Origin of the sequence: Streptomyces sp. NPDC050743, from assembly GCF_044456925.1 — a bacterium.
Lineage (GTDB): Bacteria > Actinomycetota > Actinomycetes > Streptomycetales > Streptomycetaceae > Streptomyces.
The window spans coordinates 57,319-113,433 of record NZ_JBITGJ010000011.1; the positions used below are offsets into that span (position 1 = coordinate 57,319).

Annotated in this window: 46 protein-coding genes, 3 pseudogenes and 1 riboswitch (2 of these 50 cut by a window edge); of the genes and pseudogenes, 19 read left to right on the top strand and 30 right to left on the bottom strand. The window is 72.9% G+C overall.

Features of this window, described 5'->3' with window-relative positions; translation table 11 throughout:
* Positions 1-849, bottom strand: partial view of an ABC transporter substrate-binding protein gene (locus ACIBJF_RS14360; protein WP_399174017.1) — the 5' portion only. Its footprint begins 519 nt before the window's first position; 849 of the gene's 1,368 nt are visible here — the first part of the coding sequence; the start codon lies at positions 847-849; its stop codon lies beyond the left edge, outside the window.
* Between the two features lie 108 nt (positions 850-957).
* Positions 958-2,049 carry a glycoside hydrolase family 172 protein gene (locus tag ACIBJF_RS14365; protein ID WP_399174018.1) on the bottom strand — a complete coding sequence of 364 codons (1,092 nt, stop codon included), beginning with the start codon at positions 2,047-2,049 and terminating at the stop codon, positions 958-960.
* A 248-nt stretch (positions 2,050-2,297) separates the two neighbouring features.
* Here ACIBJF_RS14365 and ACIBJF_RS14370 point away from each other — a divergent pair, with 248 nt between their 5' ends.
* The 3 genes and pseudogenes from ACIBJF_RS14370 to ACIBJF_RS14380 all read left to right on the top strand — a co-directional run.
* Entirely contained in the window at positions 2,298-3,776 is a 1,479-nt protein-coding gene (locus tag ACIBJF_RS14370) for an FGGY-family carbohydrate kinase (protein WP_399174019.1), read from the top strand.
* Between the two features lie 143 nt (positions 3,777-3,919).
* Entirely contained in the window at positions 3,920-5,554 is a 1,635-nt protein-coding gene (locus ACIBJF_RS14375; RefSeq protein ID WP_399174020.1) for a fucose isomerase, read from the top strand.
* 157 nt (positions 5,555-5,711) lie between these two features.
* Positions 5,712-6,374 (top strand): annotated as a pseudogene (locus ACIBJF_RS14380) (DUF4185 domain-containing protein); the annotation flags it as partial.
* A 67-nt stretch (positions 6,375-6,441) separates the two neighbouring features.
* Here the strand turns inward: ACIBJF_RS14380 and ACIBJF_RS14385 are convergent.
* Positions 6,442-7,662, bottom strand: a complete 1,221-nt coding sequence (locus ACIBJF_RS14385; protein ID WP_399174021.1) for an RNA-guided endonuclease InsQ/TnpB family protein — start codon at positions 7,660-7,662, stop codon at positions 6,442-6,444.
* A 182-nt stretch (positions 7,663-7,844) separates the two neighbouring features.
* Between ACIBJF_RS14385 and ACIBJF_RS14390 the strand changes: the two are divergent.
* Positions 7,845-8,288: pseudogene (locus ACIBJF_RS14390) on the top strand (DUF4185 domain-containing protein); the annotation flags it as partial.
* A gap of 106 nt (positions 8,289-8,394) precedes the next feature.
* Complete coding sequence (locus ACIBJF_RS14395; protein ID WP_399174022.1) at positions 8,395-8,976, top strand: histidine phosphatase family protein; 582 nt, start codon at positions 8,395-8,397, stop codon at positions 8,974-8,976.
* 64 nt (positions 8,977-9,040) lie between these two features.
* Here the strand turns inward: ACIBJF_RS14395 and ACIBJF_RS14400 are convergent, their stop codons facing one another.
* Complete coding sequence (locus ACIBJF_RS14400; RefSeq protein WP_399174023.1) at positions 9,041-9,793, bottom strand: CbtA family protein; 753 nt, start codon at positions 9,791-9,793, stop codon at positions 9,041-9,043.
* Positions 9,794-9,814: 21 nt separating this feature from the next.
* Positions 9,815-10,036, bottom strand: a complete 222-nt coding sequence (locus tag ACIBJF_RS14405) for a CbtB-domain containing protein (protein ID WP_399174024.1) — start codon at positions 10,034-10,036, stop codon at positions 9,815-9,817.
* Between the two features lie 35 nt (positions 10,037-10,071).
* A riboswitch (cobalamin riboswitch) is annotated at positions 10,072-10,208 on the bottom strand.
* Between the two features lie 261 nt (positions 10,209-10,469).
* Here ACIBJF_RS14405 and ACIBJF_RS14410 point away from each other — a divergent pair.
* Positions 10,470-11,234, top strand: coding sequence for an alpha/beta hydrolase (locus ACIBJF_RS14410; RefSeq protein WP_399174025.1), 765 nt, complete (start codon positions 10,470-10,472; stop codon positions 11,232-11,234).
* A 69-nt stretch (positions 11,235-11,303) separates the two neighbouring features.
* Here the strand turns inward: ACIBJF_RS14410 and ACIBJF_RS14415 are convergent, their stop codons facing one another.
* The 4 genes from ACIBJF_RS14415 to ACIBJF_RS14430 all read right to left on the bottom strand — a co-directional run bounded on the left by ACIBJF_RS14415 (position 11,304) and on the right by ACIBJF_RS14430 (position 15,776).
* Positions 11,304-12,503: a sensor histidine kinase gene (locus ACIBJF_RS14415; RefSeq protein ID WP_399174026.1), complete on the bottom strand. Its 1,200-nt coding sequence runs from the start codon at positions 12,501-12,503 to the stop codon at positions 11,304-11,306.
* 192 nt (positions 12,504-12,695) lie between these two features.
* The gene (locus ACIBJF_RS14420; protein WP_399174027.1) at positions 12,696-14,432 is read right to left on the bottom strand and encodes a cation acetate symporter; all 1,737 of its coding nucleotides are present in this window, start codon (positions 14,430-14,432) and stop codon (positions 12,696-12,698) included.
* A 31-nt stretch (positions 14,433-14,463) separates the two neighbouring features.
* Positions 14,464-14,835 (bottom strand): hypothetical protein, encoded by a 372-nt coding sequence (locus ACIBJF_RS14425; protein ID WP_399174028.1) that lies wholly within the window; start codon positions 14,833-14,835, stop codon positions 14,464-14,466.
* Positions 14,836-14,960: 125 nt separating this feature from the next.
* Entirely contained in the window at positions 14,961-15,776 is an 816-nt protein-coding gene (locus ACIBJF_RS14430; protein ID WP_399174029.1) for a LytR/AlgR family response regulator transcription factor, read from the bottom strand.
* 152 nt (positions 15,777-15,928) lie between these two features.
* Between ACIBJF_RS14430 and ACIBJF_RS14435 the strand changes: the two genes are divergently transcribed.
* Positions 15,929-16,972 (top strand): bifunctional class I SAM-dependent methyltransferase/NUDIX hydrolase, encoded by a 1,044-nt coding sequence (locus ACIBJF_RS14435; protein WP_399174030.1) that lies wholly within the window; start codon positions 15,929-15,931, stop codon positions 16,970-16,972.
* Positions 16,973-16,978: 6 nt separating this feature from the next.
* Here the strand turns inward: ACIBJF_RS14435 and ACIBJF_RS14440 are convergent, their stop codons facing one another.
* From ACIBJF_RS14440 to ACIBJF_RS14470, 7 genes and pseudogenes are all read right to left on the bottom strand, one after another.
* Positions 16,979-19,354, bottom strand: coding sequence for a glycoside hydrolase family 65 protein (locus ACIBJF_RS14440; RefSeq protein WP_399174031.1), 2,376 nt, complete (start codon positions 19,352-19,354; stop codon positions 16,979-16,981).
* Positions 19,351-21,504, bottom strand: coding sequence for a xanthine dehydrogenase family protein molybdopterin-binding subunit (locus tag ACIBJF_RS14445; protein WP_399174032.1), 2,154 nt, complete (start codon positions 21,502-21,504; stop codon positions 19,351-19,353). Before ACIBJF_RS14445 ends, ACIBJF_RS14440 begins: the two co-directional genes overlap by 4 nt.
* A gap of 45 nt (positions 21,505-21,549) precedes the next feature.
* Complete coding sequence (locus ACIBJF_RS14450) at positions 21,550-22,545, bottom strand: FAD binding domain-containing protein (protein ID WP_399174033.1); 996 nt, start codon at positions 22,543-22,545, stop codon at positions 21,550-21,552.
* Entirely contained in the window at positions 22,542-23,081 is a 540-nt protein-coding gene (locus ACIBJF_RS14455; RefSeq protein ID WP_351808148.1) for a 2Fe-2S iron-sulfur cluster-binding protein, read from the bottom strand. Before ACIBJF_RS14455 ends, ACIBJF_RS14450 begins: the two co-directional genes overlap by 4 nt.
* A gap of 94 nt (positions 23,082-23,175) precedes the next feature.
* A pseudogene (locus tag ACIBJF_RS14460) lies at positions 23,176-23,751 on the bottom strand (coagulation factor 5/8 type domain-containing protein); the annotation flags it as partial.
* A gap of 22 nt (positions 23,752-23,773) precedes the next feature.
* The gene (locus ACIBJF_RS14465; protein ID WP_399174034.1) at positions 23,774-25,132 is read right to left on the bottom strand and encodes a lectin; all 1,359 of its coding nucleotides are present in this window, start codon (positions 25,130-25,132) and stop codon (positions 23,774-23,776) included.
* A gap of 230 nt (positions 25,133-25,362) precedes the next feature.
* On the bottom strand, positions 25,363-27,264 hold the full coding sequence (locus ACIBJF_RS14470) for an ABC transporter ATP-binding protein (RefSeq protein ID WP_399174111.1): 1,902 nt from the start codon (positions 27,262-27,264) through the stop codon (positions 25,363-25,365).
* Positions 27,265-27,360: 96 nt separating this feature from the next.
* Between ACIBJF_RS14470 and ACIBJF_RS14475 the strand changes: the two genes are divergently transcribed.
* Positions 27,361-28,335, top strand: coding sequence for a YbhN family protein (locus tag ACIBJF_RS14475; RefSeq protein ID WP_399174035.1), 975 nt, complete (start codon positions 27,361-27,363; stop codon positions 28,333-28,335).
* Positions 28,336-28,375: 40 nt separating this feature from the next.
* Entirely contained in the window at positions 28,376-29,140 is a 765-nt protein-coding gene (locus ACIBJF_RS14480; protein ID WP_399174036.1) for a crotonase/enoyl-CoA hydratase family protein, read from the top strand.
* A 32-nt stretch (positions 29,141-29,172) separates the two neighbouring features.
* Here ACIBJF_RS14480 and ACIBJF_RS14485 read toward each other — a convergent pair whose 3' ends face one another.
* From ACIBJF_RS14485 to ACIBJF_RS14495, 3 genes are read right to left on the bottom strand one after another with little or no spacing between them, the layout of a single operon-like run.
* Positions 29,173-30,612, bottom strand: coding sequence for an NAD(P)/FAD-dependent oxidoreductase (locus ACIBJF_RS14485; RefSeq protein WP_399174037.1), 1,440 nt, complete (start codon positions 30,610-30,612; stop codon positions 29,173-29,175).
* The gene (locus ACIBJF_RS14490; RefSeq protein ID WP_399174038.1) at positions 30,609-32,087 is read right to left on the bottom strand and encodes an FAD-dependent oxidoreductase; all 1,479 of its coding nucleotides are present in this window, start codon (positions 32,085-32,087) and stop codon (positions 30,609-30,611) included. Before ACIBJF_RS14490 ends, ACIBJF_RS14485 begins: the two co-directional genes overlap by 4 nt.
* Entirely contained in the window at positions 32,084-33,514 is a 1,431-nt protein-coding gene (locus ACIBJF_RS14495) for an FGGY family carbohydrate kinase (RefSeq protein ID WP_399174039.1), read from the bottom strand. Before ACIBJF_RS14495 ends, ACIBJF_RS14490 begins: the two co-directional genes overlap by 4 nt.
* Positions 33,515-33,764: 250 nt before the next feature.
* Between ACIBJF_RS14495 and ACIBJF_RS14500 the strand changes: the two genes are divergently transcribed.
* From ACIBJF_RS14500 to ACIBJF_RS14510, 3 genes are all read left to right on the top strand, one after another.
* Positions 33,765-34,751, top strand: coding sequence for a hypothetical protein (locus tag ACIBJF_RS14500; protein WP_399174040.1), 987 nt, complete (start codon positions 33,765-33,767; stop codon positions 34,749-34,751).
* A gap of 44 nt (positions 34,752-34,795) precedes the next feature.
* Positions 34,796-36,328 (top strand): amino acid permease, encoded by a 1,533-nt coding sequence (locus ACIBJF_RS14505; protein ID WP_399174041.1) that lies wholly within the window; start codon positions 34,796-34,798, stop codon positions 36,326-36,328.
* 182 nt (positions 36,329-36,510) lie between these two features.
* The gene (locus ACIBJF_RS14510; protein ID WP_399174042.1) at positions 36,511-37,599 is read left to right on the top strand and encodes a mechanosensitive ion channel family protein; all 1,089 of its coding nucleotides are present in this window, start codon (positions 36,511-36,513) and stop codon (positions 37,597-37,599) included.
* Between the two features lie 77 nt (positions 37,600-37,676).
* Here ACIBJF_RS14510 and ACIBJF_RS14515 read toward each other — a convergent pair whose 3' ends face one another.
* The 3 genes from ACIBJF_RS14515 to ACIBJF_RS14525 form a co-directional block, all read right to left on the bottom strand.
* Positions 37,677-38,108 carry a hypothetical protein gene (locus ACIBJF_RS14515; RefSeq protein WP_399174043.1) on the bottom strand — a complete coding sequence of 144 codons (432 nt, stop codon included), beginning with the start codon at positions 38,106-38,108 and terminating at the stop codon, positions 37,677-37,679.
* A gap of 32 nt (positions 38,109-38,140) precedes the next feature.
* Positions 38,141-38,611 carry an SHOCT domain-containing protein gene (locus tag ACIBJF_RS14520; RefSeq protein WP_399174044.1) on the bottom strand — a complete coding sequence of 157 codons (471 nt, stop codon included), beginning with the start codon at positions 38,609-38,611 and terminating at the stop codon, positions 38,141-38,143.
* A gap of 119 nt (positions 38,612-38,730) precedes the next feature.
* Complete coding sequence (locus ACIBJF_RS14525; RefSeq protein ID WP_399174045.1) at positions 38,731-39,378, bottom strand: HdeD family acid-resistance protein; 648 nt, start codon at positions 39,376-39,378, stop codon at positions 38,731-38,733.
* Between the two features lie 239 nt (positions 39,379-39,617).
* On the opposite strand from ACIBJF_RS14525, the gene ACIBJF_RS14530 reads away from it, so the two are divergent.
* Positions 39,618-41,027, top strand: coding sequence for a DUF2252 domain-containing protein (locus ACIBJF_RS14530; RefSeq protein ID WP_399174046.1), 1,410 nt, complete (start codon positions 39,618-39,620; stop codon positions 41,025-41,027).
* A gap of 31 nt (positions 41,028-41,058) precedes the next feature.
* On the opposite strand, the gene ACIBJF_RS14535 is transcribed toward ACIBJF_RS14530, so the two are convergent.
* The 6 genes from ACIBJF_RS14535 to ACIBJF_RS14560 form a co-directional block, all read right to left on the bottom strand.
* Positions 41,059-41,256, bottom strand: coding sequence for a hypothetical protein (locus ACIBJF_RS14535; RefSeq protein WP_351808134.1), 198 nt, complete (start codon positions 41,254-41,256; stop codon positions 41,059-41,061).
* A gap of 97 nt (positions 41,257-41,353) precedes the next feature.
* Complete coding sequence (locus ACIBJF_RS14540) at positions 41,354-41,872, bottom strand: hypothetical protein (RefSeq protein WP_399174047.1); 519 nt, start codon at positions 41,870-41,872, stop codon at positions 41,354-41,356.
* Positions 41,873-41,888: 16 nt separating this feature from the next.
* Entirely contained in the window at positions 41,889-43,517 is a 1,629-nt protein-coding gene (locus ACIBJF_RS14545; RefSeq protein WP_399174048.1) for an MFS transporter, read from the bottom strand.
* A gap of 98 nt (positions 43,518-43,615) precedes the next feature.
* Entirely contained in the window at positions 43,616-46,228 is a 2,613-nt protein-coding gene (locus ACIBJF_RS14550) for a LuxR C-terminal-related transcriptional regulator (protein ID WP_399174049.1), read from the bottom strand.
* A 221-nt stretch (positions 46,229-46,449) separates the two neighbouring features.
* Positions 46,450-47,934, bottom strand: coding sequence for a hypothetical protein (locus ACIBJF_RS14555; RefSeq protein ID WP_399174050.1), 1,485 nt, complete (start codon positions 47,932-47,934; stop codon positions 46,450-46,452).
* A gap of 112 nt (positions 47,935-48,046) precedes the next feature.
* Positions 48,047-48,955: a YhjD/YihY/BrkB family envelope integrity protein gene (locus ACIBJF_RS14560; protein WP_399174051.1), complete on the bottom strand. Its 909-nt coding sequence runs from the start codon at positions 48,953-48,955 to the stop codon at positions 48,047-48,049.
* A 218-nt stretch (positions 48,956-49,173) separates the two neighbouring features.
* Here ACIBJF_RS14560 and ACIBJF_RS14565 point away from each other — a divergent pair, with 218 nt between their 5' ends.
* From ACIBJF_RS14565 to ACIBJF_RS14575, 3 genes are read left to right on the top strand one after another with little or no spacing between them, the layout of a single operon-like run.
* Positions 49,174-49,632, top strand: coding sequence for a DUF6325 family protein (locus ACIBJF_RS14565; RefSeq protein WP_399174052.1), 459 nt, complete (start codon positions 49,174-49,176; stop codon positions 49,630-49,632).
* 50 nt (positions 49,633-49,682) lie between these two features.
* Positions 49,683-49,994, top strand: a complete 312-nt coding sequence (locus ACIBJF_RS14570; RefSeq protein ID WP_399174053.1) for an SHOCT domain-containing protein — start codon at positions 49,683-49,685, stop codon at positions 49,992-49,994.
* Between the two features lie 32 nt (positions 49,995-50,026).
* A complete protein-coding gene (locus ACIBJF_RS14575) occupies positions 50,027-50,431 on the top strand; it encodes a DUF4186 domain-containing protein (protein WP_356317184.1) in 405 nt (134 codons plus the stop codon).
* Here the strand turns inward: ACIBJF_RS14575 and ACIBJF_RS14580 are convergent, their stop codons facing one another.
* Positions 50,432-51,979 (bottom strand): M1 family metallopeptidase, encoded by a 1,548-nt coding sequence (locus ACIBJF_RS14580; protein WP_399174054.1) that lies wholly within the window; start codon positions 51,977-51,979, stop codon positions 50,432-50,434.
* Positions 51,980-52,225: 246 nt separating this feature from the next.
* On the opposite strand from ACIBJF_RS14580, the gene ACIBJF_RS14585 reads away from it, so the two are divergent.
* On the top strand, positions 52,226-54,445 hold the full coding sequence (locus tag ACIBJF_RS14585) for an NADP-dependent isocitrate dehydrogenase (protein WP_399174055.1): 2,220 nt from the start codon (positions 52,226-52,228) through the stop codon (positions 54,443-54,445).
* A 131-nt stretch (positions 54,446-54,576) separates the two neighbouring features.
* Here ACIBJF_RS14585 and ACIBJF_RS14590 read toward each other — a convergent pair whose 3' ends face one another.
* On the bottom strand, positions 54,577-54,918 hold the full coding sequence (locus ACIBJF_RS14590) for a DUF5713 family protein (RefSeq protein ID WP_399174056.1): 342 nt from the start codon (positions 54,916-54,918) through the stop codon (positions 54,577-54,579).
* Between the two features lie 82 nt (positions 54,919-55,000).
* Here ACIBJF_RS14590 and ACIBJF_RS14595 point away from each other — a divergent pair, with 82 nt between their 5' ends.
* Both ACIBJF_RS14595 and ACIBJF_RS14600 read left to right on the top strand, forming a co-directional pair.
* Positions 55,001-55,780: an N-formylglutamate amidohydrolase gene (locus tag ACIBJF_RS14595; RefSeq protein WP_399174057.1), complete on the top strand. Its 780-nt coding sequence runs from the start codon at positions 55,001-55,003 to the stop codon at positions 55,778-55,780.
* A gap of 115 nt (positions 55,781-55,895) precedes the next feature.
* Positions 55,896-56,115: the 5' portion of a cytochrome P450 gene (locus tag ACIBJF_RS14600; RefSeq protein WP_399174058.1), read on the top strand. It continues 1,004 nt past the right edge of the window; 220 of the gene's 1,224 nt are visible here — the first part of the coding sequence; its start codon is at positions 55,896-55,898; its stop codon lies beyond the right edge, outside the window.

Below are 56,115 nucleotides of genomic sequence, written 5' to 3' on the forward strand. Positions count from 1 at the left end.
GCCGCCCTTGAAGCCGCCGATCACGTCGCCGGCGGCGGGGACGGTGCGCGGGGCGATGCCGTGGCTCACGGCGTCCTGCCACAGCGCGAGGGCCTGGCGGGTGGCCTTGGAGTCGAAGACGACCTCGCCCCGGTGGTCCAGGACGTCGCCGCCGCCCTGCCACATCCACGGGTACCAGGTGAAGTTCTGGTAGTAGCCGGGGTTGGTCTCGAAGACCAGACCCGCCCGGGTCTTCGTGCGCAGCTTGTCGCCGATGTCGAGCATCTGGTCCCAGGTGGTGGGGATGTCGGCCTCGGACAGGCCGGCCTTCTCCCACACGTCCTGGGCGTAGAACATGGCCAGCGGCTCGATCTCCATCGGCAGGGCGTAGACCTTGCCGTCGACCTTGCGGCTGTCGAGTGCCGAACCGTAGTCGTCGATGGCGGCCTTGTCCATGTGCGGGGTGAGGTCCGCGAGGACACCGCCGTTGTAGTAGCGCAGGAAGTCGCCGGGCGAGAGCAGGAAGATGTCCGGGCCCTCGCCGGTGGCGAAGGCGGACGGGAGCTTGAAGCCGTTGAGGTACGTCTGTATCGGCACGTAGACGAGGTCGATCTGCTGCTTGTGGGTGCGGTTCCACGCGGCGACCATGTCCACGAACCACTTGGACTGGGCGTTGATCGCGGGGTCGGGCGAGCGCTGGGGGCCGTAGAAGTTCCAGAACTGGAGGTTGCCCCCCTTCGCCTGTGCCGTGCCGCAACCGGTGAGCAGGGCCGGGGAGGCGAGGGCCGCGCCGGCGCCCGCCGCCGCGGTGAGGAATCGCCGGCGTGACGTGGCGGCCGGGCGCCCGGCTTCGTTGCCGTGCTGGAGCATGCGTGCGCTCCTGTCGGAGTGGGATGGGCGTGGGAGAACTCGAGGTGGGACGGGCGTGGGGGGCTGTCGGTGGGACGGGGGTGCGGGGTTTTCGGTGGGGGAGGCGGCTCAGTCGACTTCGAGGGTCAGCAGGTCCGGCGTGGCCGGACGGGAGGCCGAGCTCGGGGCGTCCAGGTAGAAGAGCGAGGTGCTGGCGATGTCGTCGCTGGTGTGCCGGTAGCGGTGCGGCAGACCGTTGCCCTGGCCGGGGCCGATGCCGAGGCTCTGCACGGTGACGCGCAGGTCCTGCGAGAAGCGGACGGGGTCGAGGACGTGCCAGCGGTACATCCCGAAGCGCTGCTGGCTGCGGTAGAGCCCGTCGGGGCGCAGGATCTGGTTCAGGCCCAGGTAGGGGGTGGTGTAGGCGGTGTAGCCCTGCCCGGGGACGTCGAAGTTCCAGGCGCCGCCGAAGTAGTCCTCGGTGCCGGTGCCGCAGATCGTCGGGAACTCGTCGTCGCCGTCGAGGTAGAACTTGAACTCGCCCTCGCCCCACCAGCCGGGGCTGTTGACGCCCCAGGCGAGATAGGTGCCGACGTAGCTGCCGGCGCCGGTGACCCCGTCGAGCAGGGTGTGCACCTCGCCGTACGGCACCGGGTGGCTGCGCCGCCACTGGGCGTGGAAGTAGGAGGCGTCCTCGCCGACCTCGTCGAGTTCGTAGTCGACCTGGTAGTAGAGGGTGACCTTCTCGGCGGTCAGGTTCTCCAGGGTGATGCGCGCGCGGCGGCGGAACGGCATGGGCCAGTACGCGTTGAAACCGCCGTTGGGGTTGGCGGCGACGGGCACGGACGAGACCTGGCTGAAGGTGTTCCAGCCGTTGCAGAAGAAGTCGCCGAGCGGGACCTCGACGGCGGGGGTCTCCTCGCCCTCCCAGTACATCCGCAGGAGGGTGCCCCGCCAGGCCGTGTGCGGGTCGGTGGTGCACCACAGGTGCCGGATGGTGCCCGGCCCCTCGATGTCGGCGAGCACGGCGGTCTCGCCGGCGGCGATGTCGATGCTCGGGGAGATCTTCCAGCCCGGCCCCAGCCTGCTCGCCGCGACCGCGCCGGTGCCCTCGGTGGCGCGGCCGCCGCCTGACTTGGCACCATCAAAGTTCTCGGCGCTGATGGAACGGCTCACGGCACGGGTCCTGCGGGAGATGCCGTCGAGTCCAAAGGTCGTCATCGTGTTCTGTGCCTTCATGGGTGGGGTGGGGTACGGGGCGGGCCCGGAGCCGGGCCGCGCAGCCCTTTGAAATCCATTTCAGCGAAAAGTAGGGCCGACATCAGGGGGTGTCAAGGGGTGAGATCCCCGCGCACCTCATCAGCCCCGCCATGCCCGTCTTGTACGGCTTGCCCGGCTGCGTCCAGCCGCAAGGCCCAGCTCTGCGCGGCCTCTTGACGCTGAAATCGATTTCTGCGAGCGTGCTCGTCATGCCTCGCAACGCAGTCATCGGTGTGGACATCGGCACATCGAGCAGCAAGGGCGTCCTCGTCGGCCTCGACGGCACCCTGATCCGCTCGGCCGTGCGGGAGCACACCCCCACCAGACCGGGTCCCGGCCGCTTCGAGATGGACGCCTCCGTGTGGTGGCGCGAGTTCACCGAAATCGCCGCCGAGCTGACCGGCCCGGGCGACACCACCGTGCTCGCGGTCGGGGTCAGCGGCATGGGTCCGTGCGTCCTGCTCACCGACGAGCGCGACACCCCGGTGCGCGCCGCGATCCTCTACGGCGTCGACACCCGCTCGGTCGGCCAGATCGGCCGCGTCGAGGAACGGCTGGGCGCCGAGGAGATCATGCGCCGGTGCGGTTCCGCCCTCACCACCCAGGCCGCCGGGCCGAAGATCGCCTGGGTCGCCGAGGAGGAGCCCGAGGTCTACGCCCGCGCCCGCCGCCTGTACATGCCCAGCTCCTGGCTGGTCCGCAAGCTCACCGGGACCTACGTGCTGGACCACCACTCGGCGAGCCAGTGCACTCCGCTGTACGACACGCTCGCCGGCGAGTGGTACGGCCCCTGGGCGGCCGACGTGGCCCCCGGCATCGAACTGCCCCCGCTGCACTGGTCCGGCGAGGCGGCCGGCACGGTCACCGCCGAGGCCGCCGCGGCGACCGGCCTGCCGGCCGGGATCCCCGTCACCACCGGCACCATCGACGCCTGGGCCGAGGCCCTCAGCGTCGGCGCACAGCGCACCGGTGACCTGATGCTCATGTATGGCACGACCATGTTTCTGATCCACACCGTGCCCAAGCCGCTCACCAGCCCGTCGCTGTGGGGCACGGTCGGCGCCCTGCCCGGCACCCGCAACCTGGCCGGCGGCATGGCCACCTCCGGCGCGGTCACCAACTGGCTGCGCGATCTGTTCGCCGACGGCGACCACGCCGAACTGACCCGACTGGCCACCGAGTCGGGGCCCGGCGCGGGCGGGCTGCTGATGCTCCCGTACTTCTCCGGCGAGCGCACTCCGATCATGGACCCGGACGCCCGCGGTGTGATCGCCGGACTCACCCTGTCCCACACCCGCGGCGACCTGTACCGGGCCGCGCTGGAGGCCACCGGATTCGGGGTGCGCCACAACATCGAGGCCATCGAGGAGGCGGGCGGCGACATCCGCCGGGTGGTCGCCGTCGGCGGCGGCACCCAGGGCGACCTGTGGACCCAGATCGTCTCCGACATCACCGGCCGGCCGCAGGAGCTGCGCACCACCACGATCGGCGCCGGCTACGGCGGCGCCCTGCTCGCGGCCCAGCTCGTCGGGGACGCCGACATCGACGACTGGAACCCGGTGCACCGGACGGTGACGCCCCGAGCGGAGCACCGGCACCGCTACGACGAGCTGTACGGCCTCTACCGGCGGCTGTACCGGGAGACGTCGGCGACCGTGCACGCCCTGGCGCCGCTCCAGGAGCGCTGAGCCCGTCCGCGTCCGGCAAGGCGCTCCGCCCTTTGAACCCCGCCAGGGGGCTCGCCCCCTGGACCCCCGGCCTTTGCCCGCCTTCCGGCCGACCCGGTCGGCCGGAAGGCGGCTGTCAAACGCACACCCCCAACGGAGATCGCATGACCTCGTACACGCTGCCCGTCCCGAACCGGCCGGCCACCGCCGAGCCGAACACCGTCTACACCGTGGCCAGTGGTGACCTGCGCCCCGCCGCCAACGTCACCTGCTGGCCGACCCAGGAGAAGCTGGAGAAGGACCTCGCCGCGGCGCTGAGCGACCTCGGCTGGCAGGTGAGCCGTGGCCACGCCTTCGACGCGACCAAGGGGCACGGCTTCATCGACAGCCAGCGCGCCGGCATCGAGGTGTTCAAGACCCTGCCGAAGGACGCGCCGCTGATCGTCGTGGAGGGTGTGTGGCAGTACAGCCACCACGTCCTGGCCGGGCTGCGCGACCACCGCGGACCGATCCTGGTCGTCGCCAACTGGAGCGGTGAGTTCCCCGGCCTGGTGGGCCTGTTGAACCTCGCCGGCAGCCTCACCAAGGCCGGGCGCGCGTACTCCGTGCTGTGGAGCGCCGACTTCACCGACGACTGGGCCCGCGACGGCCTGCGCACCTGGCTAGAGACCGGCACCCTCACCCACGACGTCGGCCACGTCCGGCCGATGCCGGCCCTGTCCGAGGACCCCGAGACCGAACTCGGCGTGGCCCTGGCCCGGCAGCTGCGCGACGAGAAGGCGATCATCGGTGTCTTCGACGAGGGCTGCATGGGCATGTACAACGCCATCATCGACGACGAGTTCCTCAACCCGCTCGGCATCTACAAGGAGCGGCTGTCGCAGAGCGCCCTGGTCGCGGAGATGAACAAGGTCTCCGACGAGGAGGCGCAGGCGGTCCGCGCCTGGCTCGACCACGCCGGGATGACCTTCCACACCGGTACCGACGAGGCCACCGAGCTCACCGACGCCCAGCTGCTCAGCCAGTTCAAGATGTACATAGCCGCGCTGCGCATCGCCGACGACTTCGGGCTCGACGCGGTCGGCATCCAGTACCAGCAGGGTCTGAAGGACACCGTCCCGGCGAGCGACCTCGCCGAGGGTCTGCTCAACAACGTCCAGCGCCCGCCGGTGTTCAGCCGTGACGGTGCCCGCGAGCTGTACGCCGGCGCGCCGCTGCCGCACTTCAACGAAGTGGACGAGGGCGTCGCCGTCGACTCGCTGGTCACCAACCGCATCTGGACGGCGATGGGCCTCGACCCGGCCACCACGCTGCACGACATCCGCTGGGGCGAGGAGTACGACGGCCGGTTCGTGTGGGTCTTCGAGATCTCCGGCTCGGTGCCCGCCTCCCACAACGGCGGCTACCACAAGTCGTACAGCATGCGGCAGCCCCCGATGTACTTCCCGCTCGGCGGCGGCACGCTCAGCGGCGTCTCCAAGCCCGGCGAGATCGTCTGGTCGCGGGTCTTCCTGATGGACGGCCGACTGCACGTCGACCTCGGCCGGGCCACGGCGATCGAGCTGCCGGAGGAGGAGACCCGGCGCCGGCTGGAGGCCACCACCCCGCAGTGGCCGATCATGCACGCGGTGCTGCACGGGGTAAGCCGCGACCAGTTCATGGCCCGCCACCGCGCCAACCACCTGAACGTGGCCTACGCCCCCGACGCGGAGACGGCCGACAAGGCGCTGCGCGCCAAGGCCGCCCTCTTCGCCGAGCTGGGCGTCGAGGTCCACCTGTGCGGGGACGTGACGCTGTAACCGAGTCGGCGGGTGACCGTGTGCGCGACGGTGCGCCCGCCCGAAAGCTTCGCGGTGTTCCGCCCGGCGTCCCCCCGTACGGGCGGGGCACCGCGAACCGGCACGTGAACGACCGAGCAAGCGAACCGGGACGCCCCACGATTCCGAGGAGTTCAGCATGGCCGGCTCACCTAGCCCCACCCCCACTCCAGCGGCGAACGGCCAGAGCCGCCGTACGCTGCTCGCCGCCGGCCTGGGCCTGGCGACGGCGGCGGCCGTGCCTGCCGCGGGCGCGCCACCGGCGGCCGCCGCCACCGCCCAGGCCACCACCATCACCGGCACGAAGATCAGAAATCTCACGGGTCCGGACGAGACGGGCCGGTTCTCCGCTCCGTGGACGGATCTCGGCATCCCCGTCACCTGCCCCGACGGCACCATGCTGTTCGTCTGCGGCGACACCTTCGACGGCGCCGGTGTGGGCGGCCCGGACTGGCGGGCCCCGGTCGGTCTGCGCGCCCGCCGACCCGACCCGGACTACCTGGTCATCGACGACAGCGTGGGCGGCGCGCACGCCGTGGGCCTGGTCCCGGAGGGCCACCAGAACAACACGACCGCCATCCCGTCGGACGTCTTCACCGTCGGCGACACGATGTACATGCACCTGATGCGGGGCGTCCTCTACCAGACCGACCACTCGGACTTCTGGCGCTCGACGGACAACGGCGAGACCTGGGAGTACCTGTGCCTGTGGCCGGGCGACCAGTACGGCGGGCAGTTCCAGCAGAAGACGTACGCGGTCGCGGACGACGGCTACTGCTATGTGCTGTCGACCGTGTTCAACCTTGAAGGCTCCCCTCCCTGAAGGGAGTGGATTGGTCACCCTCCGGGGCTGAGCGGGGATTTACGGCTCAGGCCGCCACCGGAGCCGGCGGCCCCGGTGGTCTTACGCCCTCGACACCGTCCGGGTTCCAACCTGCCCGGACCAGCATCACGCGGGCGGAGTTCTTGTCCCTGGGGGACACGGCTCCACACACGGTGCAGGCATACGTTCTCATCGACAGAGGCAGTGCGTGCTTGGTTCTCGCTCCGCACTTGGCACAGTCCATCGTGGTGTGCGCCGGGTGCACGAGACGGACCTCCCGCCCGTGCTTGCGGCCCATCTCGACCAGGGCACGCTTCGTCGCGGCGATGGCGGCATCGGCCGCCTTGCGGGCCATGGTGGTCTTCGCCAGGAACCTCGGCCTGAAGTCCTCCACCGCAACCCCGTCGTGGCCGCGCATCACCCGCTTGGCCCACTTGCGGGCGGTGTCCTCCCGCTGCCGCGCGATCTTCTTGTGCAGCTTCGCCGCCTGGGCTTGCGCCTGCCGGTAGCCGGCGGATGCGGGCCGTCCCTTGGGAGGTCGGCGCCGGGCCATCATCCGCTGGTACCTCGCGAGCCGCTGCGCGGCCCGCTTGCCGTGCTCGGCATGCGGGAGATCGTAGGCGTCGTCGGTGGTGGTGGCGGTCTCCTTCACACCCCAGTCCACCCCGAGGACGCGCCCCGTGGCGGCGAGCGGTTCGCTCTGGGCGGGAACGACGAAGGACACGTACCAGTGTCCGAGCGTGTCCTGGTACACGCGCACACTCGACGGGTCGGCCGGCAGGTCCCGCGACCACACCACCGTCACCACGATCTGGCCTGCAAGGTGCAGGCGGCCGTCCTTGAGGCGGAAACCGCGCTTGGTGTAGTTGAGGCTGGGCCGCGCCTCCCGCTTCTTCTTCCACCTGGGCATCCCGGCCCGCCGGTGCATCGGCAACCGATCCTTGATGTCCTTCAGCGCTTTGGCACGGGACCTGGCGAAGTCGCGTATCACCTGCTGCTGCGGCACCGACGCGCCCTCAGCCAGCCATGGCGTCGCCCCGCGTGCCTGGGTCAGCATCTTGTCCAACTGCCCCGGACCACAGGTCACCTTCTCGCCCGTCGCCCGGCTCTGCGCGTGAACCTGCTGGGACTTCGCGACGCACTCATTCCAGATCCACCGGCAGCGCGCCCACTCCGCTTCGAGTGCGCGCCGCGCGGTAGCCGACAGGCGCACACGGAAGGTGTACCGGGCATGCCCGGTCTCCTTCGTGGCTGCCTCTGTCGTCATGCATCCGAACCTACACGGGAGGACTGACAGTTGAGAGTTCTTGATCATTGTGGGCGACGTCACCGCCGTGCGGGGCGGGGCGCCGGATCGCCCTGACGGCGATCCGGCTATCCCTGCCCTGCTCCGCAGGAGTCCGATTCCTCCCCGGCCTGAAGGCCGGGGCATCCTCGGAGGAACCCGGTGACGTCGACTCCGGCCTGCTGCTGCACCGCGTGCGCCAGGACCGGCTGGGCGACCCGGCGGCCTACGAGCCGTGGGGCTATGCGAACGGCGCCTGGGCCTGGGGGAACTATCCGACGACGATCACGGCGCGCCGCCGCTGGGGCGAGATCTGCTTCCGCGCCATGGGCGGCAAATACGCCCTGACCTGGCTGAACATGGACCCCCTCGGCATCCGCGCCCAGGTCTTCGCGCTCCCGACCAGCAACCTGTTCACCACACCGGAACAGACGATCATCGTCCCTACCACCCCGGGCAACGAGTCCGGCAACGCGGTGGCCAGCCCGTACGGCGGCTTCATCGTCCCCGGGTCGACGTTCGGCGACTTCAACATCAACGTCAGCCAGTGGTACGACGACCAGAACTACCGGGTGATGCAGTACCGGATCAGCGGTCTGGCCGTCTGAGCACCCGGACGTTCACGTCGGTCGCGGAACCGGAGGCCCGTCACCGCCGGCCTGCCCCAGCCCGCGGATTGTGTGAGCGACGCGGATGCTGGTACTTCTGGATCACATGACCAGCCGAGTGCTTCTCGTCTCCCCCGCCATGAGCGCGTCGCTGCGGCAGGCCCGCTTCGACGACGGCGGCTCGATCGACGAGAGCGGCGCGGCACGGGCCCGTTCGGCGGCCGGCGCGCTGCCCTCCGCGGCCCGTGTCCTGACCTCCCCCGGCACCCGCTGCCGGGAGACTGCCGCGGCACTGGGCCTCGACGCTGTGCCGGTAGGGGAGTTGGCGGGCCTCGACGTGGGTCGCTGGCGGGGGCGCACCCTGGACGAGGTGGGGGCCGCCGAACCGGAGGCGGTGGGCCGCTGGCTCGCCGACCCCGCGTCCGCACCGCACGGGGGCGAGTCCGTGCGGGACCTGTGCGCGCGGGTCGCGGGCTGGCTGGCCGAGGCGCAGGAGCTTCAGGGTCGTACGGTCGCGGTGGCCGAACCGGAGGTGGTGCGGGCGGCGGTCGTCGACGCACTGGGCCTGCCCGATGCGGTCTTCTGGCGCCTCGACGTGCCGCCGCTGACCGTGACCGCGCTCGGCGGCCGGGCCGGGCGCTGGAATCTGCGACTGGGGCGTCCGCTTGCCGCGCCGGAGGCCGATTAGGCACGGAGAACGGCATGGGGCCCGACGGAGGGTTCCGTCGGGCCCTGTGCCGTATGGAGGCGAGTCAGTGTGCGGCCGGGACCGCTCGCCGGCCCGCGGCCGTGGTCGGCCTGGGGTTCAGCAGCCGCTCGGCCAACTCACCGAAGACGAGGCCGAATCCGGCCCACAGTGTGGTCTGGATTGCCAGGGCGGAGAGCCGGAAGCGCCACAGCAGGGTGGCCGGGAAGCCCTTGGGCACCTCGTTGACGACGGGCAGGAACTGGTAGGCCAGGCCGATCACGACGGTGAACGCGACCACCGCGGCCACCGTGGCCCACCAGGTGCCCAGGCGCGGGGTGAGCCGCTTGCCCAGGATGGTGGCGGCGACCGCCAGCAGGACGCCGAGCAGCATCATCAGGAAGTACAGGGTGGTCCGCTTGCCGATGGTGTCGGGGCTGCCGACCGACGGCGGGTTGGCCGGGTACTTCAGGAACGGCACGACGTACACGGCGAGCAGCGCGCAGCCCGACAGCAGCAGTGCCGTGGCGCGCGGGCCGAAGCGGCCCACGCGGCCGAGGGCGAAGCTGAAGGCGAGCGCGCCGATGCCGCCGAAGGCGACCCCGTAGACGAGGACACCGGTGGCGAGGCCGGCGGTCGACTGCAGCGAGCGCGAGACGACCTCCATCTCGTGCTCGTGGGAGTGGGCTTCCTCGAAGCTGATCGCCTTGTCGACGTTCGGCTCACCGAGAACGTAGGCCACGACCAGGGCGAGCACTCCGGCCGCGAGGCCGGCGAGCATGCCCCGGACGAGAAGGTTCCGTACGGTTGCGGAGTTCATGGGCGTGCGACGACCCTCGCGTCAGTGGCAGGGGAAGCCCAGCAGGTGGCGGGCGTCGTGCACCCACTCGTGGACGCCCGTGCCGTTGAGCACGGAGGTGGCGCCCTGCTCGGCGCCGACGAAGTAGAGCAGGACCAGCATGAGGACGCCGAAGAAGACCGCCCAGGGAGCAATCGCCTTCAGCGGCAGCTTGGCGGGAACGGCGGGGGTGGTGGCTGTCGGCTGGGCGACGGTCTGCGCCATGGCAGGACCTCCTCTGGGAGTTCGCGTCCCATCTCGGTGGTGCACAGGACGACGGCCACGGGTCTGACTCACGAGCCCCTTGGGGCCCGCATACAGTGGCGCGACCGTGCCGGATTCCCACCGGCTTCCGTTTCGCCGTCGTCGATATCGGACCGACCGTACCGCGTGACGCGCGCATGGCCAAGACCGCCTCCCGCCCAAGTGATCTTCCTCTCCCGCCAGGTGGGACGGCAGGAGACGGGCGGGAAAAAGGGTTGGGCGGGCTGAGGACCCGTCCGGTAGGTTGCAGTCGACCGTGCACCAGGCCGAGGAGGTGAGACCCATGAACGCTGTATTCGTGTGGGTGCTCCCCCTCGTCGTCACGGTCGGGCGATCGACGTAGGTGTCGCCGGGAGCGCCTCGAAGACCAGGCACTCCCGAAAGGCAACACGCCATGGAATCTTTGAAGTTCACCGCCGAGTCGTCCTCCAACGGCATGATCGAACGCGAGTTCACCGTGGGCCAGGTCCCCGGTGTCCTCTGGTCGCCCGCGTCCGGCGCGGACCGTGCGCCCCTGGTCCTGCTGGGCCACGGCGGCGGCAACCACAAGAAGCATCCGGCGATGGCGGGTCGCGCCGAACTCCTGGTGACCGGCTGCGGCTTCCACGTCGCCTGCATCGACGCGCCCGGTCACGGCGACCGGCCGCGCACGGCGCACGACGAGCAGGAGATCGCCGAGCTGTACCGGGCCAGGGCGGCGGGCGAGCCGGAAGGCCCGATCGTCGTCCGCTACAACGCCCACCTCGCGGAGCTCGCCGTGCCCGAGTGGCAGGCGACCCTGGACGCCCTCCAGGAGCTTGCGGAAATCGGCGCCGGCGGGCCGGTCGGCTACTTCGGCATCAACATGGGCACCGCGATCGGCGTGCCGCTGGTGGCGGCCGAACCCCGGATCACGGCCGCGGTCTTCGGCCAGCACTGGCCCGACGTCCTGGCGGAGAAGGCGAAGCGGATCACCATCCCGATCGAGTACGACATGCAGTGGGACGACGAGCACATCCCGCGCGAGGCCGGGCTCGCGCTGTTCGACGCCTTCGCCTCGAAGGAGAAGACCCTGCACGCCAACGCGGGCAAGCACAAGGAGCTCCCTCGGTTCGAGGCCGCCAGCGCGGTCCGGTTCTTCGCCCGGCATCTCGGCCGAACGGCCGCCGTGCGGGCCTGACATGAGCGTTGGCGGCGCCCGGCCTGCCGGTCGGGCGCCGCCGGCGCGGCCCCGATCTGGTCAATACGCCTAGGCCGTGAATCCTGTGGGCCGGGCTCGGATGCCGGGGCGGAACTTGGGGACGCGGAGGGTGATCTTCGTGCCCGCTCCGACGCCGGTCTCGATGACGAGGCCGTGGTCGTCGCCGTAGACCTGGCGCAGCCGGCGGTCGACGTTGTTCAGGCCGATGCCGGTGGCGGGGCCGGCCGTGCCGCGCAGGATCGCGCGCAGGCGTTCCGGTTCCATGCCGATGCCGTCGTCCTCGATGACGACCAGGGCTTCGGTGCCCTCGTCCTCCGCGATGATCGTGACGCTGATGCGCTCCACGGACCCCTCCAGGCCGTGCTTGAGGGCGTTCTCGACGAGGGGCTGCAGGCACAGGAACGGCAGCGTCACGGGCAGCACCTCGGGGGCGATGCGCAGGGTGACCTTCAGACGGCGGCCGAAGCGGGCACGGGCGAGTTCCAGGTACTGCTCGATGGAGCGCAGCTCCTCGGCGAGGGTGGTGAAGTCGCCACCGCGGCGGAAGGAGTAGCGGGTGAAGTCGGCGAATTCCCGGAGGAGTTCGCGGGCGCGCTCGGGGTCGGTGCGGACGAAGGAGGCGATGCTCGCGAGGGAGTTGTAGATGAAGTGGGGGGAGATCTGGGCGCGCAGGGCCCGGACCTCCGCCTCGTGGGCGCGGGTGCGGGCCTGGTCGAGGCCGGCGAGCTCGAGTTCCAGGGAGAGCCGGCGGGCCGCTTCCTCGCCGGCCCGGACGAGCGCGGTGGACTCGTCGGCGGCGAGCACGACGAGGGCTCCGGGGGCGCTGCCGTCGGCGGGGAGCGGCACCAGGGCGCCCCAGCGGACGGGGCAGCCGGTGTCGTCGCAGGACAGCGGGAAGGTCCGGGCGCGGGGTGGGTGGGCGAGCTGTGCCGTCACCTCCGCGCGGTGGTGTTCGCCCGCGCCGTCCCAGGCGAGCACGGTGGTGTCGCCGGTGAGGGCGAGGGCGGGGGTGCCGAGCAGGGGGCGCAGCCTGCGGACGGTCTTGCGGGCGGTGTCCGGGGTGAGCCCGGCGCGCAGGGGTGCCGCGGCGAGCGCGGCGGTGTGCAGGCCATGGGCCAGGGCGCGCGCCCCCTCGTGGTGGGCCGTGTGCTCCTGCTGCCGGCGCGCCGCCCCGTGCCCGAGGGCGGCGCCGAGCACGAACAGCGCGAGCCCCGCCAGAACGAGCGCCGCGGTTCCGAGAGCGGTCATCGGCGCCGCGGGTTCGGGCCGGCGGGGTGGGTGGTGGAGTGCCGGGGCAGGTCGCGGACCGTTGTGTGCCTGGTCCGCCCCGCGCCTCCGCTGTGCCGTCGACCGGCACGCGCGTCGGCGGCGCCGGCGGGGCGACGGGCGGGCGCCGGAGGTCGTCTTGCTGTGTCGCTGGGCTGCACAACGGCTCCTCGGTCAGGTCGTCGCCGGTCCGGGGCGGGCGGGGGCCGGGGGTTCGGGCAGGTGGAGGCGGGCCATGGTGGCGGCGGTGCCGGGTGGGACGCGGCTGCGGGTGGCCAGGGAGATCAGGACCATCGTGGCGAAGCCCACGGGGACGGACCACACCGCGGGCCAGGCCAGCAGGGTGTGCACCCAGCCGGAGCGAGCGCCGCCGACGATGGTGGCCGTCACCGCGGTGAGCGCCGAGCCGCCGCCGAGGACGAGTCCGGCGATCGCGCCCGGCGGGGTCAGGCCGCGCCACCAGATGCCCAGGACGAGCAGCGGGCAGAAGGAGGACGCGGAGACGGCGAAGGCGAGTCCGACCGCGTCGGCCACGGGCAAATCGCTGACCACGGCGGCGGCGGCGGTCGGCACCGCGATCGCGGGCAGGGTGGCGAGCCGGAAGTGGCGGACGCCGAGCGTGGGCACGACGTCCTGGGCGAGGACACCCGCGACGGACATCGTGAGCCCGGACGCCGTGGAGAGGAACGCCGCGCAGGCGCCGCCGGCGACCAGCGCGCCGAGCAGGTCCCCGGCGACCCCGCCGAGCAGCCGCTGCGGCAGGACGAGGACCGCCGCGTCGGTGTCGCCGGTCAGGAGCAGGTCGGGGGCGTACAGGCGGCCGAGCATGCCGTACAGGGGGATGAGGAGATAGAACGCGCCGAGCAGGGCGAGCACGCTGACGGTGGTGCGGCGGGCGGCGCGGCCGTCGGGGTTGGTGTAGAAGCGGACGACGACGTGCGGCAGGCCCATGGTGCCGAGGAAGGTGGCCAGGATCAGCCCGTAGGTGGCGTACAGGCCGTGCTGTTCGCGCTCGGAGGACAGTGGCTCGGCCCAGCTGGAGGGCGCGGCGCGGTCGGCCGCGCGGTCCGGCAGCGGGACGCGGGCGCCGGCCGGGAAGCGCAGGGCGGTCTGCGCGCCGATCCGGTGCCGGCCCTCGCCGAGCCGCAGCGAATCCCCGTGCACCGCCCGGCCGTCGACGGTGCCGGACGCGGTGACCCGGACCGGCTCGCGCACGGTGAACGTGAGGGGCCGGTCGACGCGCACCTCGGTGGAGCGGTGGAAGACCGGCCGGTCGTCCCAGGCGGGTGCCGGGGCGTTGTCGCCGCGCCAGGCGAGCAGCAGGAACACCACGGGCACCAGCAGAGCGGTGAGTTTCAGCCAGTACTGGAAGGCCTGGACGAAGGTGATGCTGCGCATCCCGCCGGCGGCGACGGCCGCGGTCACCACGGCGGCGACGACCAGACCGCCGAGCCAGCCGGGTGCGCCGGTGAGCAGCCGCAGGGTCAGGCCGGCGCCGCGCAGCTGGGGCAGCAGGTACAGCCAGCCGATGCCGACGACCAGCACACCGGCGATCCGCCGCACCGCGCGGGACTCCAGCCGGGCCTCGGCGAAGTCGGGCAGGGTGTAGGCGCCGGAGCGGCGCAGCGGGGCGGCGACGAAGGCCAGCAGGACCAGGAAGCCGGCGGTGTAGCCGATGGGGAACCACAGCATGTCGACGCCCTGGGCGAGGACGAGTCCGGCGACGCCGAGGAAGGAGGCGGCGGACAGGTACTCGCCGCTGACCGCGCAGGCGTTGAGCCGGGGGGCGACGGTGCGGGAGGCGACGTAGAAGTCGGAGGTGGTGCGGGAGATGCGCAGTCCGAGCGCGCCGACGAGGACCGTGGCGAGGATCACGGCCGTCACGCCCACGATGCCGTACGTCTGGTTCACCGGCCGACCCCGGCGGTAAGTCGGCGCATGGTCAGGGGCGTTCCGCGGGAGCGTCGGCGGCCGGGCCGGTCTCGTTGCGCTCGGCGCGGCGGACGTACCAGGCGCCGATGGCCAGCAGGGCGGGGTACGGCGCCACGCCCAGGAGGAGCCAGACGGCGAGGGGGACGCGGGGTGCGGTGTCGGCGAACGGCAGGATGCGCAGGAGCACGGGGAGCAGGCCCAGCAGGATGGCGAGGAGGGCCGTGGTGACGAGGGCGGCCTTCATCTGACGTCGTATCAACTGCTCCGGGTACACCTCGGATCCGGGCTGCGGCGCGGGTGCCGTGCGGGGTGCGGCCGTACCGCCGAAGGGGCGCGGCCGCCCGGTGACCACCTCTCTGCGAGGGACGGATTCCGCACCCATGACGCACTCCCGACGCAGCGGTGATCACCTCGTGCTGCGGCGAGTGTACGCAGCGCGCCCCCGCCGAGACAGCGGGTGGACGAGAATCGCCACAGGTCCGTCACCCCGGCGACCGCTCGGGTCGCTCAACGGGCCCTGCCCGCAGCGTGTTTGGCCAGCAGGTCCCGTAGTTCCCGGGCGTTGCGCCGGCTCACGGCGAGGACGCGGTCGCCGATCCGTACGGTGACGTTGCCGCCGTCCAGGCGGAGTTCCTCGATGCGGCCGAGTGCGACGAGCCGGCTGCGGTGGATGCGCACGAACCCGCGCGCGCGCCACTGCTCCTCCAGGGTGGACAGCGCGACGCGCACCAGGTGGCTGCCGTGCGGGGTGTGCAGGCGCGCGTAGTCGCCCTGGGCCTCGACATAGGTGATGTCGGCGATGGGCACGAACCGGGTCACCCCGCCCAGTTCGACAGGGACCTGATCGCCGAAGGCGGGCGGCTGCCCGGGCGCGGTCGCGGCGGGGGCGGCGGCCGGCCGGGGGCCCTGCCCGGCCCGGACGAGTTCGGCGACCCGGCGTACGGCTTCGGCGAAGCGCTCCTTGCGCAGGGGCTTGAGCAGGTAGTCGACGGCCTTGAGGTCGAAGGCGCGGACCGCGAAGTCGTCGTGGGCGGTGACGAAGACGATCAGCGGCGGCGCGGCGAACGCGCCCAGCAGACGGGCGAGTTCGAGGCCGTCGAGTCCCGGCATGTTGATGTCGAGGAAGACGACGTCGACGGCTTCCTCGCCGTCCGGGCCGTCCGCCATGGTCCGGCCGAGCCGGCGCAGTGCCTCGGTGGGTCCCGCCGCGGGCACCACGGTGCCGACCCGGGGATCGCGCTTCAGCAGGTACAGCAGCTCCTCGAGCGCGGGCTCCTCGTCGTCCACCGCCAGCACACGCAAGGGAGCGTCGGTGGCGCTCATCTCCGCTGTCTCCTTCCCGTTTCAACCACTTACCCGGTGCATGGTGGCCTTCCCGGCCGTCCGCGTCGATACGCGGACGCCGGTGGTGTACGACGGCCGTGGCCGGGCGAGGATCCCGAAGTCCGTGGAGGAGAGCAGGCCGAGGAGGCGCGGTGGAATTCGTGCGGCGCGAGCAGTGGGACGCTCACTACGCAGGCGGCGGCCGGTTCCGTGAGCTGGGGCCGGCCGAGCGGCGGCTGCTGGCGGAGCACGTCCCGGCGCCGGCCGGGGGCCTCGCCCTGGACATCGGCTGCGGACTCGGTGAACTCGCCCGCCATCTGGCCGGATCCGGCTACCGGGTGGACGCCGTCGACTGGTCCGGGGCAGCGCTCACGCGGGCCCGGCGCACCAACGCGGCCGGCGTGACGTACCGCCGCCTGGACATCGAGCGGGACGACCTCGACCGGCTTCCGCACCCCGCCTACGATTTGATCACCGTCCGTCTCGGCTGGGCCTTCGTCCGCGACCGCACCCGGGTGCTCAACCGGCTGCGCGAGCGGCTGCGCCCGGGCGGGGCACTGTGTGTGATCACGCCGGTCGCGGACGCGGTGCCGGACGAGCGGCGCGGCATCGCCCTGGACGAGCGGGAGATCGCCCTCCTCAGCACCGGCTGGACGTCCGCCGATCGCCACGACGCCGACGGCCTGGCGCTGCTCGTCCTGCGCGACCCCTCCCCCACCGCACCGGGGTACGCCGGCAAGGGCCGCCCGTCCCCGCACGCCCTGACCGGCGCCGGGGTCGTCGTCACCGACCGGGCGGGGCGGGTGCTGCTGGGCTGGTCGGTGCGGGGCGTCTGGGAGTTGCCCGGCGGCAAGAACGACGCGGGCGAGGACTTCGCCGCGGCGGCCGTCCGCGAGCTGGAGGAGGAGACGTCCCTGAAGGCCGACCCGGCGGATGCGCGGGTGCGGGCGATCCTGATGGACTCCGTGCACGGCATCCCCCGGGTGACGGCCGCCGTCCGGGTGAGCGCCTTCACCGGCGAACCCCTCGTCACCGAACCGCGGCTGATCCACCGCTGGGAGTGGCACGACGTCGACGACCTGCCGTTGGTCGGCGGGCCGTTGTTCACGCCGAGCGCTCATGTCCTGGACGTCATGTGGCCCGGTCTGCTGCCGGGGCTCCCGCCCGTGCACCGGTACCCGGTGGCGGACGGCTGAGCGGCGTCACTCCGGGACCACCAGCCGGGCCGCCTCCCCCGGGCCCACCGGGACCACCCGGTCGCGCAGGCAGACGTCGATGGGGGCGCGGTCGGAGTCCGGTACGGCGATCTCCAGCAGGCCGCTGCGCAGGTGCAGATGGACGCCCCAGTGGCCGTGGTAGCGGATGGCGAAGCCGTAGGAGGAGAGTTCGGGGAGCGGGACGGGGTCGAGGCACAGGGCGCCGTCGCGGGTCTCCAGGCCGGTCAGTCCGCGCTGGACGAGGTCGAGGGTGCCGGCCATGGCGCCGAGGTGGATGCCCTCGCCGGTGGTGCCGCCCTGCAGGTCGGCGATGTCGCCGCGCAGCGCCTCCTGGACGAAGGCCCAGGCGTCGGCGCGGCGGGCACGGGTGAGGATCCAGCCGTGGACCAGGCCGCTGAGGGTGGAGCCGTGGCTGGTGCGATGCAGATAGTGGTCGACGGTCGCGATCCAGGTCCGTTCGTCCAGGCGGTGCCCCAACCGGTCGAAGAGGGACCGGAGTTCGGCGACCGAGAAGAGATAGCCCAGCATGAGGACGTCGGCCTGCTTGGACGCCTTGTAGCGGTTCACGCTGTCGCCCTCGGCCTCCAGGATCCGGTCGAGGCGGCGGATGTCCTCGTACCGCTTGCGGTAGTCGTCCCAGTCGAGCTCGGCGAGGTCGCCGTAGCCCTCGAACTGGCTGATCACCCCGTCGTGGAAGGGGATGTGGAGGGTGCGGGAGATCTCCTCCCAGTGGGCGGGCTCGTCCTCGTCCAGACCGATGCTCTCGGTGAGTTCGCGGCGGCGCGGCTCGGGCAGGGTGCTCAGCAGGTCCAGGGTTCGGGCGAGCACCCAGGCGGCGGTGACGTTGGTGTACGCGTTGTCGTCCAGTCCCGGCCGGGGCGCGCCGGGGTAGGCGTCGTGGTACTCGTCGGGGCCCATCACGCCCCGGATGCGGTACCGGCCGAGGCGGTCGTCGTAACCGGCCGAGTCCGCCCAGAAGCGCGCGATCTGCAGCAGGATCTCGGCGCCCTCGCCGTGCAGGAAGTCGGTGTCCCCGGTGGCCTCGCAGTACTGCCAGATGTTGTAGGCCACCGCCGAACCGACGTGGTGCTGGAGCCGGGAGTGGTCCGGCACCCAGCGGCCGGAGCGGGGGTTGAGGTGGAGTTCCGGGGCCTCCTCGCGGCCGTCGCTGCCGCTCTGCCACGGGTAGAGCGCGCCGCGCCGGCCGAGTTCGCCGGCCGCGTGGCAGGCGGCGTCGAGACGCCGGTGCCGGTAGTGGAGCAGCGCCCGGGAGACCTCGGGGAGGTGCAGGTTGAGGTAGGGCAGGACGAAGAGTTCGTCCCAGAAGACATGGCCGCGGTAGGCCTCGCCGTGCAGTCCGCGGGCGGGGACACCGGCGTCGAGGTCGGCCGTGTGCGGCGAGAGGGTCTGCAGCACGTGGAACAGGTGCAGCCGCAGGATGCTGCCCGCCTCCCCGGGCACCTCCAGCGCGGTGCGCCGCCACAGCTGCTCCCAGGCCGCGGTGTGCGTCTCCAGCAGGGCGTCGAAGTCGGGGGCGGCGCCGACGCGCTCGACGGCCGCGTCCAGCGGGTCACCGATGGCGGGGTCGTGCGAGGTGTGCAGCGCGACCGTCTTGTCGACGGTGATGGTACGGCCGGGTGTCAGGCGCAGCTTCACGTGCTGGACGGCGCGCAGGGCTTCGTGGGCCGTCGCCACCGGTGCGTCGGTGGCCAGCCGGGCGGCCAGGGCGCATTCGATACGGGAGGTGCGGGTGTGGCAGCGCAGCCACATCGCGCCGTGTGCGGCGAGACCGGTCCGGATCTGGGTGAGGTGCCGGCCGTCCAGGTCCCGGTAGCGGGCCACGCCGGAGTTGGTGACGCGTCCGTCCAGCGCGGCCTCGACCTCCAGCTCGGTGCCCTGGCCTTCGACGGTGAACTCGGTACGTAGAGTTCCGATATGACGGTCCGCCAGGTGGACCAGGCGGAGCTGGCGCACATGGAGCGTGGCGCCGCCCTCAAGGCCGTAGCTGGTGCGGCGTTCCAGCAGGCCGGGGTCGAGATGGAGGGTCAGATAGTGCTCGGTGACGGGGTCGGAGTCCGGGGTGAGCCAGGCGGCGCCCGCCGGGCGGAAGCGCAGCGGCAGCCAGTTGGGGAGGTTGACCATGTCCTCGTGCTCGACCCGGCGTCCGGCGACCTCGGAGGTGAGCCGGTTGTAGCAGCCGGCCACGTAGGTGCCCGGGTAGTGGACGTCGTCGGCGGTGCACTCGGGCAGGGCCCCGCGCGTGGCGAAGTACCCGTTGCCCAGGGTGCACAGCGACTCTCGCAGGCGCTCCTCCTCGGGCCGGTAGCCTTCGTACTCCCAGGTCGGTCCCGTCACGATCATCCCTCGGACAGCAGGCCGGTGAGGATCCGGTCGGGGGTGAGGGGCAGTTCGCGGTAGCGGACGCCGGTGGCGTGGTGGACGGCGTTGCCGATGGCGGCCGCGGTGCCGACGATGCCGATCTCGCCGATGCCCTTGCTGCCCATGGGGTTGAGGTGCGGGTCGTCCTCGTCGATCCAGTCGGCCTCGATGTCGGGGACGTCGGCGTGCGCGGGCACGTGGTAGGAGGCGAGGTCCGCCTCGGTGAAGTCGCCGAAGGCGCGGTCCATGGTGCTGTGTTCGGTGAGGGCCATGCCGAGGCCCATGGTCATGGCGCCGGTGAACTGGGAGCGCGCCGTACGGGAGTTGAGGATCCGCCCGGCGGCGAAGACGCCGAGCAGCCGCCGTACCCGTGTCTCGCCGGTGACGGTGTCGACGGCGACCTCGGCGAAGTGGGCTCCGAAGGCGTGCCGGGCGTAGGGGCTGTCGGCGTCGGCCCGCCCGGCGGTGTCGGCATGGGTCTCGATGCCGTCGGCGGGCAGCGGCCCGGTGTGCGCTGCGAGCTGGGATACCAGGTCGGCGCACGCGTCGTGCACGGCCCAGCCCCAGGAGGCGGTGCCCATGGAGCCGCCGGCCAGCCAGGCCGACGGCAGGTCGCTGTGCCCGATCTCGGTGCGGACCCGGTCCAGGGGCGCGCCGAGGGCGTCGGCGGCGATCTGGGCGAGGACGGTACGGGCCCCTGTGCCGATGTCGGTCGCGTTGATCCGGACGGCGAAGGTGCCGTCGGGCAGGGCTCGGGCGGTCGCGGTGGCCGGGACGGCGGCGGCCGGGTAGGTGGCCGCGGCCACGCCGGTGCCGATGAGCAGCGGGCCCTCGCGGCGCAGGCCCGGGCGTGGATCGCGCCCGTCCCAGCCGAAGCGGCGGGCTCCCTCGCGCAGGCACTCCACGAGGTGCCGGCTGCTGAACGGTTTGCCGCTGCCGGGCTCGCGCTCGGGTTCGTTGCGGACGCGCAGTTCCACCGGGTCCATGCCGAGGGCGTCGGCGAGTTCGTCCACGGCCGACTCCAGGGCGTACATGCCGGGCGCCTCGCCGGGGGCGCGCATCCAGGACGGGCTGGGCACGTCGAGCGGGACCACCCGGTGGGTGCTGAGCAGGGCCGGGGCGGCGTACATGACGCGGGCGGGCACCGCGGCCTGCTCGACGAACTCCTTCACCCGGGAGGTGTGGGTGGTCGCCTCGTGCAGCACGGCGGTCAGCCGGCCGTCCGCGTGCGCGCCGAGGCGCAGCCGCTGCACGGTGGGGGCGCGGTGGCCGACGGTGGTGGGCAGGTGACGGCGGGGGTAGGCGAGGGTGACGGGCCGGCCGGTGCGCCGGGCGGCCATGGTGGCGAGGACGACGTCGGGGCGCGGGGTGCCCTTGGATCCGAAGCCGCCGCCGACGTGCTCGGTGACGACCGTGATGCGGTCCTCGGGCAGTTCGAACAACTGGGCGAGGACCTCCCGCACGGTCGTACCGCCCTGGCTGGAGGTGTACACGGTGAGCCGGTCCCCGTCCCAGTGGGCCGTGCTGGCGTGCGGCTCCATGGGGTGATTGTGCAGGGGCGGCACCCGGTAGGTGGTGTCGACGCGGACCTCGGCGGCGGCGTAGGCGGCCTCCGGGTCGCCGTGCTCGACGCGGCCGGGATAGCCGGCGTTGGCCTCCTCCGGCTCGTAGGCGTGCGGGTGCCCGGGGTCCAGATCGACGTCGTGGGGTTCGGCCGTGTAGGTGACGCGTACCGCCCGGGCGGCCGCTCGGGCCGTCTCCAGGGTGTCGGCGACGGCCAGGGCCACGCACCAGCCCCGGTGCGGCACGTGCGGGCCCTGCAGCACGGCGAGCGTGGCGTCCTCGGGCGCGGCGAGGCGCGGGGCGTCGTCGGGGGTGAGCACGGCGAGGACGCCGGGCAGGGCGAGGGCGGCCGAGGTGTCGACGGCGGTCACCCGGCCGCGTGCGATCGCGGCCGGCACGGGCCAGGCGTGGGCACGGCCGGGCAGGCCGTACTCGGCGGCGTAACGGGCGACGCCGGTGACCTTCTGCAGCCCTTCCCGGCGCTCGGCGGGCGCGCCCAGGGCGCCGCCGTGGGCCGTGTCGAGGCTGTCGCGGTGCTCTGCGGCAGTGCCCGGGGAGTTGCCGGTCATGGGTTCCTCCTGCTCTGCCTGTTCCGCTCGCTCCTCCTGCGCGGCTCAGGCCACCGCCGGGGCCGGGGCGAGACGGTTCAGGACGTCCAGGGCGAGATTGCGGGCGAGGGGCACCTTGTAGGCGTTGTCCCGCAGCGGCTCGGCGTGCGCGAGTTCCAGTGCCACGGCTCCCTCGAAGGCCGCGGGGGTCGCGGGGGCGCCCAGCAGGGCCAGCTCGGTGTGCCGGGCCCGCCAGGGCCGGTGGGCGAGCCCGCCGAAGGCGACCCCCGCGTGGTCGACGACGCCGTCCGCGACCCGCAGCACGACGGCCACGGACGCGAGGGCGAAGGCGTACGACGCCCGGTCGCGGGCCTTGCGGTAGGCGGACGGGATGCCGGCGGTGGCCGACGGGAGCAGCACACCGGTGATCAGTTCGCCGGGGCAGATCCAGGTGTCCCGGTCGGGATGCTCGCCGGGCAGCCGGTGGAACTCGGCCGCCGGAAGCCGCCGGGCGCCCTCGGTGCCGTACAGCTCGACCTGGGCGTCCAGCGCGGCGAGGGCGACGGCCATGTCGGACGGGTTGGTGGCGATGCAGTGCTCCGAGTGCCCGAGGACGGCGTGGTCGCGGTGGACGCCGTCCCGGGCGCCGCAGCCGCTTCCGGGCTCGCGTTTGTTGCAGGGTTTGTCCAGGTCCTGGAAGTAGGGGCAGCGGGTGCGCTGGAGCAGGTTGCCGCCGGTGGTGGCGGCGTTGCGCAGCTGCCCGGAGGCGCCCGAGAGGAGCGCCTGGGACAGCGCCGGGTAGCGGTCGCGGACGCGGGGGTCGGCGGCCAGGTCGCTGTTGCGGACGGTGGCGCCGACGCGCAGGGAGCCGTCGGGCAGCTCCTCGATGCCGGCCAGTGGCAGCCGGCCCACGTCGATGAGCAGGGCGGGCCGCTCCACGCCGAGTTTCATCAGGTCGACCAGGTTGGTGCCGCCGGCCAGATAGCGGGCGCCGGGGTGGGCGGCGTACGCCTCGACGGCCTCCTGGACGCTGCCGGGCCTGAGGTATCCGAAGCCGTTCACCGGATCACGTCCTCCACCGCCTCGACGATGCGCGGGTAGGCGCCGCAGCGGCACAGGTTGCCGCTCAGGCGCTCGCGGATCTCGGGCCGGTCCAGCGGGACGGGCCGGCCGGAGGGGGCCGCGGGGTCGGTGACGTGGGAGGGGTGGCCGGCGGCGGCCTCGGCGAGCATGCCGACGGCGGAGCAGATCTGCCCCGGGGTGCAGTAGCCGCACTGGAAGGCGTCGCGGTCGAGGAAGGCCCGCTGCAGCGGGTGCGGCCCCTCGCCGTCGCCGCCGAGGCCCTCGATCGTGGTGATCTCGCTGCCGTCGAGGGCGACCGCGAGCAGCAGGCAGCTGTTGAGGCGACGGCCGTCGGCCAGCACGGTGCAGGCACCGCACTGGCCGTGGTCGCAGCCCTTCTTCGCCCCGGTCAGGCCGAGGTCCTCGCGGAGCAGGTCCAGCAGGACACGCCGGTGGTCGACGTGCAGGGTGTGGGGCTTCCCGTTGACCCGGAGGGTGATCTCCGATGCGGGAGAGAGCTGGTTTTCTCTGGTCATGGCAGGAGTGGCCTTCCGGACGGGCCCTGGTGTCCGTCCAGTCCGCGTATCCACGCGGCGGTGCCTCACACGTCCGGCGGGCCACACCCTTCGCTCACGGGTAGCGGACGAGGTCCGCGACGTTGGCCGAGGAGTTCGAGGGTCCTCCGGTGTTGTTGATGACGTCACCGATGGTGCCGGTGCCGCCGAGGGAGACGGTGACCATGCCGGTGAAGCGGACGTTCGGGTTGTCCGGCACCTCGAAGGCACGGTCGGCGGTCACGCTCGGGTCGACGTTGAAGTAGCAGTAGCTGCCGAGGCCGTACGCCTGGTGGCTGGTGACCGAGTCGGCGACCGTGTAGGCGGCGTAGCCGCGCGTGGAGCCGCTCTGGAAGTGCTCCACGAACAGGCCGTACATCGTCACGTCGTCGCCGCCCACGACGAGTCCGGTGTCGGCGGTGTTGCTGGTCCAGCCGACGCCGCTGCCGTGGTCGGCGCGCCAGATCCATATGTGGTCGCCGATGACGTTCCTGCTGTTCACGACGAGTCTGGTGGCCGCCTTGCCGACGCCCGCTCCGCCGATGCGGAAGCAGACGTCGTGCAGGGAGGTCGGGTCGGCCGCGTGGGAGGCGGTGGAACCGGCCGGCCCGACCTCGACCAGGGTCTTCGAGCTGGTGGTGCCGGCGTCGAAGTTCTCCTGGGGGGTGGCGGGATCAGCCGGTGTAGCCGGCGAAGACGCGGGTGTAGTCCCAGGCGGACTGGTTCACGCCGGAGCAGCTGTCGGCGGGGCCGCCGGTGCAGGGCCGGTCGCGGTTGGCGGACCAGAAGGTGAGCCGGGCGAGGTGGTGCGCCTGTGCGTAGGCCAGGATGGTCCGGAAGTCGTTCACCGTGACGGTCTCGTTGTCGTCGGTGATGCCGTTCATGGACGAGATGCCCATGTCCCGGTAGGCCTGGTCGTCGCTGTAGTGATAGGCGTTCTTCAGCGCGTTCTTCAGGCCCTCGGCGGCCTGCGTGGTGAGGTTGCCCATGTTCTGTCCGGCGCCGCCGAAGTCGAACGGCATGATGGCCCAGGCGTCCACGGTCAGCCCGGAGGACGCGGCCCGGTTGATGAGGCTGGTGTCGGGCCCGCTCTGCCCGGTGCCGATGGTGATGTACACCTTCAGGCCCGGGTTGGCGGCCTTGACGGTCTTCAGCGCGTCCACGGTGCGCTGCTGCACGGTGCCGTTGCTGTAGGCGTCGGCCTCGATGTCGATGTCGATCGCCTTCAGGCCGTAGGCGTTGATGACCTTCTGGTAGGCCGCCGCCAGCTCGCTCGCGCTGGAGCAGGAGCTCTCCAGCTTGTTGCCGCTGTAGCCGCCGAAGGACGGGATGACGTCACCGCCGCCTGCCCGCACGGTGTTGACGGTCTGCTGGTCGACCCCGCCGGTCAGCGGGCGGCTGCCGTCCCACTGCGGGTTGCAGTAGCCGTTGCTGAGCACGAAGGCGAGGGTGAACCACTTCACGCCCGTGGCCTGGGTGATGGTGGCCGGGTTGGGCGGGCTGCCCCAGCCGTTGTAGAGGTACGGCGCGACGGCCATCGGCGCGGACGGGGTGCCGTCGCCCCCGCTCGCGGGCGCGTTCCACTTCTGGTTGGCGCCGCCGGTGCAGCTCCAGATCTGTGTCCGGGTGCCGTTGGCGGAGTTGTTGTCGGTGACGTCCAGGCACTTGTCCGCCTGCGGGTTGACGATGTCGTGGGCGGCGGTGACGGTCCACTTCTGGTTCGCGCCGCCGGTGCAGCTCCACAGCTGCACCTTGGCGCCGTCGGCGGTCGAATTGCCGGTCACGTCGAGGCACTTGCCGAGGGCGCGGATGGTGCCGTCGCTGCCGACCGTCCACTGCTGGGCGTTGGTGCCGTTGCAGTCGTAGAGCTGGACGGGCGTGCCGTCGGCCGAGTTGGCCCCGGCGACGTCGAGACACTTGCCGGCGAGCCCGGTGATGGCTCCGGTCGCGGCCTGGGCGGGGGAAGCGGTGAGCAGTCCGGCGGAGACTGCCAGTACGGCGAGGGGGACTGCTGCGGGGAGGGGTCTGGCCATGTGCGGGGCCGGCCTTTCACGTGGGGGGATGCGGCCCAACACCCGTGTGCAAGATGGGTGTTGGGGTGTCCGCAGGCTTTGTTTAAGGCGTGAAACTAAAGGTCCGGACCAGTGGAGTCAAGGGGGGAAGCAGTAAATGCGGGGAAACCCATGCCGTAGGCGAGCCCGCGGCCGGGAGGGCCCGCACCCCTGCGGCGGGCGTCGGCAACCACTCGGGCCGACGGAACCGATCAGGCCGACGACACCTCGGCCACCACCGCTTGCGCCGCGGCGGCGTCCCGCCCCGCGAACTGGGTCCGGTACAGCTCCGCGTACCGGCCCTCCCTCGCCAGCAGCTCCTCATGCGTGCCGCGCTCCACGATCCGGCCGGACTCCACGACGAGGATCTGGTCGGCGGTGCGGATCGTGGACAGGCGGTGGGCGATGACCACGGCGGTGCGGCCCTCCAAGGCCTCGGTGAGGGCTTCCTGGACGGCCGCCTCGGAGGTGTTGTCCAGGTGGGCGGTGGCCTCGTCCAGAATCACCACGCGCTGGCGGGCCAGCAGCAGCCGGGCGATGGTCATGCGCTGGCGTTCGCCGCCGGAGAGCCGGTAGCCGCGCTCGCCGACCACCGTGTCCAGGCCGTCGGGCAGGGACCGTACGACCTCGGCCAGGCGGGCGCGGCCCAGCGCGTCCCAGAGGTCGTCGTCCGTCGCCTCCGGGCGGGCCAGCAGGAGATTGGCGCGGACGGTGTCGTGGAAGAGGTGGCCGTCCTGGGTGACCATGCCGAGCGTGCCGCGCAGGGCGGCGGCGGTCAGGTCGCGGACGTCGACGCCCCCGATGCGGACCGCGCCCGCGTCGACGTCGTACAGGCGCGGCAGCAGCTGGGCGATGGTGGACTTGCCGGCGCCGGAGGAGCCGACGAGGGCGACGGTCTGGCCGGGTTCGGCGCGGAAGGAGATGCCGTGCAGGACCTCGGAACCGCCGCGGGTGTCGAGGGCGGCGACCTCCTCCAGGGAGGCGAGGGAGACCTGGTCGGCCGAGGGGTACGAGAAGCGGACGTCCTCGAACTCGACGGCGACCGGACCTTCGGGGACCGCACGGGCGTCCGGCTTCTCCTCGATCAGCGGCTCGAGGTCCAGCACCTCGAAGACCCGCTCGAAGCTCACGAGCGCGCTCATCACCTCGACCCGGGCTCCGGCCAGCGCGGTCAGCGGGGCGTACAGGCGGGTCAGCAGCAGGGCGAGGGAGACGACCGCGCCCGCCTGCAGGGTGCCGTGCAGCGCGAACCAGCCGCCGAGGCCGTAGACGAGGGCCAGCGCGAGGGCGGAGACCAGGGTGAGGGAGGTGATGAAGACGGACTGGGCCGTGGCCGTGCGGACGCCGATGTCACGGACCCGGGCGGCGCGGGCCGCGAACTCCGCCGACTCCTCCTCCGGGCGGCCGAACAGCTTGACCAGGGTGGCGCCGGGCGCGGAGAAGCGCTCGGTCATCCGGGTGCCCATGGCCGCGTTCAGCGCCGCCGCCTCGCGCTGCATGCGTGCCATCCGGCTGCCCATGCGGCGGGCCGGCAGCACGAACACCGGCAGCAGCACCAGCGCGAGCAGGGTGATCTGCCAGGACAGCGTGAGCATCACCGCGAGGGTGAGCAGCAGGGTGACCAGGTTGCTGACCACGCCGGACAGGGTGTTGGCGAAGGCCCGCTGGGCGCCGATCACGTCGTTGTTGAGACGGCTGACCAGCGCGCCCGTACGAGTCCGTGTGAAGAACGCGACGGGCATGCGCTGCACATGATCGAACACAGCCGTTCTGAGGTCGAGGATGAGTCCCTCCCCGAGCGTCGCCGACAGGCGCCGGCCGAGGATGCCCAGCGCCGCCTCCGCGAGGGCGACGAGCGCGATGAGCAGGGAGAGCCGGACCACCGTGCCGGAGTCGTGCCCCGCCACGATCGCGTCGACGACGCGGCCGGCGAGCACGGGGGTGGCCACGGCGAGCAGCGCGGTCACCACCCCGAGCACCACGAACCGGACGATGCCCGCGCGGTGCGGGCGGGCGAAGGCGGCGATACGGCGCAGCGTGACGCGGGCGAACGGACGGCGCTCGGCCTGTGCCGTCATGACACTGTGCAACTGCATCCACGCGGTGGTCTCCATGCTCATGGAAGAGAACGTAGAACCTCAAGCTTCGTTGAGGTCAATGTTCCTGGCTTTTCACCCGCCGTTGGTACGGCACGGAAAACCTCTGCTGATGTGACTGCCGTCCCGCTTCCCCCACCTCCCCGGGGACGACTCCCCCGTCGCGTCCCCGTCCGCCAGGCGCTGTGCCTGGTGCCGCTCGCGCTCGTTGCCGTCGTCGCCGTACGGAACCGCTCCCTGCTCGCCGAGGGCTTCGGCCAGCTGCGCGGCGCGTCCTGGCCGTGGCTCCTCGCGGCGGCCGGCGCCACCTGCCTGACCTGGGTGGCCGCCGCGTTCACCCGCCAGGGCGCCGTGGTGCAGCCGCTGCCGAAGGCACGACTGCTGGCCACCCAGTTCGCGGCGGCCTCGGCGAACCATCTGCTGCCCACCGGACTGGGTGCGGGCGCGGTGAACCTGCGCTTCATGACCGTGTGCGGGGTGCCGCTCGCCCGCTCCTCGGCCGCGCTCGCCCTGTACCTGCTGGCCGAGTCCGTGGGCCGGCTCGGACTGCTGTCCGTGCTGCTGCTGGCCTTCCCCGACGCGCTGCGGCTCGGCCCCCTGCTGCCGGACGGCTCGGCCGTGCCGCTGCTGCTGGGCGCGGCCGGCCTGCTGGCGGTGGCGGCGGCCGCCGTGGCCTTCGTACGACCGCTGCGCACCCGCGTGTACGCGTTCGTCCGGGACGCCCTCGGCGAGGCGCGGTCGGTGCACACCCGGCCGGCCCGCGCCCTGGCCCTGTGGGGCGGCTCGCTGGCGTTCCCGGCGCTGCAGGCGGCCGGTCTCGCCGCGGTCGGCCAGGCGCTGAGGCTGCCGGTGCCGGTGGCGCACATGGCGCTCGCCTATCTCGCGGCGACCGTCGCGGTGGCGCTGGTCCCCACACCGGGCGGCCTGGGTTCGGTCGAGGCGGCCCTGATCGTGGCCCTGGTCGCGGTGGGCGGCCCGGCCGCGGTGGCCACCGCGGTGGTCCTCGCCTACCGGATCATCACCGTGTGGGTGCCGCTGCTGCCGGGGGCGCTGACCCTGGGGGCGCTGGTCCGGTTCAAGGTCATCTGAGGCAGAGTGGCCTTCCCGACCAGAACGAGGAGGGCTTCCCATGCCGGTCCGCGTGGAGCGCACGGAGTACGTCACCACGATCGTCCTCTCCCGGCCTCGGGCCCGCAACGCGGTGGACGGTCCCACGGCCGCCGAACTCGCCGACGCCTTCCGTGACTTCGAGGCCGACGACGGTGCCCGGGTCGCGGTGCTGTGGGGCGAGGGCGGCACGTTCTGCGCGGGGGCGGACCTGAAGGCGATCGGTACCGAGCGCGGCAACCGCGTGGCCGAGGACGGCGACGGCCCGATGGGGCCGACCCGGATGCGGCTGTCGAAGCCGGTGATCGCGGCGGTGGCCGGGCACGCGGTCGCGGGCGGCCTCGAACTCGCCCTCTGGTGCGATCTGCGGGTGGCGGAGGAGGACGCCGTGTTCGGGGTGTTCTGCCGCCGCTGGGGCGTGCCGCTGATCGACGGCGGCACGGTACGGCTGCCCCGGCTGATCGGCACCGGCCGGGCCATGGACATGATCCTCACGGGCCGGCCGGTACCGGCCCGCGAGGCGTACGAGATGGGGCTCGCCAACCGCGTGGTGCCGACGGGGCGCGCCCGCGCCGAGGCCGAGGCGCTGGCCGCGGACATCGCCCGCTTCCCGCAGGCCTGCCTGCGCAGCGACCGCGCGTCGGTCCTCGACCAGGAGGGGCTGGACGAGGAGACCGCACTGCGCGGTGAGCTCCGGTACGGACTGGGCGTGCTGGCGCAGAGCGCGGAGGGTGCCGCACGGTTCGCCTCGGGGTCCGGTCGGCACGGGTCGTTCACCGATATGTGAGCGGTCGCGCACGGCACGGGCAGGCGCCCCGTTCAGCCCACGCTCACCCGTACCTCGCCGCCCTTCGGGTCGACCCGGCCCGTCCAGCGTGCGGTGAGGGTCAGGGTGCGCTTCGGCAGGGCGGTGCCGAGGCCCGGCCGCTCCCGGTGCAGGAGGCGGCCGTCCTGGTGAACCAGGAGGACCGGGCGGGTCAGCGGGGCGGCGGTGCGCAGGAGGTGGCGGGCGGGCGGGTCGGCCGGGGTGATGCGGTTCGGGGCGATCCAGCGCAGCGGAGCGTCGACGGCGAGCGGGACTCCGGGGTCCGGCCAGGGGGCGCCCGCCAGGAAGTCCAGGACGGCGCCGGCCACCCGGGCGCCCTCGCCGGCGGCCGTGCCGGCCCGCTCGACGGCGTGCAGGACGTTGCCGGCGGCGAAGACCCCGGGGCGTGAGGTGTGCAGGGCGCCGTCGACGGCGGGGCCGCGGGTGCCAGGGTCCAGGGCGAGGGCGCCGCGGCGGGCGAGTTCGTGGTCGGGGACGAAGTCGCCGGTGAACACGACGGTGTCGCAGGCCAGTACGGCCGTACGGCCGTCGCGATGGCGGACGCGGACCCCGGACAGGCGGCCGTGGCCGAGGAGTTCGGTGACCGTGGTGTGCGCCAGCAGCGGAATGCGGTCGCGCAACCGGGCCGACCGGGCACGGGCCCGGCCGGTCTGGGCCCGCTGGTGTTCCGTGACCAGCGCGACGACCTCGGCGCCGGCCGCGCGCACGGTGGCGGCCGCCGCGTAGGAGACGTCCTCGGCGCCGACGACGACCGCGCGGGTGCCGATCCGCTGCCCGAACAGATGGACCGCCTGCTGGAGTTCTCCGGTGGTGTAGACACCGGCCGGGCGCGTACCGGGCACCAGCCGGGCGGTGCGCGGGCGTTCACGGGCACCGGTCGCGAGGACGACGGCCCGCGCCTCGATGATCTCCGGTCCGCCGGGGCCGACGGCGGTGAGCGCCGTACCGGTACGGGGTCCGAGGGCACCGGGCACCGGACCGTCACCGGGGCCGTCGGGGCCGTCGGGGGGCACGGACGTCCCGGCCGCGCCCCGGTCCCGAGCCCCCGGCCCGGGTTCGGATGCCCCGGCGACCGCGGGGTTCGCAGCGCCCGGCCCCGCGCCGCGGGCGCCTGCCGCCCCCGCGTCCGTGGCTTCCACGTTCGCCGACGGCCCGGCCGCCACCCAGTCCAGGACCGTCACCCCGGTCCGGATCACCGCGCCCGCCCGCACGGCGGCCTCGGTCAGCAGCCGGGCGTATCCGGGGCCGGTCAGCGGACGCGTCCACGTGCCGAAGCCGCCGTGTGCGCAGTGCCGTGGGACCCCGCCCGGCTCGGCCTCCCGCTCCAGGACCTCCACGCGCCCGGCCCCGGAGGCGGCCAGCCGTGCGGCGGCCGCGAGTCCGGCGGGGCCGGCACCGACGACGAGGACGTCGACACGGCGTACGTCCGTCATGGCCGCCCCCTCCCGAACGGCTTCCGGGGCCGCACCGGTTCCCCGCCGGCCGGCTGCCCTGCCACCGACTCGCCCTCGGGACAGCCCCGTTCGAACAGCTCCCGCACCGCCGCCCCGCAGTAGAACCCCTGGCACCGGCCCGCCCGGGCCCGGGTGCGGCGGCGCAGGCCCTCCAGGGTGCGGGGCGGGATCGTACCCGCGAGGGCGTCCCGGATCTCGCCGCGGGAGACGCGCTCGCAGTGGCACACGAGGGTGCCGTACTCGGGGTCGGCGGCGATGAGTTCGGGCCGCTGGTAGGGGCGCGGGAAGGCCTCGCCGAGGTTGGGCATGGTCACCGGCTCCGGCTCGCGCACCGGGCCGAGGTCGAGCCCGTTCCCGGCCAGCAGGCCGGTGACGTGCGCGGCGATGGCCATCGACGCGGTCAGTCCGGTGGAGCGGATGCCGCCGACGGTGACGTACGCCTGCTCGGGGTGGGCGGCGATGCGATAGTCCTCCTGCCCGGTGGCCGCGCGCAGCCCGGCGTAGACGGCGGTGACCTCCTCGTCCAGGAGGGCGGGCAGGATACGGCGGCCCTTGGCCCTCAGGCCCGCCAGTCCGTCGGCGGTGGAGCCGGTGGCCCGCTTGTCGTCCAGGTCCTCGGCGGTGGGCCCCAGCAGCACGTTGCCGTAGACGGTCGGCGCGACCAGGACGCCCTTGCCGAGCGCGGTCGGGACGGGCAGCAGGATGTGCCGGACGAGCGGGCGGGCGAACTTGTCGTACACCAGCAGCTGGCCGCGGCGCGGGGTGACGGTGAAGTCCTGGTGGCCGAGCAGCCGGTCGACGGTGTCGGCGTGGAGTCCGGCCGCGTTGACCAGGTGGCGGGCGTTCAGGGTCCCACGGGAGGTGGTCAGGCGATAACCGTCCCGCCAACGCGCTTGCTCCACCGTGGTGTTCAGGTGCAGGTCCACTCCGGCGCGGACCGCCTGGGTGGCGTACGCCAGGGTCGTCGTCCAGGGGCAGACGATGCTCTCGCCGGGTACGTGCAGGGCGCCGAGCGCTCCGGGGCCGAGGTGGGGCTCGCGGGTGTAGAGCTCGCCGGGGTCCAGCCGGCGCGTCTCGTGGTAGCCGTTGCGCTCGGCCTTCGCGGCCAGCCGGGGCAGGGCGGCGAGCTGCTCCTCGTCCCAGGCGACCAGCAGGGCACCGACGCGTTCGACGGGGATGCCGGACTCGGCCGCGTAGGCGCCGAGCCGGTCGTAGCCCTCGCGGACCAGCCGGGCCTCCAGGGTTCCGGGGGCAGCGTCGAAACCGGTGTGCAGGATCGCCGTGTTGGCCTTGGAGGTGCCCTGCCCCACGTCGTCCCGGGCCTCGGCCAGGGCGACGCGCAGGCGGGGGTGGCGGGCGAGTTCCCGGGCGATGGCGCAGCCGACGACCCCGGCGCCGACGATCACGACGTCGTACGTCCGAGTGGGCAGCGGGCCGTGCGCGGTGACGGTCATGAGCCGAGCAGGGCCGCTACGGCGGCGCGGAAGCCGGCGCGGCGTTCGGCGGCCTGGTCGGCGGTGATGCGGGGTTCGTACACGGCGGCGGGCTTCCAGTCGGGCAGGGCCTGTTCCACGCCCAGGGTAGGGTCCGCGCCGAGGCGGGCGAGGGCGGCCGCGCCGAGTGCGGTCGCGTCGGGCAACGCGGATACCTCGACGGGGCGTTGCAGCAGGTCGGCCTGGGTCTGCATGAGCAGGGCCGAGCGGGTCAGGCCGCCGTCGACGCGGAGCGTGTCCAGCGGGGCGCCGAGGTCGGCGGCGGCCGCGTCGGCGAGTTCGGCGACCTGGGCGGTGATGCCTTCGCACAGGGCGCGCACGAGGTGGCCGGGGCCGGTGTCGAGGCCGAGTCCGGTGAGCGAGCCGCGCAGGTCGCCGCGCCACCAGGGGGCGGCGAGTCCGGCGAGGGCGGGGACGAAGGTGACGCCACCGCTGTCAGGGACGGCGCCGCCGACGGGGTCGAGGTCGGCGGCGGCGGAGAGGACGCCCAGGTCGCAGAGCCAGCGGACGGCGGAGGCCGCGGTGTAAACCTGGCCGTCCAGGCAGTAGGCGGTGGTTCCGGCGAGCCGCCAGGCCACGCAGCTGACCAGGCCGGAGGCAGGGCGCCGGGGCCGGTCGCCGGTGTGCGCGAGCAGGAACGCGCCGGTGCCGTAGGTGCACTTGGCGGCGCCGGGTGCGGTGACCCGCTGGGCGAGCAGGGCGGCCTGCTGGTCGACGATCAGTCCGGTGAGCGGGATCTCGCGGCCGAACGCCGTGGTGGTGCCGATGGGTTGGGCGTTGTCGGCGGGCCGCGGGAGCCGCTCGTCCGTGAGGCCGTACATCTCCAGCGCCCTCGGCGACCATTGCGCGCGGTCCAGATCGAGGAGTTGGGTACGGCCGGCGGTGGCGGCGTCGGTGGCGAAGGCGCCGGTGAGGCGGTGCACCAGCCAGGCGTCGGAGGTGGTGACGACGCCCTCGCGGGTGAGGTGGCGGCGGATCCAGGCCATCTTGGGCGCGGCGAAGTACGGGTCGAGGGGCAGCCCCGTCAGCGAGCGCAACTCCTCGGCGTGGTCGGCGAGTTCGGTGCACACGGTCTCGGCGCGCCGGTCCTGCCACACCAGGGCGTCGGTGAGCGGGCGGCCGTCGGCGGGATCCCAGGCGAGGACGGTCTCGCCCTGGTTGGCCAGGCCCAGCGCCACGACGTCCTCGCCCGCCTCGGCGAGCGCCTGCCGGCCGGCGTCGACCACGGAGTCGTACAGCTCGGCCGGGTCCACCTCGACCCGTCCGCCGGGCAGATACCGGGGGCGGACCTCGGCGAACCCGGATCCCAGGACGCCGCGTTCCGGACAGACCACGAGGGCCTTGGTGCCGGACGTGCCCTGGTCGACGGCGAGCACCGGACCCGTCATCGCGTCCCACCCCACTGCGCACCGAAGATCACCGCGCCAGCCTGCCGCCGCAGCGGGACGGCGTCAAGCACCTCGGGTTTCCAACTGGGCTGAATAAGTGGTTGAGTTGCCAACAATGGCAAGGCGGAACCCACGCCTCTATAGTGACCGCCGACCAGCACCCCACCCCTCGATCGCCGCCCACAGGAGGGCTGTTGTCACGCCACCCCGCCAGTTCGCCCGCGCGCCAGTGGCCCGGGGCAGACGGCTGATGGCCAGAGAAGGACCCCGTCCCTCCTACGACCCCGCCGGCCCCGACCACGCCCTGCGCGGCGCCCTCCAGGACCTGCGCACCGGCCGCTGGATGGCCATGCGCACGCTGCTCGCGGACACCCCGCCCGGCCGGCAGTGGACGCAGCGCACCCAGGTTCTCGCGACGGCCGCCGCCGGCACCGACGTGGTGCGTGCCTGGCTCGCGGAGGAGCCGGGCAGCGTCCACGCCGCGGTGATGCAGGCGCGGGTGGGGGTGGAGCGGGCACTGCGCGCCCAGCGGGAACGGCACCGTCGTACGCATGAGTTGTGGATCGAGGCCTGGGACGCCGCCCAGTCCGCCACCGGGATCGCCCCGAAGGATCCGGTGCCCTGGGTGTGTCTGCTGGCGCTGGCCCAGCTGGATCCGGAGCAGCGCTGGGAGGAGCACCGGGTGCCCGCGCCCGAGCCAATGCTGCCGCCGGGCCCCTGGGGGCTGCTGGCCGAGGCCGGCCGGCGCGACCCGTACAACCGCGAGGCCCACCACCGGATGCTCCAGTTCCTGTACGCGCGCGGCGGCTCCGGGAGGATCGCGGAGGCCGCCGCATACGCCCAGTGGGCCGCCGGGCAGGCCCCGCCGGGCTCGGCGCTGCACCTGCTGCCGCTGTACGTCCGCGTCGAGCGCTACCGGCGCGACAGCGGGCACGACGCGGCGCTCGATCTGCACTGGGTGGCGGAGGACGCGGCCCGGGAGGCGCGGCGCGCCCTGCACTCCTGGTTCGAGCGGACCGAGCGCGACGAACGCTCGCTGCCGGACCTCAACCACCTGGCCCACGCCCTGTGGGGAGCGCTCCGATTCCCCGACGCGGCAAGGGTGTTCGACGCCATCGGACCGTATTTCACGCCTCCGCCCTGGATGTACCGCACGCCCGACCGCGACCGTGCCGTGGAGGTCTTCGTCCAGGCCCGGGACCGCTGCCGGGCGGCCGCGGACGGCTCCCGCACCTGAACGGCCCCCCTCTCCCCGACGCTCTTGACCCGGAGGTCCCCCGCATGTCCCCCACCCCCGAGCCCGCGCCCTCGCCGGGCCTGCCCCAACAGGACGAGGAGAAGCGGCTGCGCGAACTCGGCTACCGGCCGGTACTGGCCCGTCGCATGGGCGGTTTCGGCAACTTCGCGATCAGCTTCTCGGTGATCTCGATCCTGTCCGGCTGCATGACCCTGTACGGCTTCGGCCTGAACACCGGCGGCCCCGCCGTGATGCTGTGGGGCTGGGCGGGCGTCGGCCTGTTCGTGCTGTGCGTCGGCCTGGCGCTCGCCGAGGTCACCAGCGCCTACCCGACCTCGGGTGCCCTGTACTACATGGCGGACCGGCTCGGCGGCCGACGCTGGGGCTGGTACACGGGCTGGCTGAATCTGCTCGGTCTGCTCGGTGCGATCGCCGGCATCGACTACGGCGCCGCCCTGTTCACCGGCGCGTTCGCCAACCTGCAGTGGGGCTTCACGCCGACGCCCGGCAAGACCATGCTGATCTTCTGCGCCATCCTGCTGCTGCACGCGGTGCTGAACCTGTTCGGCGTCCGCCTGGTCAGCCTGCTCAACTCTGTGAGCGTGTGGTGGCACCTGGCCGGTGTCGCGCTCATCGTGGGCGCGCTCGCGATCGTCCCCGACCACCACCAGTCGGCGTCCTTCGTGTTCACCAAGTTCGTCAACGAGACGGGCTGGCACAACCCGCTCTACGTGGCGGCGATCGGCCTGCTGCTCGCGCAGTACACCTTCTCCGGCTACGACGCCTCCGCGCACCTGTCGGAGGAGACCTCGCAGGCCTCGGTGTCGGCGGCGCGCGGCATCGTACGGTCCATCTGGGTGTCCTGGATCGCGGGCTTCGTGCTGCTCGCCGGCCTGACCTTCGCCATCCAGGACTACGACGCCACGCGCACCACCGACACCGGTGTGCCGCCCGCGCAGATCCTGCTCGACGGCCTGGGCACCGGCGGCGCCGGCGCGCTGCTGCTGGTGGTGATCGTCGCCCAGCTGTTCTGCGGCAACGCGGAGGTCGCGGCGGCCAGCCGGATGGTGTTCGCGTTCAGCCGCGACGGCGCGCTGCCCGGTTCGCAGCTGTGGCGCAAGGTGAGCGGCCGCACCCAGACCCCGGTCGCCGCCGTCTGGCTGTCCGTCGTCGTGGCCGGCGTCCTCGCCCTGCCGTCGCTGTACTCGACGACCGCCTACAACGCGGTGACCGCCATCAACGTCATCGGCATCACCCCCGCCTACGCCATCCCCGTGCTGCTGCGGCTGCGCGCGGGCGACCGTTTCCAGCCCGGTCCGTGGCATCTGGGCCGCTGGAGCCGGCCGGTCGGCTGGATCGCGGTGGTCTGGGTGGCCTGTGTGACCGTGCTGTTCTGCCTGCCGCAGGCCTCGCCGGTCACCGTCGACACGATGAACTACGCGTCGGTGGCGCTCGCCGTCGTCCTGGTCCTCGCGACCGTCTGGTGGTACGTCGCCCGCCGTTCGTACGGCACGCCCACCGCCGCCGCGTACGGCAGCGACCGCGACCAGGCCGAGCTCGCGGAGGGCATCGTCTGAGCCACCCGCGCGAAGACACCGGTCCGGGTGCGAACTGGCGTTCCGGATACGGCAGGATGAACGATCGCGCCGGTCGACGGGGTCCCGCCGGCCGGCGCGATCGCACATCCCGCACATCGAGCAGGTGACAACGTGACGAGACTTCACAACCCCGCAGCCGACGCGCGCCCCGGAGGTGACCGGTGAACCGCGCGCTGACCCTGGACGACCTCGTCCTCGCCGGAATCGCGGTGGCGGCGGGCCTGGTGCTCGCCTTCTTGTCCCGCACCCTGCTGCGCTGGCTCGCCAAGCACGCCAAGCGCACCCGCTGGAGCGGCGACGACGTCATCGTGGACGCGCTGCGCTCGGTCGTGCCGTGGGCGGCGATCGCGGGCGGCGCGGCGGCGGCCGCGGTCGTGCTGCCGCTGACGCGAACCGTGCAGCACCACACCGACCAGCTCCTGGAGGTGTGGCTGATCTTCGTGGTGACGCTGTCCGCGGCCCGGGTGATCGCGGGTCTGGTCCGCACGGTCACCCAGTCCCGTTCGGGGGTGGCGGGCTCGGCGACCATCTTCGTCAACATCACCCGGGTCCTGGTCCTCGCCATCGGCTTCCTGGTGGTCCTGCAGACCCTCGGCATCTCCATCGCGCCCCTGCTGACCGCCCTGGGCGTCGGCGGTCTGGCGGTCGCCCTGGCCCTGCAGGACACCCTCGCCAACCTCTTCGCCGGCATCCACATCCTGGCGTCCAAGACGGTCCAGCCGGGCGACTACATCCGGCTCGGCAGCGGCGAGGAGGGCTATGTCGTCGACATCAACTGGCGTCAGACGACGGTCCGCCAGCTCTCCAACAACCTGGTGGTCATCCCCAACGGCCAGCTCGCCAAGGCCAACATGACCAACTACACGCATCCCGAGCAGCGGTTGACGGTGCTGGTGCAGGTCGGCGTCGGCTACGACTCGGACCTGGAGCACGTGGAGCGGGTCACGGCGGAGGTCGTCGCCGAGACCATGAGCGAGGTCAAGGGCGCCGTACCGGACCACGAACCCGCCATCCGCTTCCACACCTTCGGCGACTCCCGCATCGGCTTCACGGTGATCCTCGGCGTCGGCGAGTTCAGCGACCAGTACCGCATCAAGCACGAGTTCATCAAGCGCCTCCACCGCCGCTACCGCGCGGAGGGCATCAGCATCCCGGCGCCCACCCGGACGGTGGCACTGCAGCAGGGCGCGGTCGTGATCCCGCAGCAGCGCAGCGGGGAGGAACTGGCGCCGCCCGCCCGGGGCGACTAGGCCGCGTCCGCACAGGCCGGCCCGCACGACCCGGTGACGCTGACCATGCGATGCCGGTCGTGCGGGTCAGGAGCCTGCTACAGGGTCTCGGCGGACTCCCTGCCCTGGACCACGCACAGGGCCCAGATGATGAACCCGGACAGCGCGATCATCACGACGGACCACACCGGGTAGTACGGCAGGGACAGGAAGTTGGCGATGATCACCAGCCCCGCGATGGCCACGCCGGCGACGCGTGCCCACATCGACGGGGTGAAGAGGCCGAAGCTGACGATCACGGCGATCGCGCCCAGGACCAGATGGATCCAGCCCCAGGTGGTGAGGTCGAACTTGAAGACGTAGTTCGGCGTCGTCACGAAGACGTTGTCCTGGGCGATCGCCATGATGCCCCGGAACAAACCGAGTAGCCCGGCGAGCAGCAGCATGACGCCCGCGAAGGACGTGAGGCCGCCCGCCCACGCCTGCCTGGTGCTGCGGGTATGGGCGCGGGTGGAGGGGGTCGTGGTCATAGGAGGCCTCGATTCGTTCTCGTGGGCGCGCCTCAGCGCCCTGTGGAGGTGGGTACGGATGCGTCGCCGCGCCGGGCCGGGCCGGCGTCGCTGAGGACAAGCTCCTTGGCCCTGCGGAACTCGTCGTCGGTGATGTCACCGCGCGAGCGCATGGCGGAGAGCTTGGCGAGTTCGTCGGCGCTGCTGGTGCCGGTCGCGCCCTGCGCGGTCTGCCGGACGTAGGAGTCGAAGGCCTCCTGCTGGGCGCGCGCCTGCGCCACCTCCCGCTGTCCCATGCCCTTGCCGCGGGCGATCAGGTAGACGAAGACACCCAGGAACGGCAGCACGACACAGAAGATCGTCCAGCCGGCCTTGCCCCAGCCGCCCATGTCGTCGTCGCGGAAGATGTCGACGATGACCCGGAACAGCAGGACGAACCACATGATCCACAGGAAGAACACCAGCATGGACCAGAAGACACCGAGGACCGGATAGTCGTACGCGAGGTAGTTCTGCGCGCTCATGTCTTTCCTCCATCCAGGGCACCGGCTCGCGGATTCGCCGAGCCGGTCTCTGCCGTTCTCACCATGCACACGGTCAAAGCGGCACGTCCTCACCCGAGGCGGGTGATCGTGCGCCCGGTTCAGTCCGTGGGGCCGGGTGCGCCCGGCACTTCCCCGCTCCTGCGCAGCGCGGCCCGCCATGTGAAGGCGACCGCCAGCTCGACCAGGCCCAGCAGCACGAGCCACAGCCCGAGCAGCCGGGTCAGGGCCCGCGCCGACTCGGCGGGCAGCGCCAGCACCGCGATCCCGGCCACGATGCCGAGCAGCGCGGCACCCAGGACGACACCCCGATGCGGCAGGTCCTTGGCGGCGATCGCCGTGTAGAGGGTGAGCACGCCGGACACCAGCCACACGAGCCCGACGACCAGCGCCAGCGCGGTGATGGTCTGCAGCGGATGGCGCAGGCAGAGCACGCCGGCCAGGACGTACAGCACGGCGACCAGCAGGCCGGGCAGCCGGTCGGAGTGGTCCTCCCGCGCGAACGCCGTCACGAACCGGATCGCGCCGCCGAGCAGCAGGTACAGGCCGAGGACGACGGCGAGGACGTGCAGCGTCTCGTCCGGCCAGACGAGGATCAGCACGCCCGGTACGAGCGTCACGATCGCCGACGCCAGGATCCAGGTCCAGGAGCGGGCGATCGCCGTCATGGCCTGTACGGGGCCGGTGCCCGCCGCGCCGGGCGGATACGACAGCCCGGCCCGCGGTCGCTGTCCACGCGGTTCGCTCATGGCTCCTCCTCGCCCCCTCCGGCACCGGCCGCGCACGCACCGCCGGCGGGGCGGCCCGCGGCCCTGGAGCGGACAGCATTCCCGGGGCGGCCGCCCCTGCGGATCACCCGCCGCGGGTGATCCCCCCGCCCGGACCGGGCGGTGGGCTGGAGCGGCGGGCCCACGGCCCGTGTTCCCCGGTCCCCGCGCGAGGCGGGACCGGCGGCGAGAGGCAGGCCGCAGGACCAGGAGGGTGGATCATGACCGCACCGAATGCCGTCACCGTCGCTTTGTCGCCGGCCGACCGGGCGGCCCACGGCAGGAGGGCGCGGCGGCACGCCCCGCGCTCGGGCCACGGCGTGTTCGAGGCCGCGCCGGACCGGCCGGACGTGGTCGACGTACTGGAACAGCAGTCGGCCACCCGGGTGCCGGAGTTGGTGCCGATCCGCTACGGCCGCATGCTCGAATCCCCCTTCCGCTTCTACCGCGGCGCGGCGGCGGTCATGGCGGCGGACCTGGGCGCGCTGCCCGGGACCGGGCTGCGGGTCCAGCTGTGCGGGGACGCCCATCTGCTGAACTTCGGGCTGCTGGCCTCCCCGGAACGGCATCTGGTGTTCGACATCAACGACTTCGACGAGACGTTCCCGGGTCCCTTCGAATGGGACGTCAAGCGGCTGGCGGCCAGTCTCGCCGTCGCGGGGCGCGACAACGGCTTCACGGAGAAGGAGCAGGACGACGCGGTGCGCACCTGCGTGCGGGCCTACCGGGAACGCATGCGGGAGTTCGCCGGCATGCGCACCCTGGAGATCTGGTACGCCCGGGACGACGCCGACCGGATGCGCGGGCTGCTGGCGGCCTCGATGGACGAGGAGGGCAGGCGCCGTACGGCCGAGGCGGCCGACCGCGCCCGTTCCCGGACGCATCTGCGGGCCTTCGCCAAGCTCACCCGGCTCACGCCCGAGGGCCGCCGGATCGCCGCGGACCCGCCGCTGCTCACCCCCCTGCGGGGGCTGCGGGGCGAGACCTCCCCCGACGAGGAGGACAAGCAACTCCAGGCGCTGCTGGAGTCGTACGCGCGCACCCTGCCCGCGGACCGGCGGCACCTGCTGCGGCACTACCGGCTGGTGGACATGGCGCGGAAGGTGGTCGGGGTCGGCAGCGTCGGCACCCGGTGCTGGATCCTGCTGCTGCTCGGCCGGGACGACTACGATCCGCTGCTGTTGCAGGCCAAGGAGGCACAGGAGTCGGTGCTCGCGCCGCACACGGGCGGCGAGCGGTACGACAACCAGGGCCGCCGGGTGGTGGCGGGGCAGCGGCTCCTTCAGGCGTCCAGTGACATCTTCCTGGGCTGGACGCACGTCGTGGGCCTCGACGGGCGCGACCGGGACTTCTACGTACGGCAGCTGTGGGACTGGAAGGGCAGCCTCCGGCCGGAGAGCTGGGACCCGGACCTGCTGAACCTGTCCGGCCAGGTGTGCGGGGCCGCCCTGGCCCGGGCCCATGCGCGCTCCGGTGATCCCGTCGCCATCGCCGCCTACCTCGGGGCCGGGGACCGCTTCGACCGCGCGCTGACCGGGTTCGCGCAAGGCTACGCGGACCGCACCGAGCGGGACTTCGAGGCACTGCGCGAGGCGGTCCGCTCGGGCCGGATCACGGCGGCCGACCTGTGAGCACGGCCGTCCCGCGGACGGCGGGTGCCGGTCACTCCGGCAGCTGGCGCATCTCCACGACCCGCAGTCCCAGCGACTGGCAGCGGTTCAGCAGCCCGTAGAGGTGCGCCTCGTCGATGACGGGACCGAACAGCACCGTCTGACCGGACATCATCACGTGATCCAGTTCCGGAAAGGCCTCGGTGAGGGTCTCCGACATCTGTCCGTCGACGCGGATCTCGTAGAGCATGGGCCGTTCTCCCGCCGCGAGCTGCGGTCTTGCCTGCGATCCTGCTCCGCCCGGCCGCACCGGGCCTCACCCGGCACAGGTGATCCGGGCCCGGGCCTCAGTGCGTCAGGGTGATCTTGAACATGGTGATCGCCAGGCCGAGCAGCAGATTGACCGCGGCGGTGCCCGCCACCAGGCGCCAGGACGCGCCCGCCTGCCGTGCGCCGGCCGCGGACCAGCCGACCTGGCCGGTCACGGCGACGGCGACCGCCAGCCAGACCGCGCCGTCGACGCCCAGGCCGAGCAGCGGGCTCACGGCGACGGCGAGGGCGGGCGGGACGGCCGCCTTGACGATCGGCCACTCCTCGCGGCACACCCGCAGGACCGTCGGCCGGTCCAGTGCCTGTTGTGCCAGACGGGCGCCGAACAGCTGGGCGTGGACGTGCCCCACCCAGAAGACGAGACCGGTGAGCAGCAGCAGGACGACCAGCTCCACGCGGGGGAACTTCCCCAGCGCGCCGGCGCCGATCACCACCGACGTGGCGAGCATCGATCCGTACACGGCACCCGTGTAGTCGGCGTGGGCGCGGCGCTCGGCACGGCGTTCCCGTGCCTCGGTGCGGCCGGTGGGGGACATCGCCGTACTCTCGCGCTCACTCCGTGGCGCCGGTCACCCGGGCCGGCGCGCCGCCCTTCGCCGGCTGCGGCCGCCGGGCCGGCCCGGTCGGCAGGTGCGGGGTGACGAGGAGGCTCGCGAGGGTGATACCCCCGGTGGCGAGGATCGCCGCCCGCAGACCGTCGAGCTGGGCCGAGGCGTACGCGGAGGTGAGGGCGTCGACCTCGGACGGGGGCAGTCCGGCGCGCTGGGCGGCCGAGCGCACCTGGTCGGTGGGCACGAAGCTGATCCCGGCCTCCAGGCGGACGCCGGTCTGCTGCCGGGTCTCGGCCGACAACTGCGGATGGCTCTCCACGCCGGCGGTGAACGCGTGCGCCAGCGCGCCGATGAGTATGGACCCGATGAGCGCGGTACCCAGCGCCGAACCCAGGTTCTGCGCCGTGAACTGCAGGCCGCCCACCTCGCTGCGTTCCGCCTCACCGGCACTCGACTGGACGACGTTGCCCAGCTGGGAGGCGAGCAGCCCCATGCCGATGCCGAGCACCGCCATGGCGCCGGCGAACTGTGCGTTGTCGATGTCCGGTTCGATGGTGGCGAGCAGCCAGACGATGGCCGCGGCCAGGGTCAGCAGGCCCAGCCGGACGACCCGGCGCGGTCCCATGGTGCGGCCGAGCCGGGCGGCACCGAGGGAGGTGACGAGCATCGTGATGGACACCGGCAGCAGCCGCAGCCCCGTCTGGAAGGCGTCGAATCCCTGCACCACCTGCAGGTACAGCGGGATGGTGAAGAACAGTCCGAGCAGGATCAGGTTCTGGCTCAGCAGGGTGAGCAGGCCGGAGCGCAGGGGCGGCCGGCCGAACAGGGACAGGTGCACCAGGGGGTCGGCGCCCGCGGCCTCCCGCCTGCGGTCCCAGCGCACGAACAGGGCCAGCACGGCCACCCCGGCGGCGATGACGAAGAGGGTGGGCGCGAAGCCCAGCACGGTGAAGGGCGGGTTGCGCGGGTGCACCCAGCCCCAGGTGCTGCTCTGCAGCACGCCGAGCACGCCCAGGCCCAGTCCGCCCGCCGAGAGCACCGCGCCGACCACGTCCAGCCGGTGCGGCGGTCCGGTCCGCGCGGCCTCCTTGACCACCCGGTGGCACAGCAGGACGACGAGGACGACCACGACCTCGCCCGCGAAGACGAGCCGCCAGGTCAGATACGTCGTCACCCAGCCGCCCAGCAGCGGGCCGACCGCGATGCCGGCACCCGCGAGGCCGCCGATCACGCCGTAGGCGACGGCCCGGTCCTTGCCGCGGTAGGCCTCGGCGACCAGGGCCGCCATCGCGGGCAGCACCATCGCGGCGCCGAGTCCCTCGATCACCGACCAGCCGAGCGCGAGCACCCACAGGGTGGGCGCCACGGCGGTGAGCGCCGACCCGATGCCGTAGACGATCAGGCCGAGCAGGAACAGCCTGCGGCGGCCGTGGATGTCGCCGAGCCTGCCTCCGATGATCATGAACGCGGCCATGACCAGCGCGTACAGCGTGATCACGGCCTGGATGGCGGTGACCTCGGTGTGGAAGTCCTCGACCAGTTGGCTGATGGAGACGTTCATGACGGACGTGTCCAGGACCATCAGGAACTGGGCCGTTCCGAGCACCATCAAAGTGCGCCAGTGTCCCATGCCGTCCACCACCTCACCGCGTACTCCCGCCACTCTCAGGGGAGCGGGCGGTGCCGCCGCGCGCCTCACCCTTCACGGGCGAGACGCCCGGCCCCGGGTCAGATCAGCCCGTGCTCGCGGGCCCGGCGCACCGCCTCGGCGCGCCCGTTCACACCGAGTTTCCGGTAGGCGCTCTTGAGGTGGGTCTTCACCGTGTTGACCGAGACGTACAGGTCGGCGGCGATCTCCTCCGTGGACATCAGGTCGGCCAGCCTGCCCACGACCTCGCGTTCGCGTCCGCTCAGCTCCTCCACGACCGGGGACGAGGGGTCCGCGGCCGCCCCTGGACCGCCGGGCGAGGCCGGGCCGCACGGGGTGAGCCAGCCGGCGGCCAGGCCCTGCAGCGGCGGTGTGTCCAGCAGGTACCGGATCCGCGGTCCGGCTTCGAGGAAGGGGCGTCGCAGCCGCTCGCGCCGGGCCTCCCGCAGGGCACGGGCGAGCAGTGTGCGCGCGGTGGCGGCATCGGACTCCTGGGCGGCCTCGGCCCGCACCAGCGCGGCCCGCACGGTCGCTCGCGGTCCGGGGCGGCCCTGCGTCCGCATGTGGTCGAGCAGGTCGATGGCCGCTTCGTGGTCGCCCGCGGCGAACCGGGCCCAGGCCAGCTCCGCCGCGCACGCGGGCTCACCGTCGCAGGAGACGTCGTCGAGCACCTTCAGGGCGCTGTCCGGGCGGCCCTCGGCCAGCTGGACAGCGGAGGCGACCAGCGCGGTGTGCGCCTGTGCCCAGGGGGAGGCCACCAGGGCCGGTACGTCGAGGTCGGCCGCCGCCGCGGCGGCCCGTGGCTCACCCCGCGACAGCAGCAGCCGTGCCGTCACGAGGGACCGGCCGGCGGCCGTCACCGGATCGCCCGGGGCTCCGGAGTCCGCAACCTCGTCCAAGAGGGCCTGGGCCTCGGCCGGTTCGCCGCGATCGACGGCCACGGCCGCCAGCACCAGCTGACCGAGGCCCGAGCCGCAGGACCGGGGGCGGCCGAGGCCGTACCGCTCCGCTTCGCGCAGGGCCGCCCGCGCCTTGCGCTCCGCCCGGCACAGCCAGCCGCCCAGGTAGTCGATCAGCGCCAGCTGAGCGAGGGCGTCCTCGCGGGGCAGCGCCGTGGAGACGCCGCTGGGGCATCCGGCCACCTCCGACAGGGCGGCGCGGGCGTCGTCGAAGCGCCCGGCCCACAGCCGGGCCGAACCCAGGTGGGTCAGCAGCAGGGCGGTGAACTCGGGGTGCTTCTCCAGCAGCTGGGCGGAGACCTCGGCGCGCAGTTCCCCGGCCGTCGCCACGGCCTGTTCGGCCATGCCGGGCGAGCCGGTCAGCCGGGCCGCCAGGGACTGCAGCAGCGCACAGCTCAGCCGGCCCGCGGCGTCGGTGTCCGCGGCGAGGCGCTCCTCGGCCCGGCGCAGATGGACCAGGCCGCGTTCCACGTCGGAGGCGGACAGCTCGCGCGCGGCGCGCACGAGGTCCGCCGCCGCGTTCGTCCCCTCGGGCCCCATGCGGGAGAACAGCTCGGTGAGGTCGCTCGCGCGCAGGCCGGTGAAGAGCTGACCGATCGCCAGGTCGTCGACGAGGGCCTGGGCGGTGAGGTTCCAGTCGCCGGCGGCGGCACCGTGCGCCAGCGCCTCGGGCAGGGCGCCGGAGCCGCGCAACCACTGTGCGGCCCGCCGGTGGAGCTCGGTCTCGAGTCCTGGCGAGCGGACCCTGAGATGGACCCGGAGGATCTCGCCGAACAGCGGGTGCAGGCGGTACCAGGAGTGCCCGAGGTCCTCCACGAAGGCGTTCTGGCCGTGCAGTGCGGCGAGGGCCTGCTCGGCGCCGCCGCGCCCGGTCAGCTCCGCCACCAGTGCCGGGGTGAACCTTTCCACGACGCTGACGCGCAGCAGGAGGTCCTGGACGCGGGCCGGCTGCCGTTTCAGCACCTCGGCCAGCAGGAAGTCGGCGATCGGGCTCCGGCCCGCCTCGAAGTCCTTCAGATACCGCTCGGGGTCCGGGCTCTGCCGTGCGGCCAGGGCGCACAGGCGCAGCCCGGCGGCCCAGCCTCCGGTGCGCTCCACCAGGGCACGGGTGGCCTCCGCGGGCAGCCGCAGCCCGTGCAGGTCCAAAAGCGCGGCGGCCTCGTCGTCGGTGAAGGCCAGCTCGGCGTCCCGGATCTCGGTCATGTCCCCGGCCGCCCGGTAGCGGTGCAGCGGCAGCAGCGGCTCGGTGCGGGTGACGAGGACCAGGCGCAGCCCCTGACCGGAGTGGTGCAGGACGAACTCCAGCTGTTCCGCGATCCGTGCCGAGGTCACCCGGTCGAACTCGTCCAGCACGAGGACGGCGGGCCGCTCCAGCCCGCTCAGTTCGTCGGCGAGACGGGCCAGCAGCCTGTGGTCCACGCGATGCGCCTCGCCGGGGCAGCCGAGGTCGGCCGGGAGCGGCACCCCGGCGGCCCGCAGCGCCTGGAGCACATAGGCCCAGAAGACTCCGCAGCCCTGGTTCCCCGCCTCGTTGGTGAACCAGGCGACCGGTTGTCCGAGCCGCGCGGCCCAGTCCGCGACCAGCAGGGTCTTGCCCGCGCCGGCCGAGCCGTTGACCATCGTCAGGGGGGTCTCGAAGGCCTGGTCGAGGCGTTCGGCGAGCCGCGGGCGGCGCAGGAACGTGGCCGGCGTGGCGGGCAGGGCGAACCGGGTCTGCAGAAACGGCTCTCCCATGGGATCGACGTGCGTGACGGCCGATCGCCTCGTCTGCTTCTGCCGCGTGGTCACAGGGTCACCGCCGGCTTGCGGAGCGGGCTCCACTCGATCAGGATCCCAGTCTTTCGGCCGTCCCGCAGTTCGCACCCGGCCGCCGCCCGGCCCGTCCACGCTTCCCGGCACGGCACCCGAAGGTCCCCGAGCCGGCCGCGGTCGCCGGCCGTCCGCGAACGCCGCTGTCAGCGGGCCTTCCCGGGCGGCCCCGGCGCGCCGCGCGCCGCCTCCAGCTGCACCCTGCCCGCGGCCGCCAGCAGGGCGAGCAGCGCCAGGACGCCGAGGAGGACGAGGACCAGCAACAGGACGGTGAGCACCGTCGGATGGTTCCAGAGCGCGAAGACGAGCGCGATGACCAGCAGGGCGAGGAGCGTGACGGCCCGGCGGTAGGCCAGGGCGTACGCGCCGACGCGCCCGGCGCTGATGTGATGGCCGGCCGCCCAGCGCGCCGCCAAGTCCGCCGTGTGGTCGGAGTAGCCACGAACGGCCACGGGCAGCCGTCCCGGACCGATGAGATAGGCGCCCAGGGCGATGACCACGCCCAGGACGATGACCGTACGCAGGCTGACCCGCAGAAAGCGCAGCAGGGTGTCGAAGACGGCCTCCGCCGCCGCCCTCGACTGCACCTGGGGCGGCAGGTGATCGAGGTAGTAGCCGCGCGCCACGACCAGGCCGATGGCCACCAGCAGGCAGGCGAATGCGGCGCCCAGCGCGGTGCGCGCCAGGGCCCGGCGCCGGTGACGGGCCAGGAAGACCCCGGTGGCGCCGAAGAGGACGACGAGCACCGGGAACCAGTTCCCGACGGCGTCGAGGAGGCGTGCGCCCTTGCGGAACTTGGCGAGCTCGTCGGAGTGGAACAGCACCAGTTGCTTGTTCACCTGCGGGATCCTGGCGGCGGGTTTCAGGCCGGCGTCGACGAGCTCGTTCTTCACCCGGTCGACGGCCGTACCCACATCCAGGGTGACGGTGCCGTCGCTGACGCCGAACGCACCGCGTCCCTTGCCGGTCAGGGCGTGCACGACGGCGTTGTGGGCGGCGCGGTTCGCGTTGCGCCACACCGTCACGAAGACGTCGCTGTGGACGACACGGGTGGCGATCTTGGTCACGGCCGTGTCGACGGCGGAGTCGATCGTCGGCCCGAGCCGGCTGACCGCGTCGGCGGCGAGCGGCGGCAGGCCCTGGGACCGCAGCCAGGAGGCCATGTCCCCGGCGACCCGCTTGCCGTCGACGTGGGCTCCCACCGCCTCGGTGATCCGGTGCACCGCCGCGTCCTGGACGGCGGGTTCGGTGGCCAGGGGCGCCACCGTGGACACATAGCGGTCGGTGTCGAGCGCGATGTCGTGCACCCAGGTGGCCATCAGCGCGACCGGCACGAGGATGCAGGTCAGCACGATGAGCACGGCCGAGGAGGTGGTGCGCGCGATCCGGCCCGCGGCGGAACCGGCGGGGCGGCCCGCCGGCGGCTGTTCACGGTCCGACGCGGGTGGCACCGGGTAGGGCCGCTGCGGGTCCTGGCCCGGCCGGTCCGCCTTCCCGCCCGCCCGGTCCGAGCCCGGATCCGGCCGTCCCGAGCCGCTCTCCGACCGGTGCGCGGCCCCGTTCCGACCCTGCGCGTCCGCCGGCTGGTGCGGGTCCGGCTCCGGTGGCTGCGAGTCGGGCGGCTTGTTCACGGGACCTCCGGCCACGGGGTGGTGTGCCTGAACATCCCCATTGCGTCAGCCCCGTGGACGTTCCGCGCGCCAGGTGGACCGTACGGGCGACACCGCGCCCCACCGCGAGGCCTCAGGAGTCCCGCGCCGCCCGGTCGCGCCGCGGCGGCGGGCTGCCGAGGCGGCCCGCGAGGAAGGGCTCCTGCGCCAGTACGGCGCCCGCGCTGACGGCGACGGCCGCGGCGACGCACACCACGATCAGCCAGGACAGGAGCACGAACACGGACCCCACGGAACCGTAGTCCGCGAGGGCGCGGTCGAGGGCCCGGGGCATGTACAGACGCGCGGTCATCGCCAGCACGGTCAGGACGGTCGCCGTGATCAGGGCGCCCGGCAGCAGGGGCTTCCAGCCGACCAGGCCGCCGAGCAGCAGGTGCTGGGTCCACCACCACAGGCCCACCTGGCTGACCCAGGTGAGCGGGATGCCGAGCCAGGCGCCGACTCCGAAGCCCTCGCGCAAGGGGCCCTGGAGCACCAGGACGCCGAGCCACAGGGCCAGCCAGGCCAGCCACCGCCAGGGGGCGATCCGGGTTCCGGTGCGCGGGATCTCCCAGGCGCGCTTGCACAGGCGTTGCATCGCCCGGCTGACGGCGGTGGCCGACAGCAGCACCATCAGTCCGCCCACCACGCCGGTGGTCTGCTTCAGGTCGCCGGACGTGGGCTGGAGCGCCTGCTCCAGCTCGGCACGCGACTTGCCGGTAAGACCGAAGACCGCTGTCACGGAGGCGATCAACTGATGGCGCACCGCCCCCGGAGCGCACGCCGCGAACACGAACAGCAGGGGGACCGCCGTCAGGAAGCACTGCGCCGCGAGGCGCGTGGCGGAGTCGAAGATGTTCACGGACACCATGCGGTCCACGAGATGCGTGACCACGGGGAACCGGCTCTCCGCCCGCCGGTGCACCGATGTCGCCCAGGCGGTCAGCTTCTTGACCCGCCCTGCCGTCGCCATCAGCGTCCCGGCGAGAGACTCTGCGGGCACACCCGGCCCCCGCCCGCTGGCGGCACCCCGACGGTCGGCATGACATCGCTCCCTTCGCTCCCTTCGCTGGGAACCAGGGTCGCGGGCCGAGCGGCCCGCGGCATTCCGGGGCCCGGCCGGCGGGCCGCCGCCCCGCCGTGCACCGCCCGCTGCATATGCGGGCCCTCGCGCCGCGTGGTGGACTGGAGGGGCTTCCCTGCGCCTCGTGAGGAGAAGTCATGGAAAGCGTCGAAGAGATGGGGCCCGTCGACTACCTGGTCATCGAGTTCCCCGGCAACCGGATGACGGGAGAGGCGTTCCCGCTGCTGGTCGACCTCGTCGACCGCCGGATCGTCCGGATCATCGACCTCGCCTTCGTGCGGAAGGAGACCGACGGCTCGGTGGTCGGACTGGAGTTGCAGGACCTGGGCGGCGAGATCGATCTGACGGTCTTCGAGGGAGCGTCGGCCCGTGTGCTCGACCAGAGCGACCTCGAGGAGGCGGCCCACGCGCTGGAGCCGGGCAACTCGGCCGCGGTGCTGGTCTACGAGAACCTGTGGGCGGCTCCCCTGGCCGGCGCGCTCAGGCGCAGCGGCGCACAGCTCGTCGCGAGCGGCCGGATTCCGGTGCAGGCGCTGCTGGCGGCGCTGGACGCCACGGAGGAGACGGTGCCGCCCGGCGGCTCCGCGGCCGCCTGAACCGGAGTGCCCCGTATCCCGCCGCATCGATCCATGGGAGATGACCGAACATGCCCGGACTGCTTCGCGGCGTCGCCCGCACGGCCGTCGTCGCCGGTACCGCCACCGCCGTGTCCAACCGGGTCTCACGGCGGCAGGCCGGCCGGTGGGCTCAGCAGGACTACGAACGGCAGCAACAGTACGAACAGCAGTACGCGCAGCCGCAGCAGGCGGCGCCGCCCGCTCCGGCCGCGCAGCCGGCCGCGGCCGCCGGCGACATGACCGCGAAGATCGACCAGCTCAAGCAGCTGGCTGATCTGAAGGCCCAGGGAGTGCTGACGGAGGAGGAGTTCGAGAGCCAGAAGCGCCTGCTCCTGGGCTGAGCCGCGTCCCTACGCCGTAGGCTCGGTACGGCATGACCACCTCGCCCGACCCGCGTCCCCTGGACCGGAAGCTGGACGCGATCGCCCGCCAGCCGTTCCGGGCCCGGTTCCGTCTGCGCGGCCGGGACCGGGCCACCGCCGAGCTGAAGGGCCCGGCGACGATCCGGTGGCATGCCTACGACCTGATCGCCAGGCGGCTCGCGCCGGCCGAGCCGTACAAGGACGGCAAACAGACGCCGTACCGCGGTCACCCGGTCTTCGTCGCCCAGCACGCGACGGCGACCTGCTGCCGGGGCTGTCTGGAGCGCTGGCACGGGATTCCCAAGGGGCGTGAGCTGACGCGTGCCGAGCATGTGTACGTGGTGGACGTGATCTGCCGCTGGATCGAGCGGGAGATGACGGGCGGGACCGGTCCGGGTCCCGCCCGTCACCGCTGATCAGAGCGTCGCGGAGTTCTCGTGCCAGTGACCGCCGCGCCTGCTGTGCGGGGCCATGAGCGAGGAGGTGACCGGGGTCACCGTCCAGTCGGGGTGGCCCGGCATGCGCGGGGTCTTCGTGCCGTACAGCCAGTCGCGCAGGAAGCCGGACTGGTCCTGGCCGGAGACCTCCGAGGCGACGGCGATGTAGTCGGCCGTCGACGCCGAGGAGTTGCGGAAGCGGTCCAGGAAGGTGCGTTCGACGGCGTGGAAGACGTCCTCGCCGACCAGCTCGCGGAAGGCGTACAGGACCAGGACGCCGCCCAGATAGCGCTGGCTGTCGAAGAGGTTCGTGGCGTTCGGGGCGGCCACCGGGCCGGAGTCGTGGCGCCACTGGTCGCCGCGGGCGTAGGTGTTCTTCATCCGGGCCTCCATCGTGGTGAGCCCGAGGGAGTCGGTCCAGCCGCGCTCGTAGCGGTAGAGCAGCCCGTAGAAGTCGGCGTGTCCCTCGTTCAGCCACAGGTCGGCCCAGGTGGCGGGGCTGACCAGGTTGCCGAACCAGGAGTGGACCAGCTCGTGCATCATGTGCGAGCCGATCTTCTTCTCCTCCTGGAGCAGGAAGTTCGGCTTGTACAGGGTGAGGGTCTGCGTCTCCAGGCCGGTGAAGTCGAAGGCGTTGGGGGCGTCGGAGTTGCACGGCAGCAGGCCGTACGTCTCGAACGGGAAGGCGCCGAGGCGGTCCTCCAGCCAGGTCACGAGGCCGGGGGTGAGCGCGAGGGCCGGTTCCAGGGCGGCGGCGCGGGCCGACGGGACCACGTCGCGCAGGGGCAGGCCGTGCGGCCCCTGCCGGTCCTTGATCACATAGTCGCCGACGGTGATCTGGACGAGTTCCGTGGCGATCGGCGACAGGGAGCGGTACGAGTACGCCGTGCGGCCGCCGCTCAGGCTCTCGGTGCCGGTGAGCACGCCGTTCGCGACGCCGCGCAGCCCGTTCGGGACCGTGATGCGGAAGGTGAAGTCCGCCTTGTCCGAGGGGTGGTCGTTGCACGGGAAGACGGTGTGCGCGGAGTTCGGCTGCGGGCAGATCGCGAAGCCGTCCGGGGTGGGCACCCAGGCCGTGTGGGAGAGGGTGCCGCGCGGGTCGGCGAGGTAGCTGACCCGGACGGTCGCCGCCGCGTTCGCAGCGAGCGGCCGGGCGGGGGTGATCCGCAGTTTCTCCTGGCCCTCCTCCCAGACGGCCGCCGTGTCGCAGACCGTCACGGAGCGTATGTCCAGGCCGAGCGCGTCGAGCGAGAAACGGGTCAGTGCGCGGGTCGTGCGGATCTTCAGGGTGGCGGTGCACTCCACCCGCTGGGTCGTGGGGTCGTAGGCGAGGTCGAGGTGGTACGACGACACGCGGTAGCCGTCGTTGCCGAGGGCCGGGAAGACAGGGTCGCCGAGGGTCTCGGGGCCCGGTTCCCCCGTGCGCCTGACCGTGCCGGCCGCCAGGGCGGGGGAGCCGACGGTCAGCGCCGTGGCCGTACCGATGAGGGCGGCCGCCGGGGCCGTCACTCTGCTGCGATATCTCATGGTCCGCCTTCGCTCGGGCGGCCGGGTGGTCGGTCCGGCCGCCGGTCGTGACGATCACCCGTGGTCTGCGGGTGATGATCACCGTGGTCTGCGGGTGATCATTTGTCATGACCATCAAAGGCGGGGTCCGGTTGCGCCGACGCGGCACGTTTTCCGGCCGGGACGGCCGGGACCCCTGTCGAGCCGGCCCCCATCACGAGATATCTTGATGTCGAGCAATGTTGCAGACGTGGAGCGGAGCACCCGGTGACTGACTCGACCATCATCTACACCTACACAGACGAGGCCCCGGCCCTGGCGACGCATTCGTTCCTGCCGGTGATCCAGGCGTACGCCTCGCAGGCCGGTGTGCCCGTGACCACCCGGGACATCTCGCTGGCCGGACGCATCATCGCCCACTTCCCGGAGTACCTGAACGAGGACCAGCGCATCCCGGACGCTCTGGCCGAGCTGGGTGACCTGGCCAAGACGCCCGCCGCCAACATCGTCAAGCTGCCGAACATCTCGGCGTCGATCCCGCAGCTGCGCGCCGCCGTCGCCGAGCTGCAGGGCAAGGGCTACGCGCTGCCGGACTACCCGGACGACCCGAAGACCGACGAGGAGCGCGAGATCCGCGCCCGCTACGACAAGGTCAAGGGTTCCGCCGTCAACCCGGTGCTGCGTGAGGGCAACTCCGACCGCCGCGCCCCGGCCTCGGTGAAGAACTACGCCAAGACCCACCCGCACCGCATGGGCGCCTGGACCTCCGAGTCCCGGACCAATGTGGCGACCATGGGCGAGAACGACTTCCGCTCCACCGAGAAGTCCGTCGTCATCGCCGAGGACGGCGCGCTGCGGATCGAGCTCGTCGGCGAGGACGGCACCACCACCGTGCTGCGCGAGTCCGTGCCGGTGCTGAAGGACGAGGTCGTCGACGCCTCCGTCATGCACGTCGCCGAGCTGGAGCAGTTCCTCGCCGCGCAGGTCGCCCGCGCCAAGCAGGAGGGCGTCCTGTTCTCCGTGCACCTGAAGGCCACGATGATGAAGGTCTCCGACCCGATCATCTTCGGCCACGTGGTGCGCGCCTTCTTCCCGAAGACGTTCGCCAAGTACGGCGAGACCCTGAAGGCGGCCGGCCTCACCCCGAACGACGGCCTCGGCGGCATCCTGAAGGGCCTGGACAACCTGCCCGAGGGCGCCGAGATCAAGGCCTCCTTCGACGCCGAGATCGCCGAGGGCCCGGCCCTCGCCATGGTCGACTCCGACAAGGGCATCACCAACCTGCACGTGCCCTCCGACGTCATCGTCGACGCCTCCATGCCGGCGATGATCCGCACCTCCGGCCACATGTGGGGCCCGGACGGCCAGGAGGCCGACACCCTCGCGGTCATCCCGGACTCCTCCTACGCCGGTGTCTACCAGGCCGTCATCGAGGACTGCCGGGCCAACGGCGCCTACGACCCGTCCACCATGGGCTCGGTCCCGAACGTGGGCCTGATGGCGCAGAAGGCCGAGGAGTACGGCTCCCACGACAAGACCTTCGAGGTCCCGGTCGCGGGTACGGTCCGGGTGGTCGACCAGGCCGGCACCGTGCTCATCGAGCAGCCGGTCTCGGCCGGCGACATCTTCCGCGCCTGCCAGACCAAGGACGCCCCGATCCGCGACTGGGTCAAGCTGGCCGTCACACGCGCCCGCGCCACCGGCGACCCGGCGGTGTTCTGGCTGGACGAGAACCGCGCCCACGACGCGCAGCTGATCGCCAAGGTGAAGCAGTACCTGCGGGAGCACGACACCGAGGGCCTGGACATCAAGATCCTCTCTCCGGTCGAGGCCACCAAGCTGTCGGTGGAGCGCATCCGCCGCGGCGAGGACACCATCTCGGTGACCGGCAACGTGCTGCGCGACTACCTGACCGACCTCTTCCCCATCCTGGAGCTGGGCACCAGCGCCAAGATGCTGTCGGTCGTCCCGCTGATGGCGGGCGGCGGCCTGTTCGAGACGGGCGCCGGCGGCTCCGCGCCGAAGCACGTCCAGCAGCTGGTCAAGGAGAACTACCTGCGCTGGGACTCCCTCGGTGAGTTCTTCGCGCTCGTGCCCTCCTTCGAGCAGTACGCGGCGGCCACCGGCAACGCCCGCGCCAAGGTCCTCGCCGACACCCTCGACCGCGCCACGGCGACCTTCCTCAACGAGGACAAGTCCCCGACCCGTCGCGTCGGCGGCATCGACAACCGCGGCAGCCACTTCTACCTGTCCCTGTACTGGGCGCAGGAGCTGGCCCGGCAGACCGACGACGCCGACCTGGCCAAGGCCTTCGCGCCGCTCGCCGAGACCCTCGCCGCGAACGAGCAGAAGATCGTGGACGAGCTGCTCGCCGTCCAGGGCAAGCCGGCCGACATCGGCGGCTACTACCAGGTCGACAAGGCCAAGGCGGACGCGGTCATGCGCCCGTCGGCCACCTGGAACGAGGCGCTGGCGTCCCTGGGCTAGTGCCCGCGGCGCCCGTACCTGTGGCGCCTGAGCCGCCCTCGTGAGTGGCCCTCCGCCCCGGCCGGCAGCGACACCGGCCGGGGCGGAGGCCTGTCCGGGCACCGCCCCGGTGCGGCGGAGCGGACCGGCCGTCACCACTCCCGGGTGGCGATCAGCTCCTCCGCGTCCGCGTCCTCGAAGCCGTAGGCCCGCGCGACGAACCGGAAGTCGCCGCCTATCTCCTCGCGGGCCACCGTCTCGATCTCGCTGCCGGCCGCCTCGAACTCCGCCTCCAGTGCGTTGAACTCCTCGGTGGCGGCCTGCGTCAGCCGGTACAGCGCGGCCAGGTCGGCGGGCCGCTCGGCCTCGATCCGCGCGCACAGGGCGAGCAGGATCGCCCGGCCCTTGTCCACGACGTGGTCCGGGAAGTACCCGTCCCGGTACAGCCCGTCCAGGAAGGCGTGCCCCGCCGCCCGGGGATTGCTGATCGGCATGCTCCGGCCCCGCCCCTCGCTCGGTGTCGATGTGACACCTTGATCCTGCACCAGACCACTGACAACGCCCCCGGAGCCGCCTGTGTCCTTCTTCGAACTCCTCCCCGGCGACCCCGCCTCCCCCGTGCTGCTGCACGTGCCGCACTCGGCGCGGACGATCCCCGAGGACGTGCGCCGCGGGATCGTGCTGGACGACGCCGCGCTGGAGCGGGAGTTGGACCACATCACGGACGCGCACACGGCCGAGCTCGCCGAGCGGGCCGCGCATCTGGCCGCCGTGACGCCGTGGCGGTTCGTGAACCGGCTGTCCCGGCTGGTCGTGGATCCCGAGCGGTTCCCGGACGAGCGGGAGGAGATGACGGCCGTCGGCATGGGCGCCGTGTACACGCGGACCACGCACCGGGCCGAGCTGCGGCCCGCGGACACCGATCCGGAACCGCTGCTGGAACGGTACTTCCGGCCGTACGCGCGGGCCATGACCGAGGCCGTGGCGGACCGGCTGGCGGCCACCGGGCGGGCCGTGGTGATCGACGTGCACTCGTATCCGGCCGAGCCGCTGCCCTACGAGCTGCACGGCACCGGGCCGCGTCCGCCGGTGTGCCTGGGCACGGATTCCTTCCACACCCCGCCCGAGCTGACCGAGGCGGCCCGCAAGGCGTTCGCGGACTGCGGGGGGACCGGGCTGGACAGCCCGTTCGCCGGGACGTACGTACCCCTTAAGTTCTACGGCGCCGACGGCCGGGTCAGCGCCCTGATGGTGGAGATACGGCGGGACACCTACATGGCGGAGCCGTCGGGGGCCGCCGGGCCCGGCTTCGGCCTCCTGGCCGCGGCGTTGGCCGCGCTCGTCGACGCGGTCTGAGCACCGCGTCCCCCAGGGGTGCGGTGCTGCGTCCGGCGTGCGCGAGACGCCCCGCCTCCTCCGCCTGGACCACTCCCGCAGGACAGCCGCCGCTGCCCGTACCAGGGTGGGACGCATGACCGAGGAGAGCACGCTCACCGGCCAGGCCCCGCCACCCGTACGGGACTGGCCCACACCCGACCTGGACGGAACGGACTTCGACCCGGGCCTCGCCGCCCTGATGCGGGAGGGTCCGCTGACCCGGATCCGGTTGCCGTTCGGCGAGGGCTGGGCGTGGCTGGCGACCCGTTACGACGACGTGAAGCTGATCACCAACGACCCGCGGTTCAGCCGCG

Bases quoted from the DNA above. Each gene is read 5' to 3' on its own strand.
- ACIBJF_RS14550 (WP_399174049.1), bottom strand. From the start codon at position 46,228: ATGGGAGAGCCGTTTCTGCAGACCCGGTTCGCCCTGCCCGCCACGCCG.
- ACIBJF_RS14365 (WP_399174018.1), bottom strand. From the start codon at position 2,049: ATGACGACCTTTGGACTCGACGGCATCTCCCGCAGGACCCGTGCCGTG.
- ACIBJF_RS14570 (WP_399174053.1), top strand. From the start codon at position 49,683: ATGCCCGGACTGCTTCGCGGCGTCGCCCGCACGGCCGTCGTCGCCGGT.
- ACIBJF_RS14590 (WP_399174056.1), bottom strand. From the start codon at position 54,918: ATGCCGATCAGCAATCCCCGGGCGGCGGGGCACGCCTTCCTGGACGGG.
- ACIBJF_RS14500 (WP_399174040.1), top strand. From the start codon at position 33,765: ATGGCCAGAGAAGGACCCCGTCCCTCCTACGACCCCGCCGGCCCCGAC.
- ACIBJF_RS14430 (WP_399174029.1), bottom strand. From the start codon at position 15,776: ATGAGCGCCACCGACGCTCCCTTGCGTGTGCTGGCGGTGGACGACGAG.
- ACIBJF_RS14425 (WP_399174028.1), bottom strand. From the start codon at position 14,835: ATGGGTGCGGAATCCGTCCCTCGCAGAGAGGTGGTCACCGGGCGGCCG.
- ACIBJF_RS14465 (WP_399174034.1), bottom strand. From the start codon at position 25,132: ATGGCCAGACCCCTCCCCGCAGCAGTCCCCCTCGCCGTACTGGCAGTC.
- ACIBJF_RS14580 (WP_399174054.1), bottom strand. From the start codon at position 51,979: ATGAGATATCGCAGCAGAGTGACGGCCCCGGCGGCCGCCCTCATCGGT.
- ACIBJF_RS14525 (WP_399174045.1), bottom strand. From the start codon at position 39,378: ATGAGCGAACCGCGTGGACAGCGACCGCGGGCCGGGCTGTCGTATCCG.
- ACIBJF_RS14505 (WP_399174041.1), top strand. From the start codon at position 34,796: ATGTCCCCCACCCCCGAGCCCGCGCCCTCGCCGGGCCTGCCCCAACAG.
- ACIBJF_RS14490 (WP_399174038.1), bottom strand. From the start codon at position 32,087: ATGACCGTCACCGCGCACGGCCCGCTGCCCACTCGGACGTACGACGTC.
- ACIBJF_RS14440 (WP_399174031.1), bottom strand. From the start codon at position 19,354: ATGATCGTGACGGGACCGACCTGGGAGTACGAAGGCTACCGGCCCGAG.
- ACIBJF_RS14395 (WP_399174022.1), top strand. From the start codon at position 8,395: ATGACCAGCCGAGTGCTTCTCGTCTCCCCCGCCATGAGCGCGTCGCTG.
- ACIBJF_RS14575 (WP_356317184.1), top strand. From the start codon at position 50,027: ATGACCACCTCGCCCGACCCGCGTCCCCTGGACCGGAAGCTGGACGCG.
- ACIBJF_RS14515 (WP_399174043.1), bottom strand. From the start codon at position 38,108: ATGACCACGACCCCCTCCACCCGCGCCCATACCCGCAGCACCAGGCAG.
- ACIBJF_RS14455 (WP_351808148.1), bottom strand. From the start codon at position 23,081: ATGACCAGAGAAAACCAGCTCTCTCCCGCATCGGAGATCACCCTCCGG.
- ACIBJF_RS14445 (WP_399174032.1), bottom strand. From the start codon at position 21,504: ATGACCGGCAACTCCCCGGGCACTGCCGCAGAGCACCGCGACAGCCTC.
- ACIBJF_RS14485 (WP_399174037.1), bottom strand. From the start codon at position 30,612: ATGACGGACGTACGCCGTGTCGACGTCCTCGTCGTCGGTGCCGGCCCC.
- ACIBJF_RS14370 (WP_399174019.1), top strand. From the start codon at position 2,298: ATGCCTCGCAACGCAGTCATCGGTGTGGACATCGGCACATCGAGCAGC.
- ACIBJF_RS14415 (WP_399174026.1), bottom strand. From the start codon at position 12,503: ATGACCGCTCTCGGAACCGCGGCGCTCGTTCTGGCGGGGCTCGCGCTG.
- ACIBJF_RS14495 (WP_399174039.1), bottom strand. From the start codon at position 33,514: ATGACGGGTCCGGTGCTCGCCGTCGACCAGGGCACGTCCGGCACCAAG.
- ACIBJF_RS14480 (WP_399174036.1), top strand. From the start codon at position 28,376: ATGCCGGTCCGCGTGGAGCGCACGGAGTACGTCACCACGATCGTCCTC.
- ACIBJF_RS14535 (WP_351808134.1), bottom strand. From the start codon at position 41,256: ATGCTCTACGAGATCCGCGTCGACGGACAGATGTCGGAGACCCTCACC.
- ACIBJF_RS14470 (WP_399174111.1), bottom strand. From the start codon at position 27,264: ATGGAGACCACCGCGTGGATGCAGTTGCACAGTGTCATGACGGCACAG.
- ACIBJF_RS14400 (WP_399174023.1), bottom strand. From the start codon at position 9,793: ATGAACTCCGCAACCGTACGGAACCTTCTCGTCCGGGGCATGCTCGCC.
- ACIBJF_RS14410 (WP_399174025.1), top strand. From the start codon at position 10,470: ATGGAATCTTTGAAGTTCACCGCCGAGTCGTCCTCCAACGGCATGATC.
- ACIBJF_RS14405 (WP_399174024.1), bottom strand. From the start codon at position 10,036: ATGGCGCAGACCGTCGCCCAGCCGACAGCCACCACCCCCGCCGTTCCC.
- ACIBJF_RS14385 (WP_399174021.1), bottom strand. From the start codon at position 7,662: ATGACGACAGAGGCAGCCACGAAGGAGACCGGGCATGCCCGGTACACC.
- ACIBJF_RS14565 (WP_399174052.1), top strand. From the start codon at position 49,174: ATGGAAAGCGTCGAAGAGATGGGGCCCGTCGACTACCTGGTCATCGAG.
- ACIBJF_RS14545 (WP_399174048.1), bottom strand. From the start codon at position 43,517: ATGGGACACTGGCGCACTTTGATGGTGCTCGGAACGGCCCAGTTCCTG.
- ACIBJF_RS14520 (WP_399174044.1), bottom strand. From the start codon at position 38,611: ATGAGCGCGCAGAACTACCTCGCGTACGACTATCCGGTCCTCGGTGTC.
- ACIBJF_RS14375 (WP_399174020.1), top strand. From the start codon at position 3,920: ATGACCTCGTACACGCTGCCCGTCCCGAACCGGCCGGCCACCGCCGAG.
- ACIBJF_RS14530 (WP_399174046.1), top strand. From the start codon at position 39,618: ATGACCGCACCGAATGCCGTCACCGTCGCTTTGTCGCCGGCCGACCGG.
- ACIBJF_RS14540 (WP_399174047.1), bottom strand. From the start codon at position 41,872: ATGTCCCCCACCGGCCGCACCGAGGCACGGGAACGCCGTGCCGAGCGC.